Source organism: Bacillus sp. JJ664 (assembly GCF_036962205.1).
Lineage (GTDB): Bacteria > Bacillota > Bacilli > Bacillales > Bacillaceae_G > Gottfriedia.
This window is the reverse complement of record NZ_JBALMS010000050.1, coordinates 57,672-104,062: the sequence shown is the minus strand read 5'-3', so window position 1 is coordinate 104,062 and position 46,391 is coordinate 57,672. Positions and strand designations below refer to the sequence as shown.

The 46,391-nt window shown below is 33.2% G+C and carries 46 protein-coding genes, 1 pseudogene and 2 other annotated features (1 of these 49 only partly in view); of the genes and pseudogenes, 13 read left to right on the top strand and 34 right to left on the bottom strand.

The features are described 5' to 3' along the window. Positions 1 to 164: 164 nt before the first annotated feature. Both V7056_RS09315 and V7056_RS09310 read left to right on the top strand, forming a co-directional pair. Complete coding sequence (locus V7056_RS09315) at positions 165 to 371, top strand: hypothetical protein (RefSeq protein ID WP_499701302.1); 207 nt, start codon at positions 165 to 167, stop codon at positions 369 to 371. Between the two features lie 126 nt (positions 372 to 497). Further along, positions 498 to 2,168, top strand: coding sequence for a ribonuclease J (locus V7056_RS09310; RefSeq protein ID WP_499701300.1), 1,671 nt, complete (start codon positions 498 to 500; stop codon positions 2,166 to 2,168). 37 nt (positions 2,169 to 2,205) lie between these two features. Here the strand turns inward: V7056_RS09310 and ligD are convergent, their stop codons facing one another. The 3 genes from ligD to ku are packed head-to-tail and all read right to left on the bottom strand — an operon-like array spanning position 2,206 to position 5,269. Next, positions 2,206 to 3,462, bottom strand: coding sequence for a DNA ligase D (gene ligD / locus V7056_RS09305; RefSeq protein WP_499701299.1), 1,257 nt, complete (start codon positions 3,460 to 3,462; stop codon positions 2,206 to 2,208). A 13-nt stretch (positions 3,463 to 3,475) separates the two neighbouring features. Then, positions 3,476 to 4,420 (bottom strand): ATP-dependent DNA ligase, encoded by a 945-nt coding sequence (locus tag V7056_RS09300; protein ID WP_499701297.1) that lies wholly within the window; start codon positions 4,418 to 4,420, stop codon positions 3,476 to 3,478. After that, positions 4,421 to 5,269 carry a non-homologous end joining protein Ku gene (gene ku, locus V7056_RS09295; protein WP_499701295.1) on the bottom strand — a complete coding sequence of 283 codons (849 nt, stop codon included), beginning with the start codon at positions 5,267 to 5,269 and terminating at the stop codon, positions 4,421 to 4,423. Positions 5,270 to 5,409: 140 nt separating this feature from the next. On the opposite strand from ku, the gene V7056_RS09290 reads away from it, so the two are divergent. After that, positions 5,410 to 6,261, top strand: coding sequence for an MBL fold metallo-hydrolase (locus tag V7056_RS09290; RefSeq protein ID WP_499701293.1), 852 nt, complete (start codon positions 5,410 to 5,412; stop codon positions 6,259 to 6,261). 35 nt (positions 6,262 to 6,296) lie between these two features. Here V7056_RS09290 and V7056_RS09285 read toward each other — a convergent pair whose 3' ends face one another. Continuing rightward, positions 6,297 to 7,151 (bottom strand): manganese catalase family protein, encoded by an 855-nt coding sequence (locus tag V7056_RS09285; protein WP_499701291.1) that lies wholly within the window; start codon positions 7,149 to 7,151, stop codon positions 6,297 to 6,299. 162 nt (positions 7,152 to 7,313) lie between these two features. Between V7056_RS09285 and V7056_RS09280 the strand changes: the two genes are divergently transcribed. The 3 genes from V7056_RS09280 (at position 7,314) to V7056_RS09270 (ending at position 9,113) form a co-directional block, all read left to right on the top strand. After that, positions 7,314 to 7,793, top strand: a complete 480-nt coding sequence (locus V7056_RS09280) for a DUF2243 domain-containing protein (protein ID WP_499701310.1) — start codon at positions 7,314 to 7,316, stop codon at positions 7,791 to 7,793. Further along, positions 7,783 to 8,580, top strand: coding sequence for a cytochrome c oxidase assembly protein (locus V7056_RS09275; RefSeq protein ID WP_499701289.1), 798 nt, complete (start codon positions 7,783 to 7,785; stop codon positions 8,578 to 8,580). The genes V7056_RS09280 and V7056_RS09275 overlap by 11 nt, the downstream gene beginning before the upstream one ends. Positions 8,581 to 8,654: 74 nt before the next feature. After that, positions 8,655 to 9,113, top strand: a complete 459-nt coding sequence (locus tag V7056_RS09270) for a hypothetical protein (RefSeq protein ID WP_499701287.1) — start codon at positions 8,655 to 8,657, stop codon at positions 9,111 to 9,113. 53 nt (positions 9,114 to 9,166) lie between these two features. Here V7056_RS09270 and V7056_RS09265 read toward each other — a convergent pair whose 3' ends face one another. After that, positions 9,167 to 9,463: an antibiotic biosynthesis monooxygenase family protein gene (locus V7056_RS09265; RefSeq protein WP_499701285.1), complete on the bottom strand. Its 297-nt coding sequence runs from the start codon at positions 9,461 to 9,463 to the stop codon at positions 9,167 to 9,169. Between the two features lies 1 nt (position 9,464). Further along, complete coding sequence (locus V7056_RS09260) at positions 9,465 to 9,857, bottom strand: MerR family transcriptional regulator (RefSeq protein WP_499701283.1); 393 nt, start codon at positions 9,855 to 9,857, stop codon at positions 9,465 to 9,467. A 135-nt stretch (positions 9,858 to 9,992) separates the two neighbouring features. Here V7056_RS09260 and V7056_RS09255 point away from each other — a divergent pair, with 135 nt between their 5' ends. Then, positions 9,993 to 10,760 carry an SDR family NAD(P)-dependent oxidoreductase gene (locus tag V7056_RS09255; RefSeq protein ID WP_499701281.1) on the top strand — a complete coding sequence of 256 codons (768 nt, stop codon included), beginning with the start codon at positions 9,993 to 9,995 and terminating at the stop codon, positions 10,758 to 10,760. A gap of 63 nt (positions 10,761 to 10,823) precedes the next feature. Here V7056_RS09255 and V7056_RS09250 read toward each other — a convergent pair. From V7056_RS09250 to V7056_RS09200, 11 genes and pseudogenes are all read right to left on the bottom strand, one after another. Then, positions 10,824 to 10,961: pseudogene (locus V7056_RS09250) on the bottom strand (DinB family protein); the annotation flags it as partial. Positions 10,962 to 10,964: 3 nt separating this feature from the next. Continuing rightward, a complete protein-coding gene (locus V7056_RS09245; RefSeq protein WP_499701279.1) occupies positions 10,965 to 11,678 on the bottom strand; it encodes an SDR family oxidoreductase in 714 nt (237 codons plus the stop codon). A 204-nt stretch (positions 11,679 to 11,882) separates the two neighbouring features. After that, on the bottom strand, positions 11,883 to 12,221 hold the full coding sequence (locus tag V7056_RS09240) for a winged helix-turn-helix transcriptional regulator (RefSeq protein WP_499701277.1): 339 nt from the start codon (positions 12,219 to 12,221) through the stop codon (positions 11,883 to 11,885). 124 nt (positions 12,222 to 12,345) lie between these two features. After that, the gene (gene murC, locus V7056_RS09235; RefSeq protein ID WP_499701275.1) at positions 12,346 to 13,638 is read right to left on the bottom strand and encodes a UDP-N-acetylmuramate--L-alanine ligase; all 1,293 of its coding nucleotides are present in this window, start codon (positions 13,636 to 13,638) and stop codon (positions 12,346 to 12,348) included. A gap of 295 nt (positions 13,639 to 13,933) precedes the next feature. Further along, a complete protein-coding gene (locus V7056_RS09230; protein WP_499701274.1) occupies positions 13,934 to 15,049 on the bottom strand; it encodes a nicotinate phosphoribosyltransferase in 1,116 nt (371 codons plus the stop codon). Positions 15,050 to 15,142: 93 nt separating this feature from the next. Then, positions 15,143 to 18,634, bottom strand: coding sequence for a DNA translocase FtsK (locus tag V7056_RS09225; protein ID WP_499701272.1), 3,492 nt, complete (start codon positions 18,632 to 18,634; stop codon positions 15,143 to 15,145). Between the two features lie 245 nt (positions 18,635 to 18,879). Further along, positions 18,880 to 19,485 (bottom strand): YtpR family tRNA-binding protein, encoded by a 606-nt coding sequence (gene ytpR / locus V7056_RS09220; protein ID WP_499701270.1) that lies wholly within the window; start codon positions 19,483 to 19,485, stop codon positions 18,880 to 18,882. 14 nt (positions 19,486 to 19,499) lie between these two features. Further along, positions 19,500 to 20,297: a DUF1444 family protein gene (locus tag V7056_RS09215; protein WP_499701268.1), complete on the bottom strand. Its 798-nt coding sequence runs from the start codon at positions 20,295 to 20,297 to the stop codon at positions 19,500 to 19,502. Positions 20,298 to 20,314: 17 nt separating this feature from the next. Then, positions 20,315 to 20,632 (bottom strand): thioredoxin family protein, encoded by a 318-nt coding sequence (locus V7056_RS09210; RefSeq protein ID WP_499701266.1) that lies wholly within the window; start codon positions 20,630 to 20,632, stop codon positions 20,315 to 20,317. Positions 20,633 to 20,704: 72 nt separating this feature from the next. Continuing rightward, a complete protein-coding gene (locus tag V7056_RS09205) occupies positions 20,705 to 21,223 on the bottom strand; it encodes a DUF84 family protein (protein WP_499701264.1) in 519 nt (172 codons plus the stop codon). Positions 21,224 to 21,453: 230 nt separating this feature from the next. After that, complete coding sequence (locus tag V7056_RS09200) at positions 21,454 to 22,524, bottom strand: M42 family metallopeptidase (protein ID WP_499701262.1); 1,071 nt, start codon at positions 22,522 to 22,524, stop codon at positions 21,454 to 21,456. A gap of 161 nt (positions 22,525 to 22,685) precedes the next feature. Between V7056_RS09200 and V7056_RS09195 the strand changes: the two genes are divergently transcribed. After that, the gene (locus V7056_RS09195; RefSeq protein ID WP_499701260.1) at positions 22,686 to 22,997 is read left to right on the top strand and encodes a hypothetical protein; all 312 of its coding nucleotides are present in this window, start codon (positions 22,686 to 22,688) and stop codon (positions 22,995 to 22,997) included. Between the two features lie 108 nt (positions 22,998 to 23,105). Here V7056_RS09195 and V7056_RS09190 read toward each other — a convergent pair whose 3' ends face one another. Continuing rightward, complete coding sequence (locus tag V7056_RS09190) at positions 23,106 to 23,945, bottom strand: YtnP family quorum-quenching lactonase (protein WP_499701258.1); 840 nt, start codon at positions 23,943 to 23,945, stop codon at positions 23,106 to 23,108. Between the two features lie 123 nt (positions 23,946 to 24,068). Here V7056_RS09190 and V7056_RS09185 point away from each other — a divergent pair, with 123 nt between their 5' ends. Next, entirely contained in the window at positions 24,069 to 24,542 is a 474-nt protein-coding gene (locus tag V7056_RS09185) for a hypothetical protein (RefSeq protein ID WP_499701256.1), read from the top strand. Between the two features lie 44 nt (positions 24,543 to 24,586). Here the strand turns inward: V7056_RS09185 and trmB are convergent, their stop codons facing one another. Next, a complete protein-coding gene (trmB, locus tag V7056_RS09180) occupies positions 24,587 to 25,228 on the bottom strand; it encodes a tRNA (guanosine(46)-N7)-methyltransferase TrmB (RefSeq protein ID WP_499701255.1) in 642 nt (213 codons plus the stop codon). Between the two features lie 309 nt (positions 25,229 to 25,537). On the opposite strand from trmB, the gene V7056_RS09175 reads away from it, so the two are divergent. Beyond that, positions 25,538 to 25,816 (top strand): YtzH-like family protein, encoded by a 279-nt coding sequence (locus V7056_RS09175; protein WP_499701253.1) that lies wholly within the window; start codon positions 25,538 to 25,540, stop codon positions 25,814 to 25,816. A gap of 33 nt (positions 25,817 to 25,849) precedes the next feature. Here the strand turns inward: V7056_RS09175 and V7056_RS09170 are convergent, their stop codons facing one another. From V7056_RS09170 to pepV, 6 genes are all read right to left on the bottom strand, one after another. Then, on the bottom strand, positions 25,850 to 26,626 hold the full coding sequence (locus V7056_RS09170; RefSeq protein WP_499701308.1) for a phosphotransferase family protein: 777 nt from the start codon (positions 26,624 to 26,626) through the stop codon (positions 25,850 to 25,852). A gap of 151 nt (positions 26,627 to 26,777) precedes the next feature. Next, positions 26,778 to 28,934 (bottom strand): type I pullulanase, encoded by a 2,157-nt coding sequence (pulA, locus tag V7056_RS09165; RefSeq protein ID WP_499701251.1) that lies wholly within the window; start codon positions 28,932 to 28,934, stop codon positions 26,778 to 26,780. 38 nt (positions 28,935 to 28,972) lie between these two features. Beyond that, positions 28,973 to 29,974 carry an NERD domain-containing protein gene (locus V7056_RS09160; RefSeq protein WP_499701249.1) on the bottom strand — a complete coding sequence of 334 codons (1,002 nt, stop codon included), beginning with the start codon at positions 29,972 to 29,974 and terminating at the stop codon, positions 28,973 to 28,975. A gap of 21 nt (positions 29,975 to 29,995) precedes the next feature. Next, complete coding sequence (thpR, locus tag V7056_RS09155; RefSeq protein WP_499701247.1) at positions 29,996 to 30,553, bottom strand: RNA 2',3'-cyclic phosphodiesterase; 558 nt, start codon at positions 30,551 to 30,553, stop codon at positions 29,996 to 29,998. Beyond that, positions 30,553 to 31,734 carry an MFS transporter gene (locus tag V7056_RS09150; RefSeq protein ID WP_499701245.1) on the bottom strand — a complete coding sequence of 394 codons (1,182 nt, stop codon included), beginning with the start codon at positions 31,732 to 31,734 and terminating at the stop codon, positions 30,553 to 30,555. The genes thpR and V7056_RS09150 overlap by 1 nt, the downstream gene beginning before the upstream one ends. Before the next feature lie 107 nt (positions 31,735 to 31,841). Continuing rightward, positions 31,842 to 33,245: a dipeptidase PepV gene (gene pepV / locus V7056_RS09145; RefSeq protein ID WP_499701243.1), complete on the bottom strand. Its 1,404-nt coding sequence runs from the start codon at positions 33,243 to 33,245 to the stop codon at positions 31,842 to 31,844. Between the two features lie 307 nt (positions 33,246 to 33,552). Here pepV and V7056_RS09140 point away from each other — a divergent pair, with 307 nt between their 5' ends. After that, positions 33,553 to 33,753 carry a DeoR family transcriptional regulator gene (locus V7056_RS09140; RefSeq protein WP_371870385.1) on the top strand — a complete coding sequence of 67 codons (201 nt, stop codon included), beginning with the start codon at positions 33,553 to 33,555 and terminating at the stop codon, positions 33,751 to 33,753. A gap of 67 nt (positions 33,754 to 33,820) precedes the next feature. Here V7056_RS09140 and V7056_RS09135 read toward each other — a convergent pair whose 3' ends face one another. Next, positions 33,821 to 34,543, bottom strand: coding sequence for a pseudouridine synthase (locus tag V7056_RS09135; RefSeq protein ID WP_499701241.1), 723 nt, complete (start codon positions 34,541 to 34,543; stop codon positions 33,821 to 33,823). Between the two features lie 210 nt (positions 34,544 to 34,753). Continuing rightward, positions 34,754 to 36,370 carry a putative polysaccharide biosynthesis protein gene (locus tag V7056_RS09130; RefSeq protein ID WP_499701239.1) on the bottom strand — a complete coding sequence of 539 codons (1,617 nt, stop codon included), beginning with the start codon at positions 36,368 to 36,370 and terminating at the stop codon, positions 34,754 to 34,756. Between the two features lie 149 nt (positions 36,371 to 36,519). On the opposite strand from V7056_RS09130, the gene V7056_RS09125 reads away from it, so the two are divergent. Then, the gene (locus V7056_RS09125) at positions 36,520 to 37,785 is read left to right on the top strand and encodes a BaiN/RdsA family NAD(P)/FAD-dependent oxidoreductase (protein WP_499701237.1); all 1,266 of its coding nucleotides are present in this window, start codon (positions 36,520 to 36,522) and stop codon (positions 37,783 to 37,785) included. A 243-nt stretch (positions 37,786 to 38,028) separates the two neighbouring features. On the opposite strand, the gene V7056_RS09120 is transcribed toward V7056_RS09125, so the two are convergent. From V7056_RS09120 to V7056_RS09105, 4 genes are all read right to left on the bottom strand, one after another. Beyond that, positions 38,029 to 38,241: a DUF2553 family protein gene (locus V7056_RS09120; RefSeq protein ID WP_158093307.1), complete on the bottom strand. Its 213-nt coding sequence runs from the start codon at positions 38,239 to 38,241 to the stop codon at positions 38,029 to 38,031. 179 nt (positions 38,242 to 38,420) lie between these two features. Beyond that, positions 38,421 to 38,963 carry a GNAT family N-acetyltransferase gene (locus V7056_RS09115; RefSeq protein ID WP_499701235.1) on the bottom strand — a complete coding sequence of 181 codons (543 nt, stop codon included), beginning with the start codon at positions 38,961 to 38,963 and terminating at the stop codon, positions 38,421 to 38,423. A 6-nt stretch (positions 38,964 to 38,969) separates the two neighbouring features. Continuing rightward, positions 38,970 to 40,871 (bottom strand): endonuclease MutS2, encoded by a 1,902-nt coding sequence (locus V7056_RS09110; protein WP_499701233.1) that lies wholly within the window; start codon positions 40,869 to 40,871, stop codon positions 38,970 to 38,972. 455 nt (positions 40,872 to 41,326) lie between these two features. Further along, a complete protein-coding gene (locus V7056_RS09105; protein ID WP_192603082.1) occupies positions 41,327 to 41,623 on the bottom strand; it encodes a rhodanese-like domain-containing protein in 297 nt (98 codons plus the stop codon). A 160-nt stretch (positions 41,624 to 41,783) separates the two neighbouring features. On the opposite strand from V7056_RS09105, the gene V7056_RS09100 reads away from it, so the two are divergent. Continuing rightward, positions 41,784 to 42,923, top strand: coding sequence for a D-alanyl-D-alanine carboxypeptidase family protein (locus V7056_RS09100; RefSeq protein WP_499701231.1), 1,140 nt, complete (start codon positions 41,784 to 41,786; stop codon positions 42,921 to 42,923). Between the two features lie 66 nt (positions 42,924 to 42,989). Here V7056_RS09100 and V7056_RS09095 read toward each other — a convergent pair whose 3' ends face one another. The 3 genes from V7056_RS09095 to leuS all read right to left on the bottom strand — a co-directional run. Further along, positions 42,990 to 43,565 carry a YARHG domain-containing protein gene (locus tag V7056_RS09095; RefSeq protein ID WP_499701229.1) on the bottom strand — a complete coding sequence of 192 codons (576 nt, stop codon included), beginning with the start codon at positions 43,563 to 43,565 and terminating at the stop codon, positions 42,990 to 42,992. 327 nt (positions 43,566 to 43,892) lie between these two features. Next, entirely contained in the window at positions 43,893 to 45,242 is a 1,350-nt protein-coding gene (locus V7056_RS09090) for an amino acid permease (RefSeq protein ID WP_499701227.1), read from the bottom strand. Positions 45,243 to 45,347: 105 nt separating this feature from the next. Beyond that, positions 45,348 to 45,578 (bottom strand) — a binding site (T-box leader). Between the two features lie 55 nt (positions 45,579 to 45,633). Beyond that, positions 45,634 to 45,868 (bottom strand) — a binding site (T-box leader). A 182-nt stretch (positions 45,869 to 46,050) separates the two neighbouring features. After that, positions 46,051 to 46,391, bottom strand: the 3' end of a protein-coding gene (gene leuS / locus V7056_RS09085) for a leucine--tRNA ligase (RefSeq protein ID WP_499701225.1). The gene runs 2,077 nt beyond the window's last position; the window shows 341 of its 2,418 coding nt (coding positions 2,078–2,418); the start codon falls outside the window, past its right edge — the gene reads right to left on this strand; its stop codon occupies positions 46,051 to 46,053.

Genomic DNA, 46,391 nt, shown 5'->3' with positions numbered 1-46,391 from the left:
TATATGTACTTAATACTGCACCATTCGATGTAATAATTTTTTTTTTTTACAAAGCTCTTATCTAAAAGATTGTAATCAACTAAAACATCCTTAAATTGCAACAATGTATACGTAAACACATAATTTTCAACAAGAAAACCATCCTATTCAAAGGAGGTGTGATGATGTCTGAACCAATACAACCTGGAAGTAAGAAGCTACCTGATTTTCATGAATTGAATGATCGTTTAATTGCGGAACCTTCTAATCCAGGACCAACATTAGTCATAAAAACCAATTTAGACCCGAAAGACTCAACTACAGATAATCCATATTTTCAACACGAGTCAAAATCAAGTAAGAAGCAATTTGAAGACTATTTTGAACAGTAAAATAAAAAATAAGCTGGTTACCAGCTTATTTTTTTTTGACTAGATCGGATTGAATTAATTCGAAAAGTAAGCACATACTAAGAAAAATTTGGGATTTTATGGTTGACAAATTAGGAGGGATAGAAATTGAGGACAGAACAAAGACTTTCTATTTTCGCACTAGGTGGTGTCAATGAAATTGGAAAAAATATGTATGCCATTCAATATGCAGATGAAATACTCATTATTGATTGTGGCGGGAAATTTCCCGATGAGAGTTTATTAGGCATTGATCTCATCATTCCAGATATAACTTACCTACATCAAAATAAAGAGAAAATTAAAGGCTTGATTGTCACACATGGACATGAGGATCATATAGGTGGCATTCCATACATATTAAAACAATTGAATTTGCCTATATATGCTTCACGCCTAACACTTGGATTAATTGAGATTAAATTAAAAGAACATGGCCTATTAAGTGATACAGAATTAAATATTATTCAATCTGATACTGAACTTCAATTTAATGAATTTGTTGTAACTTTTTTCAAAACAAATCATAGTATCCCTGATTGCCTTGGCATTGTATTTCATACCCCTGAGGGAGTTGTTGTTCATACTGGTGACTTCAAGTTCGATTTAACGCCGGTTAATAATCAATACCCAGATATTCACAAAATGGCTGACATTGGAAGTAAAGGCGTATTACTTTTGTTATCTGAAAGTACAAATGCCGAAAGACCAGGCTCTACTCCTTCAGAACGAATGGTTGGTGAACATATTGAAGAAGCATTTCATAGAGCAAAACGAAAAGTCATTATCTCAACATTTGCTTCAAATGTCCATCGCGTTCAGCAAATTGTAGATGCCTCAATCAAGACGAATAGAAAGCTTGCGTTACTAGGAAGAAGCATGGTAAATGTTGTTACAGTTGCAATGGAAAAAGATTATTTAAGAATTCCTGAAGGCATGCTAATTGATGCACAAGAAATTCATGCTCTTGCACCAGAAAACGTTACAATTCTTTGTACTGGAAGCCAAGGTGAGCCTCTTGCGGCACTTGCTCGATTAGCAAGCTCGAGTTATCGAGACGTAGAGGTTTACCCTGAAGATACTGTTATTTTTGCCGCATCACCTATTCCTGGTAATGAACGAAATGTATCTAGAATCATTGATAATTTTTACACGCTTGGTGCAAATGTAATTTATGGATCAGGTAGTTCAACAGGTATGCATGTATCAGGTCACGCATATCAAGAAGAATTAAAACTGATGCTTACATTAATGAAACCAAAGTATTTTATCCCAATTCATGGTGAATTTAGAATGCTTCATCATCATAGTGCATTAGCAGAATCAGTTGGAGTTGAGAAGTCGAATATTTTTATCATCAAAAATGGTGATGTAGTAGATATCCAAAATTCTGTCGCATCCCAAACTAGAAAAATTCCTTCAGGTAATATTTATGTAGATGGAATGGGCATTGGGGACGTGGGCAATATTGTCCTAAGAGACCGCAAGCAATTGTCAGAAGACGGGATGCTCGTCATCGTGATTACCATCAGTAAAGTTGAGAAGAAAATCATTTCTGGTCCAGATACAATTTCTCGTGGATTTGTTTACGCGCGCGATTCTGAAAGCCTAATTAGAGAGGTCAATAAGCTTGCAACCAATACTGTGAATGACTTACTAGATGCGAATACTCTTCAGTGGAGTGTGATGAAGCAAAATATGAAAAGATCAATAAGCCAATTTTTATTTACAAAAACTAAGAGAAAGCCAATGATTCTTCCAATCATTATTGAAATATAAAAAAGAACTCCCTTGAATGTAATTTTTAAGGGAGTTTTCACTTTTTATGTTCTTTTAACTTAGATATGACTTCTAATAAAGTAAGGTTTTCTTGTTTAAAATAATCATTCATTGGACATATTGTGTTTGCTAAACGATTTAAAACAAATGGTATTGTAAATGTTTCAATTTTTAAATCCTCTGTTATTTCATCCCAATATAGTGGAGTGGCAACTGTAGCTCCCTCTCTCCCTCTTGCTGAATAAGGACAAATAATTGTTTTCCCTTTTGCATGCTGTACATAATCAATATACAGTCTTGTTCCCCGATTTTTTTTAAAACGTTCAATTGTAAAATCATCTGGAAATTTCTCGATTAAATAATTCGCGATAAAACTAGTAAAGATTCGCGTTTCATCATAAGTTAGTGAATGCTTTTTGATTGGGATATGAATCTGAATCCCTTTACTCCCAGATACCTTTGGGTAGCTTTTAATTTGAAATGATTCAAAAATTGGTCTCATTTCCATTGCTGCTTTGATTGCTAATGGAAATGCCTCTTTATTTGGTGGGTCTAAATCAAAAACGATTTCAGTTGGATCATTACTTTCAAAGGTTTGAAAGGGAATGTGAAATTCAATCGCTAATTGATTCCCTAGCCAAAGAAGTGTCGATACATCATTACAAATAATATAATGATTACCTTCTTGCTCTTTTGTTACGATAAAGCTTGGCGCATAGTCTGGACTATTTTTTTGAAAAAACGATTCTCCAGGTACTCCATGTGGATACCTTATTGTAGTTAGTAATTTATTTTCTAAAAATGGAATCATATATGGAGAAATTTGAGCTAAGTATGAAAGATAGCTCTCCTTTGTCAGAAACGGATCACTCCAAATTGTCTTATCAAGGCTTGTCATAGATAACTCATTGTCTATTGGCATATTTATTAAAATTAAATGATTCCAAGTACAATCCTCCCATGAGTGCTGTAGTTGAAATGATTTAAATGAAGGATCAATTAAACGATGATTTTCAAGCCCTTTAAAGTGCAATTCAATGCAGATCCCCGGATCAACAAAGATCGTATTATTTTCGCTTTTTTTCTGATTATCAATAATCGCTTTTTTCAAAATTTCTTTTTCATTTTGATTTAGTCCATTTATAAATGCTCCAATTTCGATGATGTCATTTTGTTTTTTAATTCCAACTATAAAATAGTCTTTGTCTGATTGAAAACCTAAAATAAAGAAATAGCCACTATAAATAGTGTCATTATGTTTAGGGAATGGCTCTAATAAAAGTGTATGGTTCATAGAGTAACTTCCTTTAATTTGTGAACTTGCATGTTTTTGGCTCTTGATTAACAAAAGCTTGAATACTCGGTTGCCTTAATGAGTGACCTTCTGTCCATTCTATAAATTGTACTTTTACCGTTAATAAAGGATCTATCCATTGAATTTCTTTCACCCGTTTAGGCTGATTAGAAAACGGATTTTTTTCAATTTTTATTGCTTCAATGACTTTCGTTAACTCTTTCCATTCAGCATGAGTCAGTTTACCGGTTCCGACATGTCCGATATACCAAAATCGTTCCTCGTCATCATATAATCCAACTAAAATTGAATTAACAATACCCGATCGATATGTTACTCCACCAATGACAGCTATAATATCTTTATAATTTTTTATTTTTTGCCAATCACTATTTTTTCCATCGATGATATATCGACTATTGAGGTTTTTACAAACAATACCTTCTAAACCATGCTGTTTTGATACCTCAAATAAAGCTTGATTATCGTTGTTAATCGGAACGACTTGAATCTGTTTATTAGGTGTTATAACTGATGAAAGAAGGTCTAGTCTTTCCTTCAAGGTTTTATCATTGACCCATTCACCGTTATAATACAAAATATCAAAAATCATATAATAAATCTGTACAGCTTCCATGACAAACTTCACTCGATCTAAGCGTCTAATTCCATCCCTTCGCATAACTTCGTGAAAAGAAGGATTTCCAATTTGATCTAATGCTATGACTTCTCCATCTAAAATAATTGAGTCGGCATTCGTATAAGAACGAATATTTGTTAACTCTGGAAAAGTGTTTGTCCGCTCATTCAGTTTGCGATTATAAAGTGTGGTTACCTCACCATTCCAGTAAGTTAAGATTCTAACTCCATCCCACTTAATTTGGGATATCCACTCTTGACCTTCAGGAACAGTATTTGAAGAAACTGGCTCGAATGGATGAATTGGAATGAGCTCCATTTAACTTGTAGCCTTCTTTGGCGCTCGAGTTTTTTTCGGTGCCGCCGTTTTCGTCGGAGTAGCTTGTCCTTTCGTTCGATCAATACTTGCTTGTAATGCAGACATCAGATCCACAACATTTTTTTGTTCCGCTGCAGGCTGTTCTTGTTCAGTTGCAATGAAATCATTACTTTGCACCTTTTGATTAATTAACTGTTCTAAAGCTGTCCGGTAACTGTCTGTATAATTCTCTGGATTAAATGTTGTTGTTAATTGCTCCACTAACATCATACCTGCCTGTAGTTCCCTTTCAGATAAACCAGCTTTTTCAGGCACACCTCCAGGAATGCCTTCAATTGCTCTAATTTCGTCTGGAAAATGTAACGTTTCCAAAATGATTGCATTTTTATATGGACGAATAGCAGATAAATGCTGTTTACTTCGAATCGTTATTTTTGCAAGGCCAATCTTCTTACTTTTTTTCAATATTTCTGAAAGTAGAGCATAAGCTTTTGTTCCTCCAGAGTCTGGTCCTATATAATATGTTTTGTCAAAATAGACCGGGTCAATTTCAGCCAACTTAACAAAGTCAATAATCGAAACTGTTTTCAATTCAAATTCTTCTTTTAGCTTATTCATTTCCTCTTCTTTTATTTCAACAACTCTACCGTTAGGTGTTTCAAATACTTTAATAATTTCATCAGAAGTCACATCGTCATCACAACTTGCTACCTTCTTATATGAAATAGGTGTTTTACAATCCTTATGGTATTGACGAAATTTTAAATCCTTGTCTTCTACAGCTGAAAATAGCTTTACCGGAATTGTAACTAATCCCATACTGATCGTGCCTTTCCATACGGTATGCATATCCTCACAACCCTTTTCATTTTTCTTTTATCTTTTGTTAAATGAAATGGTTTAATTCAACAAGTCGATTAGTATAAATTAATGTTTTAAAAGTAGAATACAAAATGAAAGTTTAAAGAATAGGAAGTGTATTTTATTAAATGGAAAAGGATTACACAGAGTTAGCAACGAGTAATTTTCATTATATGCCCATCACATCTGTATCAAGTGGAAAAGGCTCATCGCTTGCACCTGATTTGTTTTATGAAACAATCCAAATCGTGAATATTTGTCTATATGGCAATCCTGATGTTTCAAATGAATGGGTATTAATTGATACTGGAATGCCAAAATCATCCGCGCAAATAATAGAACTAGCTGAAAAAAGATTTGGTAAAAAACATAAGCCAAAAGCGATTATTTTAACTCACGGACACTTTGATCATGTGGGAGCTGTCACTGAGCTAGTCAATGAATGGAATGTTCCAGTTTATGCCCATTCGTTAGAACTCCCTTTTTTAACTGATAAAACAAATTATCCTGAGCCTGATGGAGCAGTTGAAGGTGGCTTGATTGCAAAATTGTCACCTTTATTTCCGAATGAAGCAATAAATTTAAAGAATTATGTACATGCTTTACCTGAAAATGGTGAAATTCCACATATGCCAGGTTGGAAATGGATTCATACTCCAGGTCATACACCTGGACATGTTTCATTTTTTAGAGATGAGGATAAACTTCTAATCGCTGGCGACGCTTTTATCACTGTAAGGCAAGACGAATTATACAATGTACTCATTCAAAAGCAAGAACTGAACGGTCCACCGAGATACTTTACAACAAATTGGATGGATGCTTGGAATTCAATAAAAAAACTCGAGGCATTAAAACCTTCAATTGCCGTAACTGGACATGGTTCACCTATGTCTGGCAAAGAGCTTGAAACAAATTTACATCATTTAGTGATAAATTTTGAAAGTATCGCAAAACCAGATTATGGTCGTTATGTATAACAAGAAACTCCCTAAACTAAAGGGAGTTTTTAATTTTAGCTATTCAAATCATATAAGCCTGAAGCATGTTCATTTGGCATATCCGGTAATTCAGGAACTGGGAATCCTTCAGGTGGATCAGTGACCATTAATTCTCCACCATTTCTACTTGGTGTTTGTCCATTAAATATTTCTCCGATACGAGTTTGATCAAGTCTGAAATTGAACTGAGCATTGTGATAACCCATCTCTACATACTTTCTACATTCGGGATACTTATTAATATCATAATTTGGTACAGGGAATAATTTACCCCAGTTTACGCCAAGTGTTTCCAATACTTTTGCAAATGCGTTTTGATGGGCATTATCACGTACAATTAAAAAGCCTAAAGTTTCCCTTAAAGTTTGGTTCGAACTCATTTCATAAATTCTTGTTTTTTCCAAGACTCCAGTTGATTCAACAATAAGATTGTTTAATAAATCTGCAATTAAATTCCCATGACTATACACCCATGAGCCATTCCAAGGATTCCCACCAGCATCTACCGGTAAAGAAGCTTGAGCACCTGAAATAAAATGGTGAGGATTAGCATGTTTAACTGCATCATCAAGCGGTGCACCATCTTGTCCTGCATTTCCTGGAGTAGATAACCCTGCACCGTTTAAAAGTTGATTAATCGTATTTTGAACAAGTTCAACGTGGCTTATCTCCTCTAAAAATACACCTCTGATTAAATCACGATACTGCTTTGCTTTCCCTCGAAAATTTGAACTTTGAAAAAAGTACTGCATCATAGTTCTCATTTCCCCAAATTGTCCACCTAATGTTTCTTGAAGTACTTTGGCAGCTGCAGGATCTGGTTTATCTGGTTTGATGATATTGATTAATTCTTCCTTGTAATAATACATTTATATGTTAACCCCTGTTCCTAATTTTTTTGATAACAAAACTATGATATGTAGTATAGGTTTATTTATCCGAGAATCATTTTATAAGAAGACATTGTTAAACAGTTTGTGAATTTGTAACTAAGGGTAGAATAATTGAGGAAAATACTGTTTAAAGGAAGATTGAATGTGAAAAGAGAAACTACATTGGAATATGGAAAACAAAATTTCTGGTCAGGAATACTATTTGGACTTGGTATGGTTGCATTCATTGATGAAACTGCATTTCACCAACTACTTCATTGGCATCATTTTTATGACAAATCAACAACCTCCATTGGTCTAATTTCAGATGGCTTATTTCATGCTTTTAGTTGGTTTTCTACAATTTGGTCATTATTTCTACTAGCAGATCTACGTAGAAAAAAAGCATTTTGGTTTAAACGGTGGATTGGCGGACTATTTCTCGGAGCAGGTCTTTTTCAACTTTATGATGGGACCGTTCAACATAAATTCATGAAGCTACATCAAATACGTTATCATGTTGATATACTTCCATATGATTTAACTTGGAATATTTCTGCCTTGGTTATGGTCATTTTTGGTTTAGCAATTGTACTTAGAACTAGAAAATCTGAAAGTATAATAAAAAATGAATCATAGCCATATAGACCATTCTCAATTTAGTTATTCTGAGATAGTCCTTCTTATTGGATTGTTGTTTATGTTGGTGCTTTACTTTTATGCTGCAACCTTCAGTGTTACAAAAAGTCATAAAAGATGGCTAAAATATCGTTATGTCACTTGGATTTTAGGATTAACGTGTATCGCATTTGCTTTAGTAGGACCAATTGCAAATTCCTCACATATAAATTTTGTTTCACATATGTATGCTCATTTATTATTAGGAATGCTTGCGCCACTATTTATTGCACTTTCTTTTCCTCTCACACTTTTATTACGCACGATTAAGGTACAACACGCACGTTTTATATCTAAATTATTAAAAAGTGAAATCGTTGTTTTTTTAAGTAACCCAATCATCGCATCACTGCTCAACATAGGAGGGTTGTGGATTCTTTATACAACCAACTTATATAGTTTGATGCATCAATATACGCTACTTTATCTATTCGTACATATTCACATTTTTCTAGCTGGGTATTTATTTACAATTTCAATGATTTATTTCGATCCAACACCACACCGCTATCAATTCTCTTATCGTTCAATATGCATGATTCTATTTTTAGCCGGTCACGATATTTTATCTAAATTTATTTTCATTCATCCTCCAAACAAGGTACCAATTGAACAATCACAAGCTGGTGCGAAAGTAATGTATTATGGTGGTGATTTAGTTGATTTGATCATTATTTTTATTCTTTGCCTTCAATGGTATAAAACGGCAAATCAAAAAGTTTTACTAATAAAAGGCCAACCAAATTAATGGTCAGATTTGGTATAAATAATTCCTCCTCTTGTGACAAAAAGTAATACTACATTCCTAAAAGGAGGATTTGTATGAAAAAAATTTTACTTACATTAACGACTTTAATGTTCACTTTACTATTAACGATAAATGCGTTTGCAGCGTCAGATTCAACAACTTTAGATCAAAGCTACGAAAAAAATAACAAGCATATCAATAGAGATTTTGATCATGATTTCTATGATCCGAATCATGTGATGGATGACAAAGATAATATATTAAATAACACTAAAAATGATTTTAAAGATATGAAAAATGACGTAAATCGTAATGTAAATGAGTTGAATAATGGAACAATGAATAATGATCGTACAACAGATACAAACCGTTACTACGAAAGAACTGTTACGCCAAAACCTGTGGGAAATACATTAAATCCTGCAGACGATGATGTTCATATGAATTATGGTTGGTTAGGATTTCTAGCACTAGCAGCTCTTCTTGGTTTAGTTGCATATTTTATGTTCCGAAGAAAAGAAAGAGTCGATTAATGTTAAAACCTTATTGGATTAGCCCAATAAGGTTTTTTTGTTTTTATAACTATTTATGAAAGTTGTACATTTTCAAAATGCTCAACTGTCGGGAACGGATCATAAAAATGATGTAGTAATTTCCTCCATTCCTGATATTCCGGAGATTGTCTAAATCCAATTGTATGGTCTTCAATCGTATTCCACTTAACTAATAAAATATATTTCCCTTTAACTTCGATACATTTTTGCAATTCATGCCCTACATACCCATTCATTGAAGAAATGAGATTAGATGCTCTTTTAAATGCATCCTCATATTCTTCTTCCATCCCAGGTTTAACTGTCAATATACATGCTTCTAAAATCATATCATCTCTCCCTTTCATCGGAATTCAAAGTAAAGTTAGTTTTTTGAATGAAATCTTTATAAGAACTAATTTTCTTCTCTAATATCTTGTTTGTTTCTTCCAATGTTATTAGCTGATTTTCAATTGAAATTTTATGTTCTTCTAGCAATTTTAATCTTGCTAAAGATGTTTGTTCTCCATGAGTAAACAAATGTGCATATTCTTTAATTTTCGAGATTGGCATTTGAGTTTCCTTTAATTTTAGAACAAATTGTAACCATTGGACGTGAGTTGTATGATATATTCTTTCTCCATTTTCATTTCGATCTGGAAGAATGATTTTTTCCTTTTCATAATAACGAAGTGTATGAGCACTAATTCCTAACATTTGAGATACTTCACCTATTGAATACACAAAAATCCTCCTCCATCATTTTATACTGAGCTCCAAAAGATTTATTTGACTTAGAGTTTACTTTAACCAGTATAATAAACCCGTATCCGCTACACAATTAATTTATTCAATATAAAATTCTAGGAGGAAAATAAAATGAACAAGTATACAGTTATTACAGGAGCTAGTTCAGGAATTGGATATGAAACTGCTCTTGCATTTGCTAAACGTGGAAAAAACTTAGTGATTGTTGCTCGTAGAACTGAAGAATTAGAGAAGTTAAAATCAGAAGTTAAAAAAATGAATGATGACTTAGATGTAATCATTCATACAACTGACTTATCAATCTCTAAAAATGCACATAAATTATATGAAAGTCTAAAAGATTTAGAAATCGAAACATGGATTAATAATGCAGGATTTGGAAACTTTGCATCAATTGGTGATCAAAATTTAAATAAAATTGAAACAATGCTCCATTTGAATATTGAAGCTTTGACAATCCTATCGTCACTTTTCGTTCGAGATTATCGTTCTGTTGACGGTACGCAGATTATTAACGTTTCATCTGGAGGAGGTTACACAATTGTTGGCGATGCCGTTACTTATTGTGCCACAAAGTTTTATGTTAGTTCATTTACTGAAGGACTTTCACACGAATTAAAAAGAAACGGCGCAAAAATGCAAGCCAAAGTATTAGCACCTGCAGCAACTGAAACTGAATTCGCAAAAGTCTCCTATGATTTAGACCATGATGTTAACTATAAAGGTCTAATCCCTAAATATCATACGGCAAAAGAAATGGCTGGATTTATGCTTGATTTATATGATAGCGAAAAAGTCGTTGGAATCGTAGATGGTGTTTCATATGAATTCCAATTAAAGGACCCGATTTATCCACACGTTGTGAGAATGAGAGACTAATTATAAAAGCTCAGAGTGCGATACTCTGAGCTTTTATTTTTTTACATATTTCAATTCCGTATATCAATTTTTTATCATGGGATTTCTTCCTACTAAATTTGCAGAGCTTGGTTGTACCCCTAACTCTCTAACCCAAATAGATAATTGACCAATATGGTGAATTTCATGGGCAATAATATGCCTCACAATTTCACCTTTTGTTGCCTAAATTAACATATGACCTCCATCTATATGAAGAACTGTACCTGTAACAAAATGATTCTTGATTAAATAATAAACACCCGAGGCAACGTCTTTTGCTCTACCTACTCTCTCTACTGGGAGTTTACTAGCGATTCCTTCGTAAAATTGATTACGAGCTTCGTCAGACATTTTACTGCGCGATGGAGTATCAATGATACCGGGTGAAATGACATTTACTCTAATTGGTGCAAGCTCTAGCGCTAATGTTTGACCAAGGCTGGCAACCGCTGAATTGACTGAGCCCAATACTGCTGAACCAACCATTGCTTTATAGGCAACGATACCGGAAAATAATGTAATGGATCCGTCTTTTGTAAGATGTGGCACACCGTATTTAACACATAAATACTGTCCCCAAAATTTATTATTAAACAATTGTCGGGCTGCATCGACTTCTGTTTCAAGAAATAATCCACTTGATGTTTCCGCAGCAGAGATGACAAGATGGTCAATCTGCCCAATTTTCTCAAAGAATATTTTTACTTGACTCTCGTCTGTCACATCAAGAGTAAAAATAGTAACTTCTCCTTGCAAAGTGTCCTGCGCTTCTTTCAGCTTTTTTTCTGAACGACTAGCAATAATCACCTCCGCTCCTTTTTCTAAAGTAAGCTTGGCTGTTTCAAACCCAATACCTGAGCTACCTCCAATAATTACAATTCGTTTATTCGTTAACATTGATTTTCCCCCTATATAAATAGTCTTTTTAACTTAAAACATATTGTAATGCTAAAAAAACTACCCAACAAGAAGTGATATTTTATTCATATAGTTACTTTTTTGTTAGTTTTGTATCATTAAAGGTCAAATGCATAAAAAAAATGGAACATTTCTGTTCCATTTCAGTTTATAGACAAAGTACCAAAACTAAGAGATTCAGACTTAAATCGTAAGGCCAAAACGCTTTAATTCAACAAATATTCCTTTTAAGCTTTCCCCTTTTTCAGTTAAAGTATATTCAACGCGGGGGGGTACTTCTGGGTAAACCTTTCTTTTTACAATTCCTTTCACTTCTAATTCCCTCAGACGAAGCGAAAGCGTCTTTGGACTAATCCCTTCTACCGACCTCATTAAGTCACTGAATCTTAGTGTTCCATCAATTAGTAAGTCTCTAACAATTAAAAAAGTCCACTTTGTCCCGATTACATCAAGTGTCTTAGCAATTGGACATTGAACTCCAATTTCTCCTTTTGTTAAAACAACAGGTTCTAATGTACTCATACATACTCTCCCATTTTTTATAATTTGATATAATATTCACCATTTACTAGTTACGATAAATTAGTTACATTCAAAACACAATAAAAAAACCCACTTATGAATGTCATAAATGGGTTTTAAAGTCTTATAATTTTTCGTAAGCCGCTTGATATTTCTGAATATCTCCTGCGCCCATAAAAATTAATACACTGTTTTTATGGTTTTGAAGATCAGGAATATTATCATCAGTTAATAGTTGAGCACCTTTAATTTTACTTGAAAGGTCTTCAATTGTTAACGTTCCTTTTTCTTCTCTAGCAGATCCAAAAATATCACATAAATATACTTTATCTGCTTTTTCTAAAGTTCCAGCAAACTCAGTTAAAAATTTGCTTGTACGTGTAAATGTATGAGGTTGGAATACTGCAACAATTTCTCTGTCAGGGTATTTTTGACGTGCTGCTTGAATCGTTGCTTGGATTTCAGTTGGGTGATGTGCATAGTCATCGATAAGCACTTGATCCCCAAATCTTTTTTCACTAAAGCGACGTTTTACTCCACCGTATGTTAATAATCTTGCTTTAATAATTTCCACTTCTATCTCTTCATAATGACATAATGCAATTACAGCTAATGCATTAAGTATACTATGGTCACCATATCCTGTGATATCAAATGTCGCATAGTACGTATTACGAACAAACACATCAAATGTTGTACCATTCGTATGTTTTTCAATATTACGTGCTTGGAAATCATTATCTTCATTAAATCCATAATACATTACTGGAACTTTTGTATAAATTCTTTGAAGATGCTCGTCATCACCACATGCAATGATTCCTTTTTTAACTTGATCAGCCATTTGTTGAAATGCATCAAATACGTCGTCTACACTTTTATAATAATCTGGGTGGTCAAAGTCAATATTTGTCATGATGCAATAATCTGGATGATATGAAAGAAAATGACGGCGGTATTCACAAGCTTCGAATACAAAATATTCACTATCTTTCTCACCTTTACCAGTTCCATCTCCAATTAAGAAAGATGTTGGGCGCGCACCAGAAACAACATGAGCAAGTAAACCTGTTGTTGAGGTTTTGCCATGTGCTCCAGTAATAGCTACACTAGTAAATTTCTCCATAAATTCACCTAAGAATTTATGGTAACGAGCCATTGGAATACCTTTTTCAATAGCAGTAGCAATTTCTTCATGAGTGTCAGGAAACGCATTACCCGCTATCACAAATTGGCCTTCTTTAATGTTTTCTTTATCAAATGGTAAAATCGTAATATTTTTTTTTCGTAACTCATTTTCAGTGAAAAAGTGCTTCTCTTGATCTGATCCTTGAACATTAAAACCAGAGTCATGTAAGATTTGTGCTAATGCACTCATTCCAGTACCTTTAATTCCTACAAAATGGTAAACTGTCATATTAAAAGAACCTCCAAAATCGATCACTAATACAACGGCCTATCTCTTAGACAGTATATGTGTGAATAAAAGAAATGGCATCATTATTTTTTCAATTTGATGCAGTAATAAATCGCCGAGTCTAGTTATTGTTTTATTGATAACTAACTTATATTTTTACGCAAATAGTATTATATCACTTTACAAGCTATACGACTATTTCTTTTCAGTTACACTAAAAGGAAATAGATGGGAAAAATTAATTAACCATCAAGAAATACTTACACTATGAAACTGATATTCAGGTACTAACTCCTCAATCTCTACGTTTCATCTCTACTTTTTCTAGTCTATTGTTTTCACGTAATTTACGCCCAGCTTTCGCTTGGGATACCCCATTAAGCTCTACATTATCACCAGTAAAACCAATATTTACTTTTAGTAAACTTCCACCAACACCATATAAATCTACTGGTACACCTTGTTTTTCAAATGCTAAAATTCTATCCACAGTAAAACCACCACTTACGACGATTTGAACATGTTGATAGCCTTCTTTATCGAGTGCCTCACGTAAAGCAAAAATTAATGGCGGATTAACACCTCTTGGATCAAATGTTCCTAATAGTTCTGGGTTCGCAATAAAATATTGATCAATCATTGTCTTAGATGTATCAACACGAACAGCCTTTAATTTTTTACCAAATTCTCGCGCCACTTTTAGCGCATCGTTAATGACATCATTATTATAGTCTACTAAGACAATTAAATCATCTTGGGGATAGACCTCTGTATATGCACGTGCAGCTTCCACTACATCTCCGTTATACATTTGAATTAATGCGTGCGGCATTGTACCCATACCTTCATTGCCCCACCATTCGTTCATTGCATGGGTCGCTTGTGCAGTAGCGCCACCTATAAAAGCAGCGTAACCATCACCAGCTTGTGTTGTAAAGTGATCATCACGATCACCCATAAAGATAATCGGTTTTTTTATACCGGCTGATTTTGCTGAATGTTTTACATTATATACATTTGTTGCTACAGATGTACGTCTTGCTAAGATTCCATCAATAATTCCTTCAAGGAAGCCAAAATCAGCATATTTACCTTGTACTGTTAATACAGTCTCAAACGGTTCTATTTTATCTCCATCTTTTAACGAATGTACAATTAGTGCCTCAGGATTGTCTGCAAATGTTTGTAATAGAGCAATAGCCTCATCTGTTCCACATAGTACAGCATTTTCTCTTTGAAAAAATTGCATTGTAACTTCAGTTTCTGGCTTTTGTTTTCTAATAATCTCTCTCGTTTTTAAGAAATAAACTGCAGAAAACCATCCTTCACCAATACGCTCATCGAATTTAAATGTTTGATTCGTTAAACGATTTATTTTACCTTTTAATTTTAAATCTAATTCTTTTTCCATGAATCTTCACCTGCTGATTGTATCGTTCTATTTTTCTAGTATGAGTCAAAAACACTTTAACATTCGTTTGTTAGGGTCTTACTGCCATCAAATTTATTCCTCAGAATGAAATTGCTCCAATGTCATGAGAATATCACGAGGCTTACTTCCATTTTGATTCGATACAATACCGTGGTCAAACATCAGATCAACTAATCTCGCTGCACGATTATATCCAATTCTAAAACGTCTTTGAAGCATTGATACAGAAGCGCCTTTTTGATCAATAACAAATTCAACTGCTTCTTCAAACAGTTCGTCATCTACATCATGTGCATCTGCTTTTGCTACAAGTTCTTCCTGATTAAATAAATAATGAGGTTTTTGTTGATCTTTTACAATTTCAACAACTTGTTCGATTTCATCATCTGAAACATAAACGCCTTGTAAACGAATTGATTGGGATTTTCCATTATCTAAGAATAACATATCTCCTCGTCCAAGTAACTTTTCAGCTCCACCGATATCAATAATCGTTCTTGAATCAACTTGTGATGATACTGTAAAAGCAATTCGAGTTGGAATGTTTGATTTAATAATACCTGTGATGACATCAACTGACGGTCTTTGCGTAGCAACTAGTAAATGAATACCACAAGCTCTAGCTTTTTGTGCAATTCGACAAATATAAGTTTCTACATCTCCTGGTGACACCATCATTAAGTCAGCTAACTCATCTATTACAATTACCAAATATGGAAGCTCATCATTATAAGCGCCTTTTTTCTTAGCCAAATCATTAAATCGTTTGATATCTCGTGCACCTGCATGAGCAAATAAATCATATCGTCGATCCATCTCATCACATGCCCATTTTAATGCCGCTGTTGCTGCTCGTGCATCCGTAATGACTGGAGAAATTAAATGTGGTATATGATTATATGGCGCAAGTTCAACCATCTTAGGATCAATTAAAATTAATTTCACTTCATGTGGTTTTGCTTTATACAAAATACTGACTAAGATTGAATTGATACAAACACTTTTACCTGATCCAGTCGCACCTGCAATTAATCCATGAGGCATTTTAGAAATGTCTGCAAAAACAGGTTCTCCTCCTATATCAAGTCCAAGTGCTACAGTTAATGGTGATTCACTTTGTAAAAATTTGTCCTCGCTCACAAGCTCTCTTAAGTAGACTGGCTTACTTTCTCGATTTGGTACTTCGATACCGATTGCACTTCTTCCAGGAATCGGCGCTTCGATTCTAATATCACGAGCTGCTAAACTTAATTTAATATCATCCTGTAAATTAGTAATTTTATTAACTTTTACGCCTGGATCTGGTTGTACTTCAAATCTAGTAACTGTTGGTCCTTGTGTTGCCGCAATGACTTTTGCACCAACATTGAAATTTTGAAGCGTTTCTTGAAGTAATTCTTTTTGTGATTCAACCCAATCACCGTCATTAAATTGTTCAAGTGGTGGTTCAGTTAATAAATCCAGCTCAGGTAACTCATAAAGGACTGGTGGCATAACTGGTTCTTCTTGATTTTGGATTGCTGTAGCTTCAATCGAGTTACCTGCTTCAACAATTACTTTTTCCATTTGCTTTACGAAAACATTCTCAACTATTTCTTCATGTACACTTTCATTTTGTGACGATTCTGTATTGTCATCATTATTTGAAGTCACTTCAAACATCGGGTCTGTATTGTCATCTGTAGTTGAAAGATCTTTATGCTTCGATTCTGTACTGTCATCTGTAGTCGGAGTCTCTTCATGCATCGTTTCTGTATTGTCATCAGTAGTCAGAGTCTCTTCACGTATCGTTTCTTTATTGTCTTCTGTAGTTAAAGTCTTTTCATGCATCGTTTCTATTGGTTGCTCTGAATGACCTTCATTACCATTTTGAACAATACTGTGTTGTTCCATTACGATTTCATTCTCAATTGCAGTTGCTGCATTTTCGTCTGTTTCACTTTGAGCTTCTGTTTCTTGTTTCACTTTTTCTAAAGTTGCAGCTGCTTCACTTTGCATTTCACGTAGCTGTCTCATGATATTTGCCTTACGTGCAGCTTCAACATCACTTCTAAGCATCATAACATTGAATGGGAAGTTTCGTTTTTTCTCCCGCTTTTCTTCATTAGTCTTCTCAGGATTAGCTTGGTTTTCTTGCAATGCTTCTTCTATCGAAGGCTCTCTATGTTCAACAATTGTTTTATGTTCATCTTGGAGTTGACCAGAAGTAGATACAATCTCTTTTTCAATATCTAATGGTTCATTGACTACGTGATTTGCCTCGCCTTTTGAGTCTTCAATTTGAATCTTACTTTCTTCAATCGTTTCATTTTGAATTTCTTCTTCATAATCTGAAACTTGCTCTATCTGAGTGCGATCTTCATTTTGTGTCACATAACTGGAAACATTCTCATTATTGTAAGATTTATTGAATTCATCAGCTTCATTTTCTTGAATGCTACTTTCTTCAACCTTTAATTCGGCATAATCTGTGTCTAGATTTTTAGAATCATTTGTGTCGATGAACTCCGTTATTTTTGGTTCTTCGATTTCTTCCTTTTTTAAAGGAACATACGGATCTGGTGTGATTTCAAAATCAACAACGGCTATTTCTTCTACGTTATTTTGAATTCCATGTTGTATTGAATCTGAATTTTCCGCTTGAACCGATTTTTCTTCATTTACTTCATTCTCATGGTGTTGAATACTAGAATGAATAACATCTTCCACAAGCTCTTCACTTTGATTCTGATTATAAATCGGCATTGGCGTGCTATTTATTTCGCTTTCGCTTTCAATTGAATCATTTTGATTTTGATGATTGTCATGAGTTGTTTGATTTTGCTCGATTCTGTTAACTTCAACAGAAACTTCTTCAGATTGAGATTGTACTTTTTCTTCAAGAGAGCCATCATCACTTTTTAAATATTGTTCTGTTTGTTCTTCACTTGCTGAGCTTTCAGGCTTTTGATAACCATAAATCGGTGAAATATACTCACTTGGTCGAAAAGGAGTTTTTCGTTTAGGTCGAAATACAATATCAACTTTCTCTTCTTTTTCAGGTATTACTTTTTCTGTTTGTTGGGTCGCTTCAACTCTCGTGACATTATTTTTCTGTTGTTTATACACAGATTGAACTTCTTCTCTATGTAATTCATTCTTTGAGTTCGTAGGATCCTGCCAAGAATATTCTCTTTGATTATATGAAGGCTGGATTTTTTCTCTATTTGATTGATTCATTAAATGGGTTGAACTTTGCCAGAAATCATCTCTCTGTTTGAATGAAGTCTGATTTTCTTCTCTATTGATTTGATTGCTTGATTGAGAGGAATTATTTTGCCAGAAATCATAATTTTTTTGCTTTTGGAATACTGTGTCAACTTCGTGATGTTGTTCTTCTTTCACTATTACATCGTCATCTAATTGCAAGGGAAACCTGAAATTAGGACGTTCAAATTCATCTTGTTTTTTTATATTGATAGAGTGCGATTGTAATACTCTAGCTTCAGATGGCTTTTCGTCAATCTCATCTTTCATCTCATTAAGGCTATCTCCCTTAAATAGACTCTTTAACCACTTTTTCATTATTCTCACTCTCTCTATTTCATTTCGTATCTTCTATTTTACCATGTGATATAGTGACAAAAAACACAATATTATTACAAATTCTGCTTAAACTCATATATTTCGAGATAAACTTTTAGAAATCAATTAAATAATGACATATTTCATATCAAATTAGAAAATAGCTTTCTTTTAATATGATAAATTTAATAAAAAAAATGCTAGTTGCCCATTATAGGCACTAGCATTTTTGACTGGTTTAATAATTATTGATTGAAAGGTTGTCCTACTTCAGCGTCTGACTCTAAAACAAGAATACCTTTTTCTTGTGGAGCATTTGGTAAATCAAGTTCACGTGCAGAACAAATCATTCCAAATGAGTCTACACCACGTAGGTTTGCATCTTTGATGACTAATCCAGATGGCATAACAGCGCCCACTTTCGCAACAACTACTTTTTGGCCTTGTTCAACATTTGGAGCACCACACACAATTTGTAATGTTTCCGTTCCAACATCAACTTTACATACATTTAATTTATCAGCATTTGGATGTTTTTCTTTTTCAACAACATATCCAACTACGAATTTAGGTGATAAATCTAACACTAATGAATCAGTAAATCCTTCTTTTGCTAATAATTCATTTAAAGTGTTTACTAATGGTTCAGTAATTGTAACGACTCCTTGTTCTTGCACATCAACGTATGAAGATGCTTGAAAAACATTAATAGCTACAGTTTCATTTGTATGTACACTATAAACACGGGCAATATTCCCTTTACGTTCTACTTTGCGATCTTCTGATGGAATTTGTTTTAAAGTGATTAAAAGTGTATCACCAATTCCTTCAAGATTATAAAAAATATTCACTGATTTCTTCCTCTCTACTGTTTCTTCTGTTTACCTAAAATAAATACTGGTGTTAGCTTATCATTTTCATAAGCAAACGAAAGTGATGTTATCGGAATTTTCCCACTTGCAAAGAAGCTCATATTCATTTGCGCCATTATATCATAACCTACGTTATTTCGAATGTCTGCAACAATTAATACATCTCCATGCGGGATTCCTAATAATAATTCACCTTTTACTTTTGACTGCAATTCTTTCAGAAATGTTCCATTTAACACTCTACTTGCATCATAGCCATCATTCGTACGTACGAAGTAAAATATGTTCTCAGCAACCATATCTTCTTTTATATTAGCAGGCATTTTCCGTAAATTAAAGAGGGCCATTGTATGAATCTGCTCTTTCGTATATCCAGATTCCCTTAATAAGTTTTCATCAATTAATTGGTACGTTTTTTCTGAATCTATCGCATAGTAAACTCTTGTTTCGGCTGTATGTTCAGACGTGACAAATAAATTCCCTTCCTCTTTTTCAGTAGGAAAAGAAGTTGCACGAATGACAGGTAAAACTTGTTCTTCTAAAAACACAGTTTTAGAATGCATTGCAGCGAGAGCTTCTTTAACATAATAAATTAATTCTTCAAAAGCTGTTTCACCTTCTGATTCATATTTCGCAACCGCACTATTTAATGAAACACTCATCCCTTTTTGACTTTCTTTTCCTTCAATGCGTAGATCTTCTTTTTCTCGATCGTAAATAAATCGCCATTGTTCGTCGTTAAGACGATTTTCAATCATTCTTTTGATATCTAACGTTGTTTTCTTAGCCAATTGAACTACCTTCCTTATTAACCTCTTAATCCAGAAAGAAACTCTTCAACTTGTTCCTTCGTTTTTCTGTCTTTATTTACGTAACGTCCAACTTCTTCACCTTTATTAAATGCTACAAAGCTAGGTATCCCATATATATCTAATTCTTGGCAAACCTCAATGAATTGGTCGCGATCTACATAATAAAAAGTAAAATCTTTATTTTCATCAATAATTTCTTGGAAGAACATATCTAAAAATCTACAATCTGGACACCAGTCTGCAGAAAATTGAAAAACGACATTTTCTCCTTGTTTTGCTTGTTCAAATTGTTCAACTGATGTAATTTTTTCCATTTTACTTTCTTCCCTTCATGTCTGGTTTTCTTATATTTTAACGTATTTTTATCGATATGCAAAAATGACGACTTATTTCTTTGTCTTATCAAGACCAATCTGAAACTCAAATTGGCCTAATAATAGTTTAGAGATATGTTCAAATATTTGGGTTCTCGTTATTTGACCGTTCGTAAAGATTCCCACTGCGCCTTCTTTACTTCGAATATCTTTTTCATTTGTGTATGATTCCATTATTTCTGAAAGCTCAATTCCGCTTTGCAATTCTTTAATAAATTCCCTTGGTAATAATATTTTAGCACCACTTGCTAAAATTGTTTCATTTTCATAAACAAGCGCACCCCAGTTACAAAGGAATAATCTATCATTTTCAATAATCACGCCACCTTCTAAACCAATACCTATCTCTGAATTCCCTTCCCTTTTTGCATTTTTAGCGCGGTTAATTGCACCTTCCATTGTTTCCTGGTCAGTCATTGGTTGATTTGATACGTTCGATGGGACGTTTTTTCCTATTACTTCAAAATGACGAAAAACACTTTTTACAGCTTCTACTTTAGTCGGATTTAGTGAACCAATCGTTATTTTCATTGTTGTGTCCCCCATTCGTTGTTTCTGTTTATGTCTTTTTACCCTCGCAAAAGAAGTTGGTAGAACTCCACTCCAGGGTGCTTGCTTTCCACCTTTACGTCTATTCAACTTCTAACATTAAGTAATTTTTCTCATTTTTTCTCTTAATAATCAGAAATACTTACTCCAATAGAAAAGAAGCCCATATTAGGCTTCTTCTTGTGTTGTTAAATACAAAATACTTAGTTTTTTTAATAGTTACGTAATGTTTCAACAGTTGTTTTGTCTGTTGATTTTACAAGCTTAACTATTAATTCTTTTGCAGCCATATAATCATCTACGTGAATAATAGATGCTGCTGTGTGGATGTATCGTGAGCAAATTCCGATAACTGCTGATGGAACGCCATCATTTGAAGTATGTACTCTTCCTGCATCAGTTCCACCTTGTGATACAAAGTATTGATACGGAATATTATTTGTTTCAGCAGTATCTAAAACAAACTCACGTAAGCCTTTATGAGTGACCATCGTACGATCTAGGATACGTAAAAGTACACCCTTACCTAGTTGACCAAACTCTGATTTTGCACCTGACATATCGTTCGCTGGACTAGCATCTAACGCATAGAATATATCGGGTTTAATCATATTTGCAGCCGTTCCCGCACCTCTTAACCCAACTTCTTCTTGGACTGTCGCACCTGAATATAAAATATTTGGTAATGTCTCATTTTGAACTTCTTTTAATAATTCAATTGCAAGACCACAACCATATCGGTTATCCCATGCTTTTGCCATTATTTTCTTTTCGTTTGCCATCGGTGTGAAAGGACAAACTGGAACGATTTGTTGACCAGGTCGAACACCTATTTTCATAGCATCTTCCTTATTATCCGCTCCAATATCAATTAACATATTTTTAATATCCATTGGTCTAGCTCTTAATTCATCACTAAGTAAATGCGGTGGAATTGAACCAATCACCCCAATTACAGGCCCTTGATCAGTCATAACTTGAACTCTTTGCGCAAGCAATACTTGGCTCCACCATCCACCAAGTGGTTGAAAACGTAACATCCCATTTTCAGTAATTTGAGTGACCATAAAGCCAACTTCATCCATATGACCAGCAACCATTACAGTTGGACCATCTTCAACACCACGTTTTACGCCAAAAATACTACCAAGTCGATCTTGTACTATTTCATTGGTATATTTCTCTAATTCTTTTCTCATAAAGTGACGAACTTCATGCTCAAAGCCAGATGCGCCTTGTAATTCTGTAAGAAATTTAAAAAGTTGCAGAGTATCTTGATTCATATTTTCGTTCCTCTCTATAGAAAACATTTTATTTTCTTCTTTATTTTATCGAAAAATAGCATATAATACCAATGCTAATCATTGAAATGTTGACTCTATTTGACTAAGATTAGGTATAGATAATTTTTCACGTAAACTATTACATATTAGAGGTGGCATAAATGAAATTAAAACGTGTATTAATCGGTTTAGGGTTAGGGATTGCAGGTGGTCTTTACCTACAGAAAAAACTCTCTTCACAGTATGTACCAGCTGAGAAAGCTTTAAAAACAATTAAACCAGTCTTCTTATCATATGGAAATGTAACTGGTACTTGGATTCATTCAGAACCTAAGTGGGTTGAGTTACCTGACTATGAGGGTGACGTATATGAAGGTGGTTTTACGGTTGTTGAAGCAGATAATCATTCTACAAATTATTCTTTCATCATTAATGCCGTAAACGGTGAATTAATTTCCGCTCAAATTGTTTAATAAAAATGTAAACTAAATCAAAAATGTTATTTAGGCAAAAGCCCTTTATCCCGATCCACTCATCTATTCGAAGAAATTGGATCGAAAATGAAGGGCTATATTTGCTGTTTAGTCTTTTTGAATAGACTCTAGAATTTGCCCATCCGAATTCCACTTAACTGCTCTATACACATTGTCGTGATAAAAAGTAAACCAGGCGTTTCTATTTAATCCTTCGTTCACCCACTTTTCTTTTGCATATACAGAAGTCATTGGATAATCATCATATGCCATAACCCATAATGGTGACTTATGTGCATGAGTCGGCATTAAATCACCCATATGTAATAATAATTCATTTTCTGTTTCGATTTTTATGATACTATGTCCATCACTATGTCCACCTGTGTGAATGACCGTTAATTCGTCTGTAACAGAATATTCATTTTCAAATGGTATGACTTGATTTTGAATAGCTTCCCAATTTTCTTTCCAATATGTATTAGCCGAACGAATATTAGGGCTCCTCATTTCATCCCACTCAATTTTAGATGTAATGATTTTAGCGTTTAAGAAGACAGATTGGTATTCACCATTTACAAATTTCGTTAAACCACTAGCGTGGTCAAAATGCAAATGAGTCATTATGACATAATCGATCTCTTCTACTGTAACACCATATTTTATTAAATGTTCTTCTATGCTTGAATCCTCTGTTACACCAAAGTTTCTTTTTTGTTTTTCATTTAATTTATTTACACCAATTCCGCTATCAATTAAAATATTTAATCCATTTGTTTGAATAAATACAGGGTCTGTACGCAAAGGTATTTGATTCTGATCATTTACAACATATTTTTTTGACCAAAGTGCTTTCGGAACAACACCAAACATTGCTCCTCCATCTAATTGAGTATTTCCACCATTCAACCACCGAATGACACAAGATCCAATCTTCAATTGTTCCATGATTATCCCCTCCAGTATTTCTCACCTTTATTATAACATTTTTCGAAATTGGCTGAATATTACTAGTTTTACGAATCTATTGTATACTGTTGGAAGAGCTTTGCTTATTTTAGGAGGTACATCATGAGTTTTCTTTTCAACTATTTTATATTAAAAGCCGTTGTCTGTTTGTTATTTACGGTTGGATTATTTTTCATTGCGTATTTTATTAGTCTTTATTTTCAATTTAAAGATGCTAAAAAAATGAGGGAAGCATTAAGTAATGAAAAGGGTAATCAAAAAAGTTTTTTTCTAAAACAAATCTTAAAGATTGTGTTTGTCATTGTTGTTGAGTACATTATTTCAGCACTTATTTGCTACTATTTTGATTTAGATTTTACTTCAACAGCACCATTCGTTGGATTATTTATTTTAATTGCTTTGCTATTATTTAAATTCGCTCCAAGTGAAACTGGTGAAGTTTCTCCAGATGCTGGAGGATGGTTCGTTGAACAAGTTGTCCCTTCCCCACATGATTATTTCAGTAGTACTGGAATGACAGCAGTTATTGGTTCCATCGCCTTTACTTTATTTGAGTTTTTACAGATCTTAATATAAAAAAGGACTAGCATTGACAGTACTTGTCTTTGCTAGTCCTTTTTTTATTTTCGATATGCCGCTTCTACTCTGTATATTCGATTACCTTTAGACGAGAATTTTTCCTCATACTCAGTCATAATATTTCCTTCAAATTCGCTATTATGAAGATCTAAGCTTAAGAAATGAATTGTCATTCCGAAATTCGCCATACTCATGATTGAAAATTCGAATAATCCCTGGTTATCTGTTTTAAAGTGTATTTCACCATCAGCATGTAAAATTTGTTGATACATTGTTAAGAATGTTTTATAAGTTAAGCGACGTTTTTCATGACGTACCTTTGGCCATGGATCTGAGAAGTTTAAATAAACACGATCTACTTCTCCATTTTCAAAAAAGTCAGTTAGTTTTTGTGCATCAACATTTAAAAGCTTTAAGTTCGGAACTTCCGCTTCAATTAGTTTATCTAATGCATCTGAAATCACACTTGTATACTTTTCAATTCCAATATAGTTAATATGAGGGTTCGCTTTTGCCATCTCAACCATAAAGCGACCTCTACCTGTACCTACTTCAATGTGAAGTGGTTGTTCTTTTTCAAATACTTGATTCCATTTCCCTTTTTGCTCAGTTGGATTTGAAATAACATAGTGAGCATATTGCTTTATTTGATCAGCCGCACCTGGCTTATGTCTTAAACGCATATTTGCACTTCCTTTCAGTTATCTAGCTCTTTGCATAAAATAAATGGCTTCAAATACGCCATTTTATTCTTCATATCATTCGACTGTCTCGCCATATGCTTGTCGGAGCAGGGGCGAGTCGTCTCCACTTTTATTTTTGTCTAGTTCCGACGACTTGCCCCTCGAAGTCATTTGTCAATGTCATTTAAAGGTTTTTTTCATAGAAAAAACCAAGCACAAATGGCACTCGGTTATTAAGGTATTGTATAAAATCATGTTGTCTTACACAAACTATTTTAAGTGTACTTATTAAAAAAGGATGTGGGATGTATGCCTTTAAATCATGAACATCAATTAACGATTTTAAAAGATATTTTAACGAATCATCAATCAGATTGCTGCGGTACCGTTTCAGAGTGTGAGCAACTTGAAAGATTAGTACAGTCATTATTGTCAAACGACCAAATTACCGATGATGTAAAAAGTAAGTTAAATGATGTTTATTACTACAGTCAATCTGGAAAATATTCATCAGATTTAGACCAACACATTACTAATCATCAAAATCAACTTTCCCAATGGGTAACAGATATTGATTCGTTCTCTTAATTTGTGACAATTTCCGAGGAAATTTTCGTAAAATTAATTTAAGATTTTTTCAAGCAGACTTTCCATTTTAAGGGTCTGCTTTTCATTTTCACGAAGAGTGTACCATTTGATCCAAATGATTGTTTGCGCTGCAACATACCACTTCATTCGATTCATTAAATCTTCTGTATATCGAATGCCATAGTTTCGAAGCCATTTGTCCCAATCATTTTGTTCTACATACGTAAACAAAAACATCCCGAGATCAAATGCTTTATCAGCAATAATTGCTTCATCCCAATCTATCAAATATAAATTATTCGTTTCAGTTAATAACCAATTATGGTGATTTAAATCACTGTGACAAACGACTAAGTCGTCTGGATTGAATGAGGGCATATTTTCCTCTAAGTATTCAATTCCTTTTACAATGATTTTACTTTGAGTAAATTCCTCTGTTAAATTCCCCACAATTGTTTGTAGTAATTCTTGAGGTTCTAATGGATTGATTCCAAGTTTTGTTAACATATATACCAATTCTTTTGAAGAATGAATACGATGCAAAAACTGAGCAACCCCTTTCGCAGATAACTCAAAGGGTTCTAAGCTACGCGCAATAACCCATTCCTGGGCAGTTAATACATCACCATTTTCAAGTCTTCTTGTCCAAACTAACTTCGGTACAAAACCTGCTGCAGATAATACTGCTAAAAAAGGAGAAGAATTTCGCTTTAGAAATAGTCTCTTATCTTTATTTTCAGCTATATACGCTTCACCAGTAAATCCACCGGCGGGCGAGATTGTCCATTCTTTTCCTAATATTTCTTGTATATGATCCATTTTTCTTCCGTTCCTTGTTGAAAAATATGTTTGAATTGGTATTTATTATTTATAGCAAAAAGAAAGATAGCCTATTACAACTAGCCGTAATAAGCCATCTTAAACAAGTTTACATTGTTTGATTAGAATCTGCAAGTAGTTGCTAATATTTTACTAATACGACCGTAGATAGCGCAGGTATGAACAATTGATTATGAACTACAACTTTATGTTGAGTATCATACTTTTCCTGACCATCCCACAAATATTCCCAATCCAATTCTTCTTGATTCAGTTCGATTTTAATGTCATTTGTACCATTGTGAAATAGCACCATGATCCCTTGCACACCATCAATCTCATTGATAGCGGATACTTGATAACCAATTATATCTTGATGTAGGTTAACAGGTTTTACATGTGCTTGAATCTCTTCTTTTAAAGAAAATCGCAAACTTTTGAACCGCTTTCTAATACTGATTAAATCTTTAATTACCGAAATAGCATTTTTTTCACGCTCTGCTCTTGCCCAATCAATACTATTAATAGTATCTCCAGCATTATAGCTATTTTCATTTCCCATTTTTGTACGAAAAAATTCTTGCCCACAATGAAGAAACGGTACACCATAAGATAAAATCACTAAACTAGTTCCAAGTATATGTCTCTTTTTTAGGATGTCTTCACTTTCATATGGATTTGAAAGTTGTAATCTGTCCCACATTGTATGATTATCATGTGATTCAACATAATTGATTGACTGGTATGGATGCTTAAACAATGATAAATGATTAAATTCCCCAATGCTTCCAGATAGTAAATCATCGAAATAATCATTATTTCTTTTCCCTTGTATAAATCCAAATTCGTTTATGGAAAACGTACTACCTTTCATCCCATCTCGAAACTTATCATTGAAAAATCCGATTTTTTTTAGTTTGTGACTTTGTTGAATTGACGCTTTTTGAGTTGGATCTAAAGAAGTATTCAAGTCCCAACCTTCACCAAATAAAATAAGATCTGGCTTTAATGTCAACAACTCTTCTTGTATTTGATTCATTGTAATCGTATCCAAAATACCCATCAGATCAAATCTAAATCCATCAAGATCGTATTCTTTCGTCCAATAAATAAGTGAATGTAAAATATAACGTCTGGCCATCAATCGCTCAGATGCGAAATCATTTCCAACTCCAGTACCATTTGAGGGTAAACCATTTTTATCTTGTCTAAAATAATATCCTGGAACGATTCTTTCAAAGTGACTAGTTTGAAGATCATAAACATGATTGTAAACAACATCCATTATGACTCTAAGCCCAGCATTATGATAAGTAGATATAAGCGTTTTCAATTCATTGATTCTTACATAAGGATCTTTAGGATCCTGGCTATAGCTACCCTCTGGTGCATTAAAATTCAAAGGATTATATCCCCAATTATATGACTGGAAAGGGTTCTCTTCATCTACTCCTTCAAAGTCAAAAAAAGGTAGTAATTCAATATGTGTCACACCTAGATTACGTACATAATCAAATCCAGTAGGCATATTATTGAAAACGGTTCCTGTCTCAAAAAAGCCCTCATAGCATCCCTTCTTTTGTACCCCACTTAAAGGATGTGACGTAAGATCTCTAATACTTGCTTCATAAATAATACAATCTGTGTATCTTTCAAGAGAAGGACTACTTGCTTTTTTAACCTTTATCGTCTTTGATAAATCAACTACGACTCCTTGTTTACCATTAACAGATACTGCTTTTGCGTATGGGTCGACAGCCTCTCTCCAAATTAAATTCACACATACTAAAAATGTATAAACCAACCCTTCACAATCTTCATTCTTTATGAATTCCCAAACTCCATTACTTTTTCGGTCCATATGAAATTCTGTATACTTCTCATTTTCATCTGTCCCTAGATATACCCTTAATTTAACTTTAGAGGCAGTCGGAGCCCAAACTTTAAACACCGTTGAATCTGTTGTATAAGTTGCGCCTAGATCATTTCCTTCATAAGCGTACTTTTCATCAAATTCAGTAGAATGGATTACTCCTCCCACTTGTAAATCTGTTCGCAAACCAAATTCATCTTCAATTTCATATGATTGATTTAATAAAAGGGTATTTGGTGAATGTACTGTATATTTAATAAATGTTTCAAACTCGGCTCTTGAAAATACTGGTAGTCGAGTTTGATCTTGTTCATGAACCAAATGAAAATAAGTATGCTCTGTCTGTTTGTTTGATTTGGGAATAATCATTGTTATTTCTTGAAATCCATCTATATAAGCTTCAAAAGCTCTTTTAATATGAAACAACGCTATTCACCATCCAATATTAAATGAAACGCTTTACTTTACTCTTTCTCTGACTCTTCATTCATTAAGTCGATATGATTAGTATATTCACAAAGAGCTAAAACGGACTTAGCAGCTTTTAATTGTCTTAATTTGATTGGTGAGGATTTTTTTAGAATGCCTTCATGCCATTGTTGATAATTTCTTCTGTCTATAATTTGGATATCTTTAGGTGGCTGTTGATAATCAATAAAACCATTTGTCGTTAACAATATTTTATGCACTGTACTCTCAATATTATTTTTTAAGTAGATTTGTTTTATTAATTTTCCCATTCTATTTAAACCGAACATTGGATTCACAATTTTCTTTTCATGCTTTAAAACTTTTTGTAACCAAAAGTTTCCTTTATCAGCAATCGTCACATGGTGTTCATCACCTTTTACAACTGAAATACAATACGTATCAATAGGTCCAATAATGAGTATTTCTAATTCGATTGGTGCCTTGCCAATATATAAAACAGGACGATACATCACAAGCAGATTATCCGGAAACGATTGTAAAAAATATTTTAGTGTTTCATCATAACGTATTTTACGACCGGCTTCATTTTGATCTAAATCAATAGAAGATGCCCATTTTAATTGAAAATCAAAAAGCTCGTCTAAAAATTTTTGTTTTAACTCATCCTCTGAAAAATACTCATTAGCTACTTTAAAAATATCTAAAATAGAGCTCATGCTATCTTCTTGGATTTGTGATTCCTCTTGTTCAAGAGTATCTGGCTCAATATTTTTTCGTCTTCTTACTTTACTTAAAATTTTTGAAAGAAGGGATTTTTCTTCCTCAATATAATCATTTACTTTTATCGGATCTAAATCTTCAATTTGAATTTGAGAATTATTTTCTTCGTCTATAAATTCCCAATTGTTGGATTGCCATGCCCCTTTAATCTTCTCCCAATGCTCTCTTTTTAATAGAACGTATTGACTTGGATAGTGGTAGATATCTGCTTCATATCGTGATGGATAATCTAGTAATTTTATTAGCTGAGCCATACTTTGTTTCCCCTTTGGTCATTAATCTTTCAATAACTTTATCATTTCAATCGGTTCATAACTCGGTTGTTTCGATGGATGAATTTTATATAACACAATTTCGTTAACATCAAATTCTATATTATTTTCATCCCATATTAAAGGAACCTCAAACTCCTTTTTAAAATGGTCGTTGAATTTCTTAGCAAGGGTAATATGAGGACTATAGGGTCTTTTCTCGATTGTAAAACCAACTGTTTCACATGCTTTACTTACTCTTTTTTGGCACTCTACTAGTTCATTACTTTTATTTACGCCGCACCACCACACGCGTGGTTGTTTAGGCTTTCCAAATATACCAAGGTTTTGTAATTCGAGTGAAAAGCAATTAAAGTTTTTCAGTTCTTCCTGTAATTGTTTCACAAGTTCATTACTTTTTGTATATGTAACTGGACCTAAAAATGACAAAGTAATGTGAAAGTCGTCTTGATGTGTCCATTTTTTAAAAGGTAATTGACCGTACCAGCTTTTAGAAAATCGACTCAACTTCTCTTTTATTTGCATCGGTAAAGGTACCGCAAGAAATAAATGTTCGCTCACTATGCAATCTCCTTCTTCGCACTAATCGTTGAATCTTTTTTAATATATTGCATTATTCCAACACCTATTAAACTTAATACGCCAAATAAAACATAAATTGCTTTTAGTGAAAATGCTTCTGATAAAAATCCACTGATAAACGTGCAAAACCATTCACCTAAACCTAATCCTAATCCTGCATAAATTGTAACCGCAGTCGCCTTTAATGATTCCGGTGCTTGCTCTCTTGTATATTGCAATGCAGCTGGGATAAAAAGTCCAACTGTTAAACCTTGTGATAAACAAGATAAAAATACAATGATTAACGGAGGATTCGTAAAGTAAATAAACCATCTCAATGCAGAAACAATTGCTGTCAAAGTTAAAATATTATAGATACCATATTTAGCAATTAACTTTTTAGCGATCGGCATAAACGGCGCTTCACTTCCAGCTGAAATTAAAAAAGCAATTCCTACTCCTGTTAATGTGCCACCTATTGATTGAATATATAAACCAAAGTAAGTATTATTTGCACTGATTGGACCAAATACAACAAATACAAAAACTAAGAATAGCAAAAAGTTCTTTTTAGAAAGTAAAACTGGTAAACCTTTCACTATTGATTCTCTATGATTCGTTGGAACCGATTTAGGTAAGAAAAATGTGATACACAAACCAACTAATATTAAAAATGAAAATATATAAAATATGATTAATAAGCTATAGATTTCTGCAAGACGCCCTGAAAATAACACTGCAATTGCAAATCCAATTGATCCAAATAAACGAATGGCACCGTAGTTTCCACCTATTTTTTGGACATAATTGAGTGCAATGCTATCTGATAATGGAATTAATGCACTTTGCGTTAATGAAAGTGCGATAACGATAAATAAAAGCATGCCAAATGATGTGATTGTTGAATAGAAAAGAGCTATTGCAATCGTGGATATTTGAGCAATAAGTAGCATTTTTTTAGGATTTTGAGTATAGTCACTGATCATTCCCCATAATGGTTGTGAAAATATGGCGACGATTGGTGTTAGTGACATTAATAACCCTATTTGTGAGGTAGATAGACCCAATACAGTTTTAAAATAAGAAGAAAGTAAAGGTCCTAGAGATCCAATTGCAAAAAACAAACAAAAATAATAAGCCATAAATATGTAAATAATACTTTTTTCACGTATATTGTTCAAAATCATTTTCCTCTCAATTATCTGTAAACGCAAAGTCTCTCCAAAGACTTTAACTATTAAACATGTTGAAAAAGGGAAAGTATTTAACTTACTTTCCCTTTCTATTATTATTTTACTAATTCAGCGATTGCTTGTGCGTAAATTGCAGTTGCTTTTAATAAATCTTCAATTTCAGCATATTCATCTTTTTGATGAGCTACTTCTGGCTTACCTAAGAATAGTGGTCCAAATGCAACACCTGCACTTAGAGAACGTGCATATGTACCTCCACCTATTGTTAATAAAGTAGCTTCTTCACCAGTTTGCTCTTCATAAACTTTTTGTAAAGTTTGAATTAATGGATGATCCTGTGGTACATGATGTGGTTTTGAATTTTTTAATTCTTTAAATTCAAATCCATATTTGTTACCACTAGTAGTAAGCGTTGAGATAACTGAATCAATTTCAGTCGTTACTGGATAACGTAAAGTACAACCAAAAGTTCCACCTTTTTGATCTTCATATTGCATAATTCCAAGATTGATTGTTAAATCACCAGTTATATCATCACTATATGCAACCCCAAGATTTTTACCACGTGAGTCACCTTTAAAGTTTTCAACAATAAATTTGATAAAGTTTTCTGCATGTTGGTTCATTCCAAACTGATTTAAAAAGCTTGCTAATGCAATACCAGCGTTTTTCCCTTTGTCAGGTTCCATACCGTGAACAGATACGCCTTCTACTGTAAGAACTTGATAACCATTTTCTTCGCTCATGCTAGGTTTACAACCTAATTCTTTTATATGACGATTAAAAGCGTCTACATCAAATTTTGGTCCTGAAATGATCGCTTTCGCATGGTCAGGCACCATATTTACACGTCTACCTGAAGCAAATGAAATTAATTTATATTCACTCTCAGTGTTTTCATTAGATAGATCTTGGTTAAATTGAATATCTAAAATACCTTTTTCAGCATAAATGATTGGGAAATCTGCGTCAGGTGCAAAGCCCATTGTTGGCATTTCTTCTTTTTCAAAGTAGTGATCCACACAACGCCATTGACTTTCTTCATCAGTCCCTAAGATCATACGAACACGCTTATTAATCGGTAAACCTAATTCCTTCACAATTTTCATCGCATAATAAGCAGCCATTGTTGGTCCCTTATCATCGATTGCACCACGAGCATAAATATTTCCATCTCTAATAATTGCATCAAAAGGATCGTGTGACCAACCGTCTCCTGCAGGTACTACATCTAAGTGACAAAGAATACCTACTAACTCTTCACCGCTACCCATTTCTAAATGACCAGCATATCCATCTACATTTTTTGGTGTAAATCCATCTTTTTCACCTAGGTTTAACATGTATGTAAGAGCTTCGTCGATCCCTTTACCCATTGGTGCTTCTTTTGTAATAGTTGATTCATCGTAAACGCTTTCGATATTCAATAACTCAATCGTTTGATTTAGAAAATCGTCTTTTCGTTTTAAGACTTCTTCCATCCAATTAATTTGTGTCATAAAAAAACCTCCTTATATGTAGATATTCTATCATCTTCTAAAATTTAATCATAATTTCTTTATAATTGGAACGAAAAAAGAAGGATTATGACAATCTTTGTAGAATATATTACCTGAAACTCATTTAGTGATTACGTTTGCACAAATTTTCATTAAATTTTTGTATAATTTTCATAAATTTTGTTATGAATCTTCTGAAAAAGAGTACAATGAAAATATAGCTTAATCTAGTAAAATATTTTTCAACCTGTTATGAGATCAATCTAGCGGTAAAAGGAGTGGTTTTTTGAATTCTGGAACTTCTCGAATGCTAACTCGTATTAAAGCCATCTACATGTATATTAGTGAAAATGGTACCGTTTCTACAAAAGACCTAGTGGAGGAGTTTGGTATAACACCTAGAACAATCCAACGAGATTTAAACATTTTAGAGTTTAATAATCTAGTTTATAGTCCGAGTAGGGGAAAGTGGGCCGTAACAGGAAAAAAAGTAAAAGCAACCTCTTAAAAAAACGTAAAAAAAAACACGTATCTTGATTGGTCTGACGTCTAATCAAGATACGTGTTTTTTTTCGTTATTTGTCTTCATTTACTGATCGTAGTAATTCAAGTTCCTCATCTGTTAATTCTCTATATTCACCTAACTCCAAGGTTTCATCTAACTTTAACGGTCCCATTTCTAATCTCTTTAAATAAGTTACTGTCTTGCCTACCGCTTCAAACATTCTTTTTACTTGATGGAATTTACCTTCCATGATGATCAGCTCAATCTCAGATTCTTGATCTGATTTTAAGATTGTTAAGTAACCAGGTTTTGTTTCATAACCATCATCAAGTGTTACACCTTGTTCAAATGCTTTAATATCCTCTTCAGTAACAATTCCATCAATTGTAGCATAATATTTCTTTGGTACATGCTTTTTAGGTGAAAGTAATTGATGGGCCAATTGTCCATCATTAGTAATTAATAATAATCCTTCAGTATCTTTATCAAGACGACCTACAGGAAATGGATCAAATATAATATCTTCATATTCTAGTAATCCGATCACCGTTTCATGCTCTGAGTCTTCAGTCGAAGAAATAACACCTGGTGGTTTATTCATCATTAAATAAACATACTCTTTATACTCTACAACTTCACCATTTACAGAGACCACTTGTTTGTCTAAATCGACATGTTCCTTTGGACTTTTAACAATATGATCTCCTATTTTCACAACACCTTTTTTTAATAAACCTTTTACTTCTTTTCGACTACCATAACCCATGTTTGCTAATATTTTATCGATTCTCATGATTTTACACCTTGTCTTTCTTATTTTGTTAAAGGCTACCTTAACAGCGAACTCTGCCAGTGGGTCTCACCTATACCGCTACTCCTAAAGGAGAGCATCGTTTTTGGAATACGAGTTGATTATATGATACCTCAACACTCTTTTCTAACAAAACTAATTTAAAAAAAGTGAACCATTTTCTTCAAATGGTTCACAATATGTGAATTATCCTCATTTTCCTCTTTTAAATAAGCGATTTGTCAGTCTAGTTCCTAATATAATTTCAAATAAGTTTAATTTATATGCAACTCCTAAATAAACAACTGCACCAACAGCAGCTCCAATTAAAACTAAAATCATTGAAACTAGTCTGCCATCATTATATGTGAACCATATACCTAAAAATTGTTCAACTATAAATACTGCACCTGCCATTATACCTGACAGTAAAATCATAAATAGAATTCGTCTTAATACCCTATTGAAAGAAAAATTTGCATGTTTTTTAATATAATAGAAATTATAGCCGATAGAAAACATATAGCCCAATGCTGTTGCTAAAATCGCACCTTTTGTTTGAAACAAATGAATTAAAGGTACGTTCAGAGCGATTTTTATGACTACTCCCCATATTAGTCCTTTAATTGCATATCTTTGCTTGTCTATTCCTTGCAAAATTGCAACATTAACTGTAAATAGTGAATATAGTAATGCAACCGGTGCGTAGAAACCTAGGATTATTCCACCAAGTTGACTCTTTTCATAGAATGCGCTATACATTGGTTCTGCTAAAACCGAAATACCAACGACTGCTGGTAGTGTTAAAAAAAACACGACCTGGAATGTTTGCGTGATTTGACTATGTAATTTTTTATAATTTTTATTTACATATGCTTCTGTGATTGCGGGCACTAATGTTAATCCAAATGCTGTCGCAAGAGAAACAGGTATCATAACTAATTTGTGACTTGTGAATGAAAACATTACGTATGTTGTTTCCGCAATTGGTTTTAAACCAATCGATTCCATTGTACGATTATATGTAAACTGATCAATAAGCTGATATAAAGGGATTGCTAACCCAACAAATACATACGGAATCGAATATGAAAATAATTCTTTAAACATTTCCATATTGGTAGGATTGATATTTCCTTTTGATTTCGGAAGTAATTCGTCTAAATGAGTCTTTCTTTTTTTCCAATACCAAAATAGAATTAATAATCCTCCAATTGCACCTAAAGTAGCTGCAAAAGTAGATAATCCAATTGCTTGGGTAATTGTACCACCAAAAACCTTCAGAATTAAGTAACTTCCTACTAAAGTAAATACAATTCTAACTACTTGTTCAAATAATTGTGAGACAGTTGTTGGTCCCATAGACTGATGCCCTTGGAAAAATCCTCTATATAAACTTTGAGAAGGCACAAATATTAAAGCTGTACTAACAATCCTTATTACCCCCACTACATCTTCAACACTATTTCCATGCGTATCCTTTGGAAGCATCAATGGTGCAATAAGTGGAGCGATACAATATAAAACTAGGAATGCTAAAAAACCTGTACATATTAATAGTAGTTGACTAGCGTGAAATAATCGTCTACTTGTTTCATATTCTTCTATTGCATTATACTTTGAAACGAACTTCGCTACTGCTAAAGGAACACCTGCAGTTGCGATACTAATGAATAATGTATATGGAACATAACCATAATTATATAATGCAGAACCTTGTGTACCAACTAATGCAAAAAATGGGAATGTATAAATCATCCCTAAAAATTTTATAAAAAAAGTTCCAGCAGTTAAAATAAAGGTACCACGTAGCAATTTTGAATCTGACATAAACTGCCTCCTACTAATTCGATCAAACTAACTAATCTATCTTACCATATTCATATAAAAAGAAAAAATTAAAAATAGGTAAGAAGTTGGAGCTTATTTGAAATAATGTTATGCTTTATGAAACAATTTGTAATGAAAGTAGTGAAAAAATGAACTATGATGTAATTGTAATAGGTGGTGGCACGTCTGGATTAATGGCTGCCATTAGTGCCGCTGAAAAAAAGGCAAAAGTACTTTTGCTTGAAAAAGGAAGTAAACTTGGGCAAAAGCTACTTATTTCAGGTGGTGGTCGTTGTAACGTAACAAATCGTTTGCCTGTTGAAGAAGTTATTAAGCATATTCCTGGAAACGGACGTTTTTTATTTAGTGCCTTTTCAATTTATAATAATGAAGATATTATTCAGTTTTTTGAAAACATGGGGGTTGCGTTAAAAGAAGAAGATCACGGAAGAATGTTCCCTGTTTCTAACGATTCCAAATCTGTTCTTGAAGCATTACTTCAAAAGTTAAAAAAACATCATGTTGATATTCAAATCAATAGAACTGTTAAAGACGTACTATATGAAAATGGTAAAGTTGTAGGGATTTTGTTAAATGATCGTACAGTTATTAACACGAAAAGCGTAGTTTTGGCTGTAGGAGGCAAATCAGTTCCACATACCGGTTCTACTGGAGATGGCTATGCATGGGCAAAAAAAGCTGGGCACACGATTACAGAATTATTCCCGACTGAAGTTCCAATTACTTCCTCTGAGGATTTCATTCAACGTAAAACTTTACAAGGTTTAGCGTTAAGAGATATTGAATTAAGCGTTTTAAATCCGAAAGGTAAAAAAGTAATCTCACATAAGATGGACATGCTTTTTACTCATTTTGGTATTTCTGGTCCGGCAGCTCTACGTTGTAGCCAATTTGTGTATAAAGTGCAACAAAAATTCAATACAAAAAATGTAACAATGGCGATCGATATATTCCCAGAACAAAATGAAGAAAATTTATTCCAAGAAACAATGAAAATTGTAAAGAATGAACCCAAAAAAGCGATTAAAAATGTTTTAAAAGGTATGGCACCTGAACGTTACTTATTATTTTTATTAGCAAAAAATGGGATAGACGAATCATCGCCATGCAATGAAATTAGTACGCTTAAAATTAGAGAGCTTGTCCAATCGTTTAAAGGCTTTTCATTTGTCGTTAATGGTACGCTATCAATAGAAAAAGCTTTCGTTACTGGTGGCGGGGTATCAACGAAAGAAGTTCACCCAAAAGAAATGTCTTCAAAATTAATGAATGGATTATATTTTTGTGGAGAATTATTAGATATTCACGGCTATACTGGTGGATATAATATTACTGCTGCATTTGTAACAGGTAGACTAGCTGGTGCATCTGCTGCTGAATATGCTACTTTTTAATCTATTTATAAACAAAGGACCGAACGAATACCATTTTTTCGTTTGGTCCTATATTTTGAAAAGCATAAGATTTGATCACATCTACTTTCATTTAATATGACTAATATATTTTTAGCGTAATACTTCTCTATTTTTTTGTTTATTATTAATAACTTTACCAGCGATTTTGCGAAAGGTATCTCATGCTCTTCGTCATATTTTTTTGTCTTTAACACAAATTCACCGTCCCTAAATTAAGGTCTTTCAGCGTACATTAGATGGTTCATGATGCAAATTAATCAATAAATAAAATCTACCGTCCTCTTCGACATATCCTTCTGCCAATTGGAAAGTCTGTTCCATTTCTTTAAAAAAGAATTTCCCAATTAAATATTTAGAGGAATACAATTCTATATATCCATCCTTAAACTTCCCAATCACTTTATCCGTAATATCAACTTTCAATGATTTTGGCAAATCAACCCCCTCCTTTCTAACTATGCAGACCTCAATGAAGAATATATGAGGTATTATTACAATATATGCTGAAACTCTAATTGTTAATCGTTTTAATAAAAAATAGACAGCCCTTTTTTTTAAGGAGCTGTCTATTTTACATTGATTCACTAACATAAATATGATTCAAACGCTGGAGTTTACGAAAAATCCTCTTCAAAAAATGCTTTCGAATAAACCACAACGCCTTGAACTTTTTCAAGTGCACTTTCAGTTAATTCTAAAATCATAAATACATCACTTGGAACCTCAAATGGCGCATTTATATTCCATAAATGTGCTGGCTTAAAACCAAATTTTGGATAATAATCTTTATGCCCTAAAACAATAACTGATTCATAACCTAGATCGACTGCCTTTTTTAATACATTAGAAATTAACTTATGACCTATACCTTTTTTCTGATACTTTGGGTCAACAGAAACGGGCGCTAATGCTAAGGAATTTACAATATTTTCATCATTCACTATCGTAATTTTCGATAACAGAACATGCCCAACTATTTCTTGATTCTTTTCAGCTACTAATGAAAGCGCTGGAATAAATGCATCTGACCTTCTAATTCTACTAACAAGTTTATGTTCAGTTTTATCACTAAATGTTTCATTCAAAAATGCTTTCCTTACAACATCTTCTGTTTCAAGATAATCATTCGTATGCTCTTGTCTTATGATAAAATCCATATAACCTCACTCTTTATTCTTTCTGATTTCTTTTTGAATTTTTCGGAGTGCTTTTTTTGAACCACGTTCGATATCATGCTCCATTTTTCTTGTTTTATAGTCAATAAACAATGTATCCAAATCATACCCTTCTGGATATAATTCCGTTGCTTTAACTTCTAATGAAATTCGCTTATCATTTACTTCAATTAATCCTCCATTAAAATACACGATAACATTATGAAAATTATCTATTTCTTTATATATTATTCCGAATTGATCGTAGTCTAGTAATTTTACACGATCTCCTTTATGGAAGATGTTCTTCACTTCTACCTTTTCTTTAATGACTTTAGGTTTTCGTAGCTTACTTTCATTTACTCTATCTAAATGGTACGCTTTATTTTCCATATATTCCTTTGCTCTTAGTAGTATTTTTTCACGTATGTCCATTTTCCTCGAAATCCATAATGCATTACTTTCACCAGATTTTCCAATCATTAATTTATATAGTGGCTCTAATGTTTCATTATTAAATCTCATTGCTGCATTCATAAAATCACTATGCATTTCTGAAAAACGTTTGATTTCACCATAATGAGTGGTCGCGATCGTAATACATCCCATTTGATAAAACTCTTCTAAAATTGAAATGGCAAGGGCAGCACCTTCATTCGGTTCAGTTCCACTTCCAATCTCATCAAATAATAAAAGTGTACTATTATTTGAGGCTTTCATGATTTCAGACAGGTTTTTCATATGAGATGAAAATGTGCTTAGCGCATTTTCAATACTTTGATTATCACCAATATCCACAAAGATATTTTCAAATACCGAGATTTCAGTTTCCTTGCCTGCATACACGTGAAAACCTGACATTGTTGCCAATGTGATTAATCCTATAGTTTTTAAAACAATTGTTTTCCCACCAGCATTCGGTCCTGTAATAATTAAACTCCTATAATTTGTTCCGATTTCAAAGTTAAGAGGTACAACATCTCCTGATAAAAGGGGATGTTTACAGTTCACTAATTTTATATATCCATAATCGTTTAACTGTGGCTCAATGCCTCCAATATGTTTGCTAAATTTCGCTTTTGCAAACACCATATCATACTGACTAATCAATTCCATATTAATATTAATCTGATAAATATTCTCTAAAACCATTCCCGATAGAGTAGCTAGAATTTGGTATTCTTCCATTGCTTCTTCAGCTTTTAAAATTGAGAGTTCTCCATTTAATTTAGTAACTGTATTTAATTCCATAAAAACGGTTGATCCCTTAGAAGAAGCTTCAACAACAGTTCCTGCTACTTGGTTTTTAAATGAAGCTTTAATTGGAATTGTAAAACGATCATCCTTCTTGCTAATAAAGAAATCTTGTATATATTTCTTATTCGCACTACTATTTAAAAATTTATTTAAACGCTCTTTAATTTTCTCCTCAACAGTTTCAATATTGCTTCTTATCCGTCTTAATTCCTTACTAGCAGCTGAATCAACCATGCTTCCTTTTATTGAAAAGTTAATTTCCTCTTCTACTTTTTTAAATTCAGTCATTGAGTTCGCATAAGATGCTAAAACTGGCGCAAAAAAGACTTTTTCAAGCATGAACTTTTTAATTTTCCTACATCCTCTTAAAAAATCCGATATGCTAACTAAATCACTTGGATCAAGAATCAAGCCTTTTTCAAGATTATTGATCATATTTTCTATATTTGAAACACCTAAAAATGGTACATGACCCTCTGCATCTAAGATCGCTCTTGCTTCCGTTGTCTCGTTTAAACGATTTTTAACTACCTTGATGTTTGAGCTAGGTTCCAATTTATCAATCAATTGCTTACCTAATCCACTAACACAATAGGATTTAATCATATCCTTTAAATCATTATATTGTAACTTTTCGTAAGTCATCTCGTTCAATTTCTATTCTCCTCACCATGTCTTTTTTTGATCATAAATGAAGATACCTACTCATTAGATCCCAATGAGTTTTGTATTTAGCTTTCACCTTTTTAAAATAAACATAAAAAAGCTGCGGAGATACCGCAGCTTTCTTTACATTACAAGGCATGTGCAACTAATTAAAATAAACTAACTCAAAAAAGGATAGAGTTATTCTAACATGGTTACACGCTTTATAAAGTATCGTAGGTATCTTCATAGGTATTGAGAAATAAATCATGACAAAACTAAGGGGTGTTTATATACAAAAATCCCCTTTACATCATGCTTATTTCATTAAATTTTTCCTATTTAGAACCTACCGCACTCACAAAAGCACCTCTATTATTTATTTTATAGTGTTTTTCATTGAAATCTAACTAATTGAAATAATCATACTATGTGGAAAATGAAAAGTAAAGTTGAATTCTTTGTTAATCTAATTCACCTTCCCAAGCCATCATTCCACCTTCCATGTTGATTGCTTTATAACCAAGCTCTGTTAAATATTCACACACATTTTCGCTTCTTACTCCAGCTTTACAAATGAAAATATATTCCATTTCCTTATTAAATACATCTAATTTACTTGGTATTTCTCCCATTGGAATATGTATTGCTTCAGGGATTTTCCCATGTTGTACTTCATAATCTTCACGAACATCTACTAAAAAAAGAGTCTCACCTGCATCTAGGCGATCTTTTACTTCATTTGCAGAAATAGAATTCATTACTCATTCCTCCTTATTATATGACACAATCTTAACAAGTTCTTATAATCTATGCAAAATGTATGATTATTTAACAAGATATGTTTGTTTTTAACGATAAACAATATATGATATACTTTAATAAATTTTGAACAAATCTGTTAATTTCAAGGAGAGAAAAATGAGTAAGAAGTTACTATTGTTTTTTGCAACAATTTTTATCCTGGCAACAATTCTGCCAACGCCCTCAACTCAAGCCTCCATTAAGACACCTACAGTATATAGTAATAAAGCAATTACCATTGTTGCTGAAACTGGCGAGGTTGTTTATTCCAAAAAAGGAAACTATAGAGATTTCCCTGCTAGTACGACGAAGGTTTTAACTGGATTACTCTTATTAGAAAAACTAAAACCTACCGATACAATTACAATGACAAGCAGAAGTTTACAAGAAGAACGAAGCAATGACCAAATCATTTTTAAATCAGGTGAAAAAATTACTAGAGATGAAGCACTAAAAATATTAATGCTCAATAGTAATAATAATATAGCTTATGCAATTGGTCAGCGAATAAGTGGTAGTGTCTCAAAGTTTGCTGAATTAATGAACAAAAGAGCGAAGGAGCTTGGCGCAACTAACTCTCATTTTACAAATGCAAGTGGTTTACCAAATTCAACTCACAAAACTACGGCATATGATTTAGCCATGATTACAAGAGTAGCCATTAAACAACCTTTAATGGTAAAAGCCATGAGCCTAACGAAAACTTACGTAAAAACATCTCGTCAAAAAGTACTTTTAACAAAGTCCAGCCCAATTTATAGTAATCCAAACTTTCTAGCCGCAAAAACTGGCTATACAAATGCAGCCAAAAATACATTGATTCAAGCAAACAAGAAAAACAACATCACTTTAATTCATGTTGTTCTCCGTTCGGATAAAGATAAATATGCAAATGATATAAAGCTATTAGACCAATATGCCTTTAGCAAAGTTAAAAATATCAAACTTGTAGATCGATCAACATGGAAGACGAATTTAACAGTTTTAAACCAACAAATTGAAGGAAAAGTACAATCAGACATTGTTATACCTACAGCTTTTTCATCAGCAAGCTTTAAAACAAAGGTCATTCTAGCTCCATTAAATTACGAGAATCTTTTTTCTACTGGAATCTTACCACTACAAAACTTAGGACGTGTCGAAGTTTATCTAAAAAGTAAAAAAATGAAACAAACAAATTTCGTGTCCTCAAACGCCTATACATTTAACGGGGATGGTCTCATCATACCTGCGAGTACACAAGCTAGTTCATACTAGATATAAAAAAACAAGACCACTTAAGTGGTCTTGTTTTCGTTTGTCTGGATTCTTAATATAATATTTTTATTTCTCCTTAGATTTAATAAAGTTAATATTATATTTTTCAGTTTCATTTAAAGCACCATTATATGTTGGATCTGGATTATACCAAGACTTAGTTGAGAAATATTTATTTAAATCACTCGACTTAAAAATATAACCGTGTCTCGCATAGATTTCATTTCTCGCTATACTTAACTCATTTGTGGACAGATTCCCTAGTACTTCGTCAGTTAATTTGATCGTGTTACTTTCTGGTAAAATATAACCTTTTGAGATTGGCTTCTTTTCTACTATCTTCGTTTGATGATTAGTCGGTTTTTCAGCTTTTTGTTGAGATGTTTTTTCAGAGGTTTCTTCTTTCTTTTCTTCTTTCTTAACTACTTTAGCTTCCTCTGTAGAAACACTTTTTTTCGTTGTATTCCCATCCATCATAATCTTTGGATAAACATAAAAAATAGCCGTAGCCCCTAGTATGATAACACCAGCAATTGTTATGAATATAGATAAATATCTTTGATTCCAATTTCCTTCAACATTTCTTTGTAATTTTCTTTTATCCGCGCGACTATTTTCATTTATGTATTTATTTTTAGCCACTTCATTCACTCCTCTGATCTAAAATTAAATAAGTAGACCAAAAACATTATCACCCCTTTTTAACTCATTTTTGTTGATTTAATTAAAGTTTAATAGTTTATTAATACAATTGAAAAATCTATAAAATAAAGATTAATTTTGAAAGAAAAACTTACTTTACCAAATAATGAGAAGGTTTTGAAGTCGTTTGAATACAAAATAAATACCCCTAATGCTTGCTATGGCTGCATTAGAGGTAAGGTGAATTCGTAATGGAAATCCAAGTAATACGGTTTACATTAAATAGAAAAAATAGCTGCCGTAACAACTATTTTTCTTTTATTCTACTTATTTCGTTATTGTAAGATGCTGGTCTTTATCCTTCTTATCTACAATCATTGCGCCAAGTATTAAGAAGATTAAAATCCCTAAACAAACCATAATACTTACGCGATTTTGTTCACTAAATGCAAATGCCACACAGCTGATAATTAATGCAATTGCTGTAAATGAAGTGATGTAAGGAAATCCCCATACTTTAAAATGAGGCATTGCAGCATATGTTTTGCGTAATTTTAGTTGTGCTAAACAGATGCTAATCCATACTAAGGATACCGTAAATCCAGGTATTGCCATTAAATATCCAAAAACACGATCTGGTGAGAAGTAAGCAACAAATGTACCGCCTACAAGAATAATTGCACTCAAGATAACACCATATAGTGGGACGCCGTTCTTAGAAACTTGTGAAAATATTTTTGGTGCTTCTCCTTCTGAAGCTAAAGAAAACAACATACGTGTACATCCATAAATACCAGAGTTTGCTGCAGATAAAACAGCTGTAATTAAAACAAAGTTCATAATATGAGCTGAACCATTAAAGCCAACTGTTGATAACACTTGAACAAATGGACTTGCTTGATTACCAATTTCATTCCATGGGATTAAACCACAAATGATTAGAATTGGAAGTGTATAGAAAATCACTATTCTCCAAATTACACCTTTAATGACTTTAGGTAGCACTTTATCAGCATCTTTAGTTTCAGTTAATGTTAATCCGATTAGTTCCGAACCACCGTATGAAAAAATGACGATTAATAGAGCTGAAAATACGCCTGACCAGCCATGTGGGAAGAATCCGTCGTATTGAATATAATTTTGCATATAATTCGTATCATTACTCGGTATGATTCCAAATAATATTCCTGCACCTAAAACAATAAATAAAACAATCATCGTAACTTTAATACCTGCAAACCAAAATTCAAATTCTCCGTATCTCTTAACATTCATTAAATTAATTGCAACTATGAAAATAGCACTTATAAAGCTTAATGACCACAAAGACATTGAAGGGAACCAATACTGTAGAAAGCTTCCTGCAGCAATTACTTCAATGACACATACTACTAACCACATGAAACAGTATAACCAGCCAATCACAAATGACACTTTTTTACCAAATGCTTTACGAATGAACCCTTTCATATTTAATCCTGGGTATGCAATAGCCATCTCCGCAATTGCACTCATAACAACAAGCAGCAATAAGCCTGCAAATAAGTATGAAAAAATAACCGCTGGCCCCGCTATTGATACCGTTTCAGACGTTCCTTTAAATATCCCTGTACCAATTGCTCCTCCGAGTGCCATTAAACGTATATGACGTGGTAATAAACTTTTCTGTAATTCCATGATAATATCTCCTTCATATCTTATTAATCTATCAATTATTCATTTCATAAATTTAATTTAGTCGATTATGCTTTTTCAAATAAAAAAATCGCCCCTGTCATTAACGACAGGGACGATTTACACCGTGGTACCACCCTAATTGCAGACTAATAATCATCTGCCTCTTAACTTTATTAACGATCGATTGACCGTCTTCCCCTTATAAAAGTTACCTTTTATTTCGAAAAAGATGCTCCGGGATTGAAATTCATACTTACTTTTATACTGATTCTCACCAACCATCAGCTCTCTGAAACATTGAAATAAGTATTACTAAATTCCTTTCATTGCACGTTCTATATTTAATTGTTTTGCATTTCCGAATAATAAAAAAGCCCCTACTGAATAAATCAGTAGGGACGAAAAGTTCGCGGTACCACCCTAGTTGCAGACTATACTTAAGCCTGCCTCTCGACGTTGTTAACGATCATATTTGACCGTTTTTCCTCTATAAAGATTAGCCCTTTATTTCGAAAAAAATGCTCCAGGATTGAAATTCACTCTTATCTTTGTACTGATTTGCACCTTCCATCAGCTCTCTAAAACAGTGAGATAAGCACTACTTAAATTCCCTTCATTGCTCAATTATTCTATTAACTTCTAAGACGTAGCTACGGTCCTTATTAAGTATGTTTTGTATTATAGATGCTTTTCTACTATTCTGTCAATGGTTTATTTCGATATAATATTTTTCTATGCATGAATGCACTTAACATCAACAGAGAAAAAAGGACTGATCAATAAAGATCAGTCCTTTTTTTTGTAAATATTAGTTAGCTACGATATTTACTAACTTGCCAGGAACAGCAATAATTTTGCGTACTGTTTTTCCTTCAACTTGCTCTTTTACAGCTTCATCAGAAAGTGCAATTTGCTCCATTTGTTCGCGAGAAGCATCTTTAGCAACTAGTAATTTTGCTTTTACTTTACCATTGATTTGTACGACGATTTCGATTTCATCTTCAACTAATTTCGCTTCGTCATAAGCTGGCCATGTTGCATATGCGATTGAATCAGCGTGACCAAGTTTACTCCAAATTTCTTCACCAATATGAGGTGCAACTGGAGCTAACAATTTAATGAATCCTTCTACCATATCTTTTGGTAATT

Coding starts and splice junctions, on each gene's coding strand:
- V7056_RS09205 (WP_499701264.1), bottom strand. CDS start 21,223: ATGAAAATAACGATTGGTTCACTAAATCCGACTAAAGTAGAAGCTGTA.
- trmB (WP_499701255.1), bottom strand. CDS start 25,228: ATGCGTTTAAGACATAAGCCAGGTGCGGCTGATCAAATAAAGCAATAT.
- V7056_RS09115 (WP_499701235.1), bottom strand. CDS start 38,963: ATGGATTTTATCATAAGACAAGAGCATACGAATGATTATCTTGAAACA.
- V7056_RS09100 (WP_499701231.1), top strand. CDS start 41,784: ATGAGTAAGAAGTTACTATTGTTTTTTGCAACAATTTTTATCCTGGCA.
- murC (WP_499701275.1), bottom strand. CDS start 13,638: ATGACAGTTTACCATTTTGTAGGAATTAAAGGTACTGGAATGAGTGCA.
- V7056_RS09140 (WP_371870385.1), top strand. CDS start 33,553: ATGCTAACTCGTATTAAAGCCATCTACATGTATATTAGTGAAAATGGT.
- V7056_RS09135 (WP_499701241.1), bottom strand. CDS start 34,543: ATGAGAATCGATAAAATATTAGCAAACATGGGTTATGGTAGTCGAAAA.
- V7056_RS09160 (WP_499701249.1), bottom strand. CDS start 29,974: ATGGCTCAGCTAATAAAATTACTAGATTATCCATCACGATATGAAGCA.
- ku (WP_499701295.1), bottom strand. CDS start 5,269: ATGCATACCGTATGGAAAGGCACGATCAGTATGGGATTAGTTACAATT.
- V7056_RS09125 (WP_499701237.1), top strand. CDS start 36,520: ATGAACTATGATGTAATTGTAATAGGTGGTGGCACGTCTGGATTAATG.
- V7056_RS09105 (WP_192603082.1), bottom strand. CDS start 41,623: ATGAATTCTATTTCTGCAAATGAAGTAAAAGATCGCCTAGATGCAGGT.
- V7056_RS09270 (WP_499701287.1), top strand. CDS start 8,655: ATGAAAAAAATTTTACTTACATTAACGACTTTAATGTTCACTTTACTA.
- V7056_RS09285 (WP_499701291.1), bottom strand. CDS start 7,151: ATGTATTATTACAAGGAAGAATTAATCAATATCATCAAACCAGATAAA.
- V7056_RS09230 (WP_499701274.1), bottom strand. CDS start 15,049: ATGGAAAAAGAATTAGATTTAAAATTAAAAGGTAAAATAAATCGTTTA.
- V7056_RS09300 (WP_499701297.1), bottom strand. CDS start 4,420: ATGGAGCTCATTCCAATTCATCCATTCGAGCCAGTTTCTTCAAATACT.
- V7056_RS09275 (WP_499701289.1), top strand. CDS start 7,783: ATGAATCATAGCCATATAGACCATTCTCAATTTAGTTATTCTGAGATA.
- V7056_RS09200 (WP_499701262.1), bottom strand. CDS start 22,524: ATGAATCAAGATACTCTGCAACTTTTTAAATTTCTTACAGAATTACAA.
- V7056_RS09315 (WP_499701302.1), top strand. CDS start 165: ATGTCTGAACCAATACAACCTGGAAGTAAGAAGCTACCTGATTTTCAT.
- V7056_RS09210 (WP_499701266.1), bottom strand. CDS start 20,632: ATGGAAAAAATTACATCAGTTGAACAATTTGAACAAGCAAAACAAGGA.
- ligD (WP_499701299.1), bottom strand. CDS start 3,462: ATGAACCATACACTTTTATTAGAGCCATTCCCTAAACATAATGACACT.
- V7056_RS09175 (WP_499701253.1), top strand. CDS start 25,538: ATGCCTTTAAATCATGAACATCAATTAACGATTTTAAAAGATATTTTA.
- V7056_RS09265 (WP_499701285.1), bottom strand. CDS start 9,463: ATGATTTTAGAAGCATGTATATTGACAGTTAAACCTGGGATGGAAGAA.
- V7056_RS09195 (WP_499701260.1), top strand. CDS start 22,686: ATGAAATTAAAACGTGTATTAATCGGTTTAGGGTTAGGGATTGCAGGT.
- V7056_RS09185 (WP_499701256.1), top strand. CDS start 24,069: ATGAGTTTTCTTTTCAACTATTTTATATTAAAAGCCGTTGTCTGTTTG.
- V7056_RS09090 (WP_499701227.1), bottom strand. CDS start 45,242: ATGGAATTACAGAAAAGTTTATTACCACGTCATATACGTTTAATGGCA.
- V7056_RS09290 (WP_499701293.1), top strand. CDS start 5,410: ATGGAAAAGGATTACACAGAGTTAGCAACGAGTAATTTTCATTATATG.
- V7056_RS09245 (WP_499701279.1), bottom strand. CDS start 11,678: ATGTTAACGAATAAACGAATTGTAATTATTGGAGGTAGCTCAGGTATT.
- V7056_RS09130 (WP_499701239.1), bottom strand. CDS start 36,370: ATGTCAGATTCAAAATTGCTACGTGGTACCTTTATTTTAACTGCTGGA.
- pepV (WP_499701243.1), bottom strand. CDS start 33,245: ATGACACAAATTAATTGGATGGAAGAAGTCTTAAAACGAAAAGACGAT.
- V7056_RS09255 (WP_499701281.1), top strand. CDS start 9,993: ATGAACAAGTATACAGTTATTACAGGAGCTAGTTCAGGAATTGGATAT.
- V7056_RS09190 (WP_499701258.1), bottom strand. CDS start 23,945: ATGGAACAATTGAAGATTGGATCTTGTGTCATTCGGTGGTTGAATGGT.
- V7056_RS09240 (WP_499701277.1), bottom strand. CDS start 12,221: ATGAGTACATTAGAACCTGTTGTTTTAACAAAAGGAGAAATTGGAGTT.
- V7056_RS09225 (WP_499701272.1), bottom strand. CDS start 18,634: ATGAAAAAGTGGTTAAAGAGTCTATTTAAGGGAGATAGCCTTAATGAG.